The organism is Saccharopolyspora shandongensis (assembly GCF_900106995.1).
GTDB classification, from domain to species: domain Bacteria; phylum Actinomycetota; class Actinomycetes; order Mycobacteriales; family Pseudonocardiaceae; genus Saccharopolyspora; species Saccharopolyspora shandongensis.
This window is the reverse complement of the sequence record NZ_FNOK01000017.1, coordinates 52,889-108,622: the sequence shown is the minus strand read 5'-3', so window position 1 is coordinate 108,622 and position 55,734 is coordinate 52,889. Positions and strand designations below refer to the sequence as shown.

Sequence of the window (55,734 nt, the reverse complement as noted above, 5' to 3'; positions counted from 1 at the left end):
CCGGTACGCCGACGAACCGTCCGCCCTGCTCATCGAGCACGAGCCGACGAACGGCCCGGCCGCCCTGGATCGCGTGCCGGTGCCGATAGAACAGGTCGGCGAGCAACTGGAACGCGCCATCGCGAACGGCCGCCCGGTCACCCGCGGCGAGATCGGCATCCCCCGCGCCGTGCTGCAGAACGGCCTCGCGCTGATGGACACGCCCGGCGTCGGCAGCGTGTCCTCGTCGCTGACCAACACCACGCTCTCCGTCGTCGCCGAGGCCGACGCGCTGCTGATGGTCTCCGACGCCACCCAGGAACTGACCACCAACGAGCTGTCGTTCCTCAAGCAGGCCACCGCGCTGTGCCCGAACGTCGCGCTGGTGCTGCCGAAGATCGACCGCACGCCGCACTGGCGGAAAGTCCTCGAGGTCAACCGGAAACACCTGGACAACGCCGGGATAGCGGCCAAGATCTTCCCGGTTTCGGCCAACATCCGGATGCACGCGATGCAGGCCAGGGACGCCAATCTCAACGCCGAATCCGGATTCCCGCCGCTGCTGGAATTCCTCAAGGAGATGGCGGGCACGCACGACAACATGACGCGACGCCTGGTGGCGCACAACGTTTCCGAGGCGCTGACCCAGGTCAACGAAGCGCTGCGCGCCGAGCTGGCGGCGCAGAACCCGCGCACCGCGGCCGAAACCCTGATCGAGCTGGAGAGCGCGCAGCACCGCGCCGAAGACCTCCGGCGCGTCTCCGCCCGTTGGCAGAAGGCGCTCAACGACGGCATTTCCGAGCTGTACACCGACATCGAGTTCGACTTCCGGGAACGCAGCTGGGCGGTGTTGCACCAGGTCAACGAGGCCTTCGAAACCGCGGACCCGCTGGTGGTCTGGGACGAGTTCCTCGACTGGCTCGAAGCGCGGCTCACCGATGCGATCGTCGAAACCTTCGAGTGGTTGGACCTCCGGCAGGCCCGGCTCGCCGAGCTGGTCGCCAAGGAGATGCTCGCCGAGCACGGCCGCGACCTGCCCGCGCTGACCGAGCTCCGCCAGCCGGAACCGCTGGGCGAGGTTCCCGAGCCGAAGCTGCCACCGGGCTCGGAGTACAAGCGCTTCGACCAGTTCCTCACCGGTCTTCGCGGTTCCTACGGCGGCGTGCTGATGTTCGGCCTGATCACCTCGGCGTTCCTGCCGCTGATCAACGTGGTGTCGATCTCGGCGGGCGTGCTGCTGGGCCTCAAGAGCCTCGGCGAGGACAAGGACCTGCGGCTGCGCCGCCGCCAGGCCGAGGCCAAGGCCGCCGTGCAGCGCTACGTGGAGCAGGTCATCTTCCACGTGAACAAGGAGGCCCGGGACGCCATCCGCGGCGTCCACCGGGGCCTGCACTCGCACTACATGCAGATCACCGAAGATGCCCAGATGGAGATCAGCCGGGCCATCCAGGAGATCAAGCGATCGGCGGAGCGCAGCGCGGTCGACCGCGACCAGCGCGCCAGGGAGATCCGGCAGAAGCTGGAAGAACTCGCGGTGCTGCAGCGGCGCGCGACGATGCTGACGCAGAACCGGATCACCGCGGCATGAGCGGCGATCCCCTGCTGGAGCGCGCCCGGGCGCTGCTGATCCGCACCATGACCTTCTACCGGGACGATCCGCGCACCTCGACGTGGCTGCGCGGCCGGCTGGAGAGGCTGGACCAGCCGCTGCGCATCGCCGTCAGCGGGCGGGTGAAAGCGGGCAAGTCGACGCTGATCAACGCGCTGGTCGGCGCGGAGCTCGCGCCCACCGACGCCGAGGAGCGCACCCAGGTCAGCACCTTCTACCAGTACGGGCCGGAACCGAAGATCCTGGTGCACACGCCGCACGGCGCGGTGCAGAACGTGCCGGTGACCACTTTGGACACCGGCACCATCCGCGACCTGCAGCACTGGCGGCCGGATGAGGTGTCCCGGCTGGTCATCGAGTCGCCGACACCGGGACTGCAGGCGATCACGCTGATCGAAACGCCCGGCGTCGCGTCCGCGGCGGTGCAGGAGACGGGCCGCTCAGCGCTCGCGCAGATCCTGTCCGAGGCCGACGCGGTGCTTTACCTGACGCGGTATCCGCGGCAGACGGACCTGCAGTTCCTCCAGTCCGTCAACGAGTTGCAGACCGCCCGGTGCGTGCCGATCAACACGATCGTCGCGTTCTCGCGCGCCGATGAGACGGGCAGCGGCGGAACGGAGGCGCTGGAGGCCGCCGAGCGGATCGCCGACCGCTACCGCAACGACCCCACGCTGCGTTCGTTCGCACAGCACCTGATCCCGGTGATAGGGCTGCTCGGACAGGCCGTGGCGACGATGACCGACGACGACTTCATGGCGCTGCACAACGTTGCGCGACTCCCCCAGAACGACCAGGACGCGTTGCTGCTTTCGGCGGATCGATTCATCAACAGCACCATGGAATCGACGCCGGGACCGGCCCGGCAACGCCTCCTCGAACGGTTCGGCCACTACGGCGTCGTGCGGGCGTTGACGCTGATCCGCAGCGGCGCGACGGAGCGGAAGAAGCTGCAATCGGCACTGCTCGACGAGAGCGGCCTGAACCTGCTGCAGGAGACCGTGCACCAGCAGTTCGTGGAGCGGCAGGACGCGTTGCGCGCGCGGTCGGCGTTGCTGGCCGTCGACATGGTGTCTCGAGCGAATCCCCGACCCGGCGTGCAGCAGTTGCGCGGCGAGTTCGAGCGGCTGCTGGCGAACGCGCACGAGTGGAACGAGCTGCGGCTGCTGTCGGCGCTGGATTCCGGGCAGGTGCGGTTCACCCGTCCGCTGCAGACGGAAGCGAAGCGGCTGCTGGGAGCGTCCGGCAGCGCGCCACACGCGCGGCTCGGCCGGGAGGAGACGGCCCTGGCCGTGGATCTGGCCGACGAAGCGGCGGCGGCGCTGTCGCGCTGGCGGGAGCAGGCGGTCAATCCGCTGCACGACCGGCCGCACCGCGATGCGGTCCGCACGGTACTGCGCAGCTGCGAACGGCTGATCCTCCACCAGACCCACGGCCCGCAGCAGCCGCAAACCCCGCAACAGCAGAATCCCCAACGCCAGCACTCCGCCCACGGTCAGCATGGTTCTTCGGGGCAGCACGGCTCGGCGGGTCAGCACAGTTCTGCGGGTCAGCACAGCTCTTCTGGTCAGCACGGCTCGGCGGGCCAGCAGGGTTCCACTGGCGCGCACGGCACTTCGGCGCAGCGTGGCGCTCACTCGCAACCGGGCCCCCAGCGCTCGCAGCAAGGACACCCGCAACGGCACCACCACCCGCAATCCGGCCAGCCCCAGAGCTCCCCAGGAGCCCACGCCCGCGACTGATCGAAATCCATTGTGGACATTGCGTAAGCGCCCGTTTTCGCCGCTTCGAACCGCAGGACGACCGGCCGCGAGCCTTCCGAACTGCTCCGCTCGACCCGCCGCGAAGTCTTCCCGTGCCGCAGGCGACTGCACCCTCGCGATGCCGCCTGCCGCATCGGGCGTGAACCAGATTTCGCTTTCGTGCGGATAACGGGGTGTACCTGATCGGATCGAGGAGGACGGTCGATGGACTCGCCGCCGGTTCGGCCGGCGGAGTCGCGACCTGCCAAGTCAATCCGGTCACGACGCACGTCGCGCAGACCCTGCGCCGTGCTCGAAACACCTGTTGACCCGCAGACCTCTTTGGGAGCAGTTCATGACGAAGTTCGACGAGACGCAGCCGATCCGCGATTCCGGTCGCGCCACGGAGCTTCCGGGCGAACCGGCCCACGACCGCCGGACCACCGCGGGCGACGCACCCGCCGCGATGCGACAGCGCCGACCGCTGCGACGACTGGCGTGGCCGGGCGCGGTCGCGGTTGGTCTCGCCGCCGCGATCTCCGGCGTGCTCACTCTCGCTCCGTTCGGGGAGAGCGACAGGGGCACCCCGACGGCGAACGCCGAATCGGCACTGGTCACCGCGACGCCGGATCTCCCCGACCACCCGCCGCGGCCCGATCAGTTCGTCTACACGAAGTCCCAGAGCGCCGCCGGAATCCGCGAGACGTGGCTGTCCGCGGACGGGACGCGCGACGGCCTCATCGTGCAGTACGGCGGGGAAACCGAGCTGGAGGTGCCCCGCTGCGGGGACAGCAAGACCTACACCCCCGCAATCGATGAGACCGGATGCTGCTCGCCGGTTCCCGGGCACATCTACGTCCTGCCGACCGACGCCGCCGGAATGCTGGACTACCTGAAGGAGCGCAGCTCCGACCCCGGCAGCGCGTGGCTCATCGGCGAGGAGATCCGCGACATCGTCGCCGAGTCGTACGTGCGACCGGAGTCGAGAGCGGCCGTGTTCGAGGCTGCGACCAAGGTCCCCGGCATCTCCGTGGTCGAGGACGCGAAGGACGCGATCGGCAGGACCGGTGTCGGCATCTCGTTCCCGAAGCCCGACGGCGAGAACATCCGCGAGGAGATCCTGGTCTTCGATCCCACCACCTACGCCTACCTCGGCTCGACGTTCTCGGCCGAAGTCGAGACCGCGTTCGTGGACGAGGTCCGCCAGCGCCCCTGATCGGCGCGAGGCGGTTCGGGAACCACATCGGCGCCAGGCAACGCCGGCGCAGGCGTTCACCCCTGAGCCTCGGTGACCCCCGAGGGCCCACTCCCGCGGCTCATGACCATCCATTGTGGATTGGTCATGGCGTCGGCCGCGATGGCCGATTTCGCCTGGAGCGACAGGGCGGTCCGACGCGATCACCGGCCCGGATGGGCGAAGACCCGGGAGACGGGGGCTCCCGGGTCTTCACTCGTGGTGGTTGCCGCAGTCAGCAGCGGCGGGCCGACGTCGTCGGCCCTTGACCTCGGCGGCGATCTCATCGCCAGTGCGGCCCAGCTCGCTCGCCGCGGGTCATGACGGGTTCCAGTATGCCATCAGAAAACTGGAATTAGTCAAGAAAATAGGCCCGCCGTGCTCGGACTCACCTGCTCGCCCGCACCTGCACGTCCCACTCAGGCCCTGCGGGCGCCCATTACCCCAAGTCACGTAGCGCCGCGTGCGAGCCGAATCCTCGTCTCGGTCAGATCACCCGTGGACCCGATTCGGGCCCAGTGCGGAGAACAGGACGTACGAGGCCTGATCGGGAAGAGCATTCATGAGCTCACCAGCGCTGGACGGCGAAGTCGAGGACGACGCCGCGATACCGGAACACGCGAAGGCATGGGACCCGCTCGGGTTCTAGGAGTCGTCGCAACACCCCAGTTCAGTGGATGCGGAGTTTCGGATCCGGGCGGAGCTCCCGGGCCTTCACGACGTCGTTGGCCGCAGGGATGCACGTCATGCCGGGTTCATGATCGTTCCTCGTCGTGGCGGCCGGACTCCTCGGGCGCGGTCGCCGAGGATCGGCAGTCCGGGCAGTAGCCCCAGAACACGACCTCCGCTTCGTCCACCTCGTAGCCCGACGTGGACGACGGCGTCAGGCACGGGGCCTCGCCGTGGACGCAGTCCACGTCCTCGGTTCGGCCGCAGTTGCGGCACACCAGGTGGTGGTGGTTGTCGGCGGTCCGGGTCTCGAAGCGCGCCGGGTGGCCGGCGGGCTCGATCCTCCGCAGCAGCCCGGCGTTGCTGCACGCATTGAGCACGTCGTAGACGGCCTGTGTGGACACCGAACCCAGCTGCCGGCGCACCGCTGTCGCCACCTGGTCCGCCGTCGCGTGCGGATGACCGACCAGCCACCGCAGCACTGCGAGTCGCGGTTTGGTGACCCGGAGTCCGGCGGCACGCAACCGCTCGCGCGGGTCGTCCGCGCTGGTGGCGTGGTTGCTCTCGGCCGCACTGAGGGTCATAGCGAGGCCAAGTATGCCACCGAAAAATTGGTCTGAACCAGAATTGAACCCGGTCGGCACCCTGGATTGCTGCACCCGGCCCACCGGTTGCGACCACTTGGCTCAACCGATCGGCGTATCCGACCGGAGCCGGTTCAGAGCTCGAAGTCGCGCAGCGTCGCGTGCAGCTGCTCCACCAGCGGTCGGCGGCGCTCCATCTCCCGGGCCGCCGCCGGGTCCGGCGAGACCTTGCCCTCCGGCGTCACCAGCTCGGCGGCGCGCTCCAGCGAGTCGAACTCGCCGAGCGCCCGCCAGCCCAGCAGCACCGCGCCGAGCCCGGAACCGCCGCTGCCCTCGGCCAGCTCCAGGTCGATGTCGAGCGCCGCGGAGATGGCATCGGCCCACAACGCACTGCGAAAGCCGCCGCCGGTGGCCCGCACCGCACGCACCTCGGCCCCGGAATCGACTACCGCGTCCCGCACCAGCGCGAGCTGCTGCGCGACGCCCTCCACCACGGCACGCGTCATCTCGGCGCGGCCGTGCGAGTGCCGCAGCCCGACGAACGAGCCGGTCAGGCCCGGCTCCCACCACGGGGCCCGCTCGCCGAGCAGGTACGGCAGGGCCATCAGCCCGTTCGCCCCCGCCGGCACTACGGCGGCCTCGTCGAGCAGGTCCGCGACGTCGACTCCGAAGGCCTCCGACGCCCACTGCGCGACCACCGCGCCGTTGCTCACGGCACCGCCGATCACCCAGAGCCCGTCGCCCATCGCATAGCTGAACGTCCGGCACCGGTCGTCGACGCCCGGCCGGTCGCGCGTCACCCGCAGCGCCCCGCTGGTGCCGAGCGACAGCGCGGCGACACCGGGGCTGACCGCCCCGACGCCGAGGTTCGCCAGCGGGCCGTCCCCGCCGCCGAGCACCACCGGCAGCCCCTCCGGCAGGCCGACGGCCTTGGCCACCTGCGATTTCAGCGGCAGCGTGTCGGTCGGCGCGTGGATCTCCGGCAGCTGGTCGGCACGGATGCCCGCGACCTCCAGCGCCGGCTCGTGCCACCGCAGCGTCGTCATGTCCTGCAGGCCACTGCCCGAGCTCAGCGAATACTCGGTGACGAACCCGCCCACGAAGTCGGCGACGACGAAGTCCTTCAGCGCGCACCACCGCACCACGTCACGCGTCAGGTCCGGGCGACTTCCGGTCAACCAAGCCAGCTTCACCATGACCGACTGGGTGTGCACCGGCGTCCCCGTGGCCCGGTGCAGGGCCGACGAGGCGTCCCAGTCTGACCGCAGCCGCGCCGCCACCTCGGCCGCCTGGGTGTCGGCCCAGTTGAACGACGGCGTGGCCGGCTCACCGGCCGAGTCGAGCCCGACGACCGTGTGCATCGACGTGCTGAACGACAGCGCCGCGACCGGGTGGCCGTGCTCCTTCGCCCAGGCCACGCACTCGGCCAGCGCCGCGATCGCCGCGTCCCGGACCTGGACGGCGTCCTGCGTCGCCTCTCCGGGCTCCTCGGTGCGCAGCGGATAACCGCGCTCGGTCTGGTGCAGCACATGAGCGTCGCTGCCCGCCGCGACGACCTTCGTCGCGGTGGTACCGAGATCGATTCCGAGGACGACCGGAGCATGACTCATGCCCCCAACCTAACCGCCGGATGCCGCAACCAAGCCGCTCAGGTCGCGGCCCCGCGCGCACACGAGCCGAGCGCGTCGAACCCGATACGCACAGCCACCGATCCACGCTCCTTCCAGCGGGTTCGCAGCGGCCGACTTGTCCTCCGGCAGCGCCACGAATTCGTCCAGGGTCAACAGGTGATCGGGCCAGGAAATGATGTTCATGGGCCCACTGTGGCGGACGCCGGTTCCGGCCTTCAAGGAGAATTGGGCACAAACACACGTTCGAATGAACTCATATCACAAAAGGGCACCCTCCCCCGTCTACCAGGGGGAAGGCGCCCTTTTCGAGCCCGTGGGGCTTACTTCGCGAGGGTTTCGGCGATCTCGTAGGTGTTGAGCGCCGCGCCCTTGCGGAGGTTGTCGCCGCAGACGAAGAAGTCCAGCGTGTTCGGGAAGTCCAGCGCCTGCCGGACCCGGCCCACGTACGTCGGGTCGCCGCCGACCACGCCGGCCGGGGTCGGGAACACGCCGTTGTCGTGGTCGTCCTGCAGGACGATCGTCGGCTGCGCCTCGAACACGCGGTGCGCCTGCTCGACGGTCACCTCGCGCTCGAAGGTGGCGTGCACCGCCAGCGAGTGCGTGGTCACCACCGGCACGCGGACGCAGGTCGCGGAGACCTTCAGGTCCGAGATGCCGAGGATCTTGCGGGACTCGTTGCGGACCTTCAGCTCCTCAGAGGTCCAGCCGTCGTCCTTGCGCGAACCGGCCCACGGCACCACGTTGAGCGCCAGCGGCGCCTTGAACGGCGTCTCCTCCGGCAGCCCGGCCGCGGCCAGCGCCTCGGCGACGTCGCCGGCCCGCTGGCCGACGCCCTTGCCCGCCACCGCCGCGATCTCCGCGTACAGCCGGTCGATGCCTTCCTGACCAGCACCGGAGGCGGCCTGGTAGGAGGAGACGACCAGTTCGCGGAGGCCGAACTCGCGGTGCAGCGCGCCCAGCGCGGCCATCATCGACAGCGTCGTGCAGTTGGGGTTCGCGATGATCCCCTTCGGGCGCTCGTGCGCCTTCTCCGCGTTGACCTCGGGCACCACCAGCGGCACGTCGGGGTCCATCCGGAACGCGCCGGAGTTGTCCACCGCGACGGCGCCGCGCTCGACGGCCACCGGCGCCCACTGCGCGGACACCTCGTCCGGCACGTCGAACAGCGCGATGTCCACGCCGTCGAACGCCTCCGGCGCGAGCTCCACGACGGTGAGCTCCTCGCCGCGCACGGTGATCTTCTTGCCCGCGGACCGGGCCGAGGCGATCAACCGGATCTCGCCCCACGGCACCGACTCGCGGTTGTTGATGATGTCGATCATGACAGTGCCGACCGCGCCGGTGGCACCCACGATTGCCAGCGTCGGTGTCTTCTCCTGGGCCATCAGCGACCACTCCCCGCGTACACGACGGCTTCCTCGTCGCTGCCGAGCTCGAACGCGTCGTGCAGGGCGCGCACCGCGTCGTCGAGCTGGGTGTCGCGGATCAGCACCGAGATCCGGATCTCCGAGGTGTTGATGATGTCGATGTTCACCCCGGCGTTGGACAGCGCCTCGCAGAAGGTCGCGGTGACGCCCGGGTGCGACCGCATCCCGGCGCCGACCAGCGAGACCTTGCCGACCTTGTCGTCGTAGACGACCTGCTCGAAGCCGACCTCGTCCTTGATCTTCTCCAGCTCGGTGACGGCCACCTCACCGTTGCTGCGCGCCACCGTGAAGGTGATGTCGGTCAGGCCGGAAGAGGTGCTGGAGACGTTCTGCAGCACCATGTCGATGTCGATCTCGGCGTCCGCGACCACGCGGAAGATCCGGCCCGCGACACCCGGGTTGTCGGGCACACCGCGCACGGTGACCTTGGCCTCCGACCGGTCGTGCGAGACGCCGGTGATCATCGCCTGTTCCACGGAAAGGTCCTCCACTGAGCCGGACACGATCGTTCCGGGCTTGGGTGAGTAGGAAGAGCGGACGTGCAACGGCACGCCGTAGCGGCGGGCGTACTCGACGGCGCGCAGGTGCAGCACCTTCGCGCCGGTCGCCGCCATCTCCAGCATCTCCTCGTAGGTGATCCGCTCGAGGTGCTGGGCGTCGGGCACGATGCGCGGGTCCGCCGTGTACACGCCGTCGACGTCGGTGTAGATCTCGCAGACGTCGGCGTTCATCGCGGCGGCCACCGCGACCGCCGTGGTGTCCGAGCCGCCGCGGCCGAGCGTCGTGATGTCCTTGGTGTCCTGGGAGACGCCCTGGAAACCGGCGATCAGGACGACCTGGCCCTGCTCCAGCGCCTCCTGCACCCGGCCCGGGGTGACGTCGATGATCCGCGCGTTCTGGTGCGCCGAGGTCGTGATCACGCCGGCCTGGGAGCCGGAGAACGAGCGCGCCTCCGCACCGAGCGACTCGATCGCCATCGCGACGAGCGCGTTGGAGATCCGCTCCCCGGCGGTCAGCAGCATGTCGAGTTCCCGCTCCGGCGGAGCCGGGTTGACCTGCTTGGCGAGGTCGAGCAGCTCATCGGTGGTGTCGCCCATCGCAGAGCACACGACGACCACGTCGTGGCCCGCCTTGCGGGTCTCCACGATGCGTTCGGCTACCCGTTTGATGCGATCAGCACTTTCGAGTGAGGAACCGCCGTACTTCTGGACGACGAGCGCCACGTGAAACAAACCTCCTCGACCGTGCGGCCGTCCCGGGCGCGGGTTGTCCCCGCACTGACACCGAGTGGACGAAGGAGCACCCCGGCACACCGCGTGGCGGGCCGGAGGGCCCCGCGACCGGGCAGGTGACAGCGTCGGCCCACCGGGCCGAAACGGCCTCCTACCAGGTCGCTCCGCTGCCGGACTAGCCTACCGAACCGGTACCGCCCGACCCCAATCCCAAATGCCGCCACTACCCTGTGGGACGCGATTGTCGACAAGAGCGGAGGACCGGGTTGTCCACCCCTCCAGGAGCGATCGATCCACCTCTGAGTGATGTTGGAAACACCGCGGCTACGCTGCGGAAACAACCGGACTCGGGGTTGTCCGAGTGGCTGCGCCGGGGCTCGCCTCGGCAGCGCCGGATGATCGTCGCTTTCGCCCCTGCTGTGGTTTACCTCGCAATCCGGCTGGTCGGACTGCTGGTGCTGGCGTGGCTGTCGGCCGCGAACGACGAGGCGTTGGTCGACAACCTGCAGGCCTGGGACGGCCACTGGTACCTGGAGATCGCGGCGAACGGGTACGCCGGTGTCGACCCGAGCATGGTCGACGGTTTCGGCAACCGCTATCCCGAGACGCCGATGGCGTTCTTCCCCGGCTATCCGTGGTTGATCACGGCGTTTTCGCTGGTCCCGGGCGTCAGCGTCACCGGCGGGGCGATCACCGCGAGCCTGGCCTGCGGCGTGGTGGCCGCGTACGGGCTGGCCCGGCTGGGGCGCCGGGTCGGCGGCTCGCAGGTCGCCGGGTTGCTGCTGGTCGTGCTGTTCGCGGCGGCCCCGATGTCCGTGGTGCTGTCGATGGCGTACTCCGAGGCGTTGTTCTGCGCGTTGGCGATCTGGGCGCTGATCGGGGTCGTCGAGCGGAACTGGCTGCTGGCCGGGCTGTGCTGCGCCGGTGCCGGGTTGGTGCGGCCGACGGCCGCGGCGCTGATCGGGGTGGTCGGGCTGGCCGCGCTGGTGGCGATCGTGCGCCGCCGGGACACCTGGCGCCCGTGGCTGGCGATCGTGCTGGCGCCGGCCGGGATGCTGGCCTACATCGGCTGGGTGGGGGCCCAGACGGACAGCCTCACCGGTTACTTCGCGCTCCAGCAGCGGGGCTGGTCATCGGCGTTCGACGGCGGGAAGGCCACGTTCGAGTTCATGATCGAGGCGCTGACCAAGGACAAGTCGGTGCTCGAGACGTTCACGGTGTGGATCGTGCTGGCCGCGCTGGTGCTGCTGGTGCTGTGCGTGCGGCAGCGGATGCCGTGGCCGCTGGTGGCGTTCGCGGCCGCCGTGCTGGTGCTGGACCTGGGCTCGGACGGCTTGATGTACTCCAAGGTCCGCCTGATGCTGCCCGCGTTCCCGCTGCTCATCCCGGTTGCGATCGGGTTGGCGCGGCGCCGGACGACGACGGCGGTGACCACCGCGGTGCTGCTGGTGTTCTTCGGCTCGTGGTTCGGCGCCTACTCGCTGACGGCGTGGCAGTACGCGATCTGATGGACATCGGCGTGGGCGGCGGACAGACTCGCCACCAGCGATCCAGGAGGTGCCCGTGACTGCCGAGGAATACACCGCCGAGGTTCCGGCGAGCAAGCCCGCCGAGACGTCGGTGCCGTTGCACCCGCTGCTGGCCGAGCGGTGGAGCCCGCGCGCGCTGGACCCGGCCACGGCGATCGGCGACCGGCAGTTCACGGCGTTGTTCGAGGCGGCCAGGTGGGCGCCGTCGTGGGGCAACACACAGCCCGCGCGGTTCATCGCGGCGCGCCGGGGCGAGGCGACCTTCGACCGGATCCACGGCACGTTGTCGCGCGGCAACAAGGGCTGGACCAGCAACGCGGCGGCGCTGGCGATCGGCGTCGCGCGGGTGGTCGACGAGGACGGCGAGCCGATGCCCTACGGCGAGTACGGGCTGGCGCTGGCGGCCCAGAACCTCGTGCTGCAGGCCGTCGCGGAGGGTCTTTACGCGCACCAGATGGCCGGGATGGACCGGGACGCCGCGCGCGCCGAGTTCGGCGTGCCCGCCGAGTTCGAGCCGATGATCGCGATCGCGGTGGGCGGTCTGGGCACCTTGGACGGCATGCCGGAGCGGTTGCAGGAGAAGGAACTCCGCCCGCGCATCCGCAAGCCGCTGTCCGAGCTGGTCTTCACCGACACCTGGGGCGAGCCGCTGTTCTGAACCCTTCCCGTGCCATATCGTTTTTCGATAGTATCGAGAAACGATATGGCCGAAGGGTGGCGCACATGGGAAGCACGTCTTGGTGGACGCGGGCCGACAGCCGGGCCCTGGAGGCCGCGATCGGGCTCGGGCTGCTGCTGGTGGGCCTGTTCGGCGTCCTCTTCCCGGTCCTCGGCGTGACCGGCCCGCTGCCGCCGGTCGACACGCGCGAGGTCCGGCTCGCCGATGCCGCGCAGCTTCCCGGCGTCCCGGGCGCGGTCGCGCTGCGTGGAACCGACCACGCCGAGCTGGTCTTCGCCGCGCCCGGCTTCGCGGACCGGCTGCTGCTCGTCCTGCCCGAACTCGTCGGCAACCTGCTGCTCGTGGCGATCCTCTCGATCCTGCTCCAGGTCGCCCGGACGTTCCGCGACAGCGACCTCTTCGCGCCTCGGAACGCGCCGCGCCTGCTCGCCATCGCGATCGCCCTTCCGCTGCGGGGTTTCCTGGTTCCGCTGGCGGACATGGTCACCACGGATCTGCTGGCCGCCGGGACGCCGGCGGAGAACGCCATCCGCGTCGTCGCCGAGTTCGACCTGACCTCGCTGTTCCTGGGCCTGCTCGTCGCGGCCGCCGCCGTGGCGTTCCGCAACGGCGCCCGGCTGCGCGCCGATACCGAAGGACTGGTCTGATGCCGCCGGAGGAACCGCACCGGATCGAGTGCCACCTGGACCGGCTGCTCGCCGAGCGCGACATGACCCTCGCGGAGCTCGCCGCGCGCGTCGACGTGACGATCGCCAACCTGTCCATCCTGAAGAACAACCGCGCCAAGGCGATCCGCTTCAGCACCCTCACCGCCATCTGCCGCGAGCTCGACTGCCAACCCGGCGACGTCGTGTCCTACCGGGCACCGGGCTGAAGCCGCGCGGCGATTTCGCGCGAAATCACCACACGCAGGCACGCGGTACGCCGGTTTCGCGCGAAAACGCCACCCACAGGCACGAGGAATGCCGGTTTCGCGCGAAAACGGCGCACGGAGCAAGTGCCCGCGCTGCCTGAGGGCTCACCGTTCCGGTGTTCTGGCAGGTCACTTGCGGAGGTGGTCGGCGAGCCAGTCCGCCGTGTCGGGGAGCCACTTCCAGCGGGTGGTCTCCAGCAGGTGGTTGCCCTCCGGGATCAGGAGGTACTCGGCGTTCGGGGCGTGGCGCGCCAGGGGTTCGGCGTTGGCGACTCCCGGGATCACGTCGAGGCCGCCGTCGAGGACCCGCATCGGCTGGGCGATGCGCGGGGCGATCTCTGCGGCGTTGATGCCGCGGGCGAAGTCGCGGCCAGCCGTGGCGCTGCCCGTGCGCAGCGCGAAGGTGTCCGTCACGTAGGGCGCCAGCTGGTCCCAGTGCAGGGCCGAGGGGCCGCTGACGCTGACCAGCGCGCGGATGCGCGGTTCGTGCGCTGCCGCGAGGGCGCCGAGGTAGCCGCCCATGCTCAGCGCCATCGCGGCGACCCGCTGTCCGTCCACATCGGACCGATCCTCGATGACGTCGAGCACCCGGTGGACCACCTTCTGGTACTCGGGCTCCCAGTGGCTCCGCGTCGCGAGCTCACCTTGACCTGGCCCGTCGATGGCGAGAACCGCGACGCCGCGGCGGAGCAGGCTGTCCGCGATCGGCATGAACTCGACCTTGCCGGAGTTCATGCCCGGGATCAGCACGACGACGGGCGCGCGGATACCCGTCGGGCGCCGCAGGATTCCGGCGAAGTCGGGGTCGGTGATGTGCTCGGCGGCCGGGTCGGCGCGGCGTTGTGCGTCGGCGGATGCCTTGGCGGCCGCGGCGTGCGCGCCGAGGTCCGGGTTCGGCAGCACCGTGGCGAAGTGGAACCACAGCGCGGCGTCGCGGTAGGCCTCCGACGCCGAAGCGCTCAGGCCCTGCTCATCGGCTTGCTCGGCGCGGGCGAGGTGTTCGCGGCCGGCGCGGGCGAACGCCGTCGGCCAGTCCCGGATCGACGTGAGCTCGACGGTCACGGCGTCGTACTGGAACGGGTCGATGCCCGCCGCGATGGCGCGCGGGCGGTTGGCGTCGGCGAAGCCGGGGAGGAGGTCCGGCTGATCGAAGAAGGTGTGCACGTCGGCTCCGTCGGGAAGTTCTGCTGCGCCCCAAGCAGACACCGGCCGAGGTGGGGCGGTCCAACAGCGATCCGTAGGCTGTGACAACCAGTGGTTGTCGTTCGAGGTGAAGGCGTGGATCTTGATCTGGCGCAGGTTCGGGCGTTCGTCGCGGCCGCCCGGGAATCGCACTTCGGGCGAGCCGCCGGGCAGCTCTTCATCAGCCAGCAGGCGCTGTCGAAGCGGATCGCCAGGTTGGAACGCCAGTTGGGCGTCAGGCTGTTCGACCGCGACAAGCACAGCGTGGCGCTGACCGAAGCCGGACGCCGCTTCCTCGAACCAGCGCAGCAGGCCCTTGCCGCCGCCGGCTTCGCGGTGACCGAGGCCCGCCGCGAGCGGCGGTCGCTGCGCGTCGACGTCTGGGGCCATCTGTACGCCCCGATGCGCACGATCGGGCTCGTCGTCGAGAACGCTCTCGGCGCCGAGCTAGGGCTCAGCCGCGATCTGGTGGCCGCGACGACGGCGTTGGGGCGCGGCGAGATCGACGCCGGGTTCGGCCGGGTTCCTCCGCTCGGCGAGGAGTTCGAGCACCAGGTGGTGCGCCTCGAACCGGTCGACGCCATCGTCGGCCCGGCCCATCCCCTGGCGGGCGCGGCGGAGCTCCGGCCCGCCGACCTGCGCGGCAGCACGATCTGGTGCCCGGCCGCGCTGGACCGCCTGGACTTCCTCGACCGCTTCACCATCCACTTCGGACTCGATGCGGTGGCGGCCAGTGTCAACCTGGGCCTGGACCACTTCCTCGACCAGATCCGCGCGGAACCGGAGCGCGTGGCGATCCTGCCCAGCGGCGTCCCACTGCCGGAGAACACACCGCTGAGCCGAGTTCCCCTCACCCGCCCCACGCCGCTTTACGCCTGGTCCTTGCTCTGGCGGCGGGGCAACCCGAGCCGCTCCCTCGACGCACTCCGCCGCTCCTGCGACGAAGCCACGACCCAACGCGGCTGGCTCGACTACGACGCCACGCGCCACTGGCTCCCCGACGCCGACCGCGCAACACTCGACTGAGCGAGATGGCGCCGTTTTCGCGCGAAAACGCCACCCGGCACGCGTGGGGAACGCCGTTTTCGCGCGAAAACGCCACCCGACACGCGCACGGAACGTCGGTTTCGCGAAATCGCCATCCGGCAGGCGTGGGGCGCGTTGGTTTCGCGCGAACGCGGCGCGGTGCCGTCAGGGTTGGTTGGCGACGGAGATTCGTCGTAGGGCTAGGAGGCCGCCGATGCCCGGGATGATCGCGAGCCATCGGGCGGCCTGCGGGGCCGGGATGAGGAAGGTCGCCGCGATTGTGACAAGGTAGGCCATGCCGTGGATCGGGCCGCCGAGCGACGTGATCGGGGCCAGGTGCGCGGTGAACACGTTGAGCAGCAGGATCGCGAGCGAGGCCGCCTCGACGCCGGCCGCGATTCGCAGCGTCAGCACGGGCTTCACGCTCCCGTCGTCGAGCCGGGGCGGACGATCATGAGCACCACGACGATCACCCAGAGCACGTTGAAGATGCCGGTGAGCATCGCCAGGCGCTTCGCCGTGGCGTTCAGGTCGTCGGCCTCGCCGAGCATGCGCCGCTGGGCGGGGAGGATCGCCATCACCAGGATGGCCGCGGCGATCGCCGTCAGCACGATCGAGATGATCAGCCAGGGGTCGGTGAGGACGCCGAGCTGGGCGCCGGTCGCGAGGCCGAAGACCGGGACCGCGATGCCCGCGACGGCGTAGCCGCGGCAGATCCGGTGCAGCAGCTTGGCGATTCCGGCCGCGCGGTCGGAGTCGGGTGCTTGCTTGGCGTACCGCGGGAACATCGAGGCGGCCACGGTGATCGGCCCGATCACCAGCATCGCCGCGAGGACGTGGATGGACAGCAGCAGCTTGGTCACCGCAGACCCCCAGATATGTAGTCTGTCGACATGTTGATTGGCAATATATACACGACTGTGTAGGCTGCCAACTCATGAGGGTCGATGCGGTGCGAGGGCATCTGGACGGGCTGCTGCTGGCCGTGCTGGAGCACGGACCGCTGCACGGCTACGCGATCATCACCGAGGTCCAGCAGCGCAGCGGCGGCGCGCTGGAACTGCGCACCGGGACGATCTACCCGGCCCTGAACCGGCTGGAGCGACTCGGATTGCTGCGCAGCAGCTGGGAATCCATCGGCGAACGGCGCCGCCGCTGCTACCGGCTCACCGACGCTGGGCGGGGCAACCTGGCCAAGGCGCGCACGGCCTGGGACGACTTCACGGCCACGATCAGCGCGGTCCTCAACCCGAGCCGGGGCACCGCATGAGCGCCGATCCGATCGAGGACTACGCCGCCGAGCTGACGACCGCCCTGCACGGCCCGGCGCGGGCGAAGTCCCGGCTGGTCGGCGAGATCCGCGACGGCCTGGTGGACGCGGTGGCGGCGCAGACCGCCGAAGGGTTGCCGTACCGGCAGGCCGTCGAGCAGGCGGTGCGGGAGTTCGGAACGCCCAGCGAGCTTGCGCCGAGCTGCCAGCAAGAGCTCACCATCGCCCAGACCCGGCACACCGCCCGGGCGCTCATCGTCACCGTCGGATTCCTGATCGTCTGCTGGTACGCGATCTGGACGGCCAGCCACATCCAGGGCTGGCAGCTGCCGCACGCGGTCCAGCTGCTGACCGCTGTCGCGGCGGCCGCCGGGGTGCTCGCGGCGGCGACCCTGGCCGCGACCGGGCCGCTCACCCGCTGGTTGCCCGTGCCGGACCGGCTTCCGCTGCTGGTCGGCTGGGCGGGCACCACCGCCAGCGTGGCCATGCCGTTCGCCGGGATCGCGCTCGCCATCGCCTTGCCGTTGGCGACCGCGTGGCCGCTGATCCTGCTCGCGGGCGGGTTCACGGTCGCGTCGCACGCGGTGCTGGCGACGTCGGCCCGGGTCTGCCGCGAGTGCGCCCGCCTGCCGATCTGCTGACCCGCGATCAGCGATTGCCGTTTTAGGCCTCGTCGTACCTGTGGGGCGACGTTTTCGCGCGAAAACGGCGCGCGCACGCCTGGAGAATGACGGTTTCGCGCGAAACCGCCGCCTCAGCGGGGGTGGCCGGTCGGTGCGTGGGGAGGGGGCGCACCGACCGGCCCGCAGGGGCCCGGCGCCGGAGGGTTCGGGGGCGCGTCGGCTTCCGGGCCCTTGGTCTAGGGGTTCAGAGGCGGTGGAGGGCTTCGAGGATTCTCTGCTGGATCTCCTGTGGTGGAGCGGAGATCTCGGTGTCCGATGTGGAGTTTTGGGGTTCGTCGTCGGGTGCCGGCTCGCGGAGGCGGTGGCGGCCCGGTTGCGAACGTTGTTGTCGTTCGGCTTCGACGTTGGCGATCAGCTGCCAGACCGTCAGGGCTCCTTCGCCTCCTCCGGCATGCTGCGGCTGGTCGGCCTTCCAGTGCATGGCGAGGAAGAAGAGCGCCGGGGCGGTGACGATCACGGCGATGACCGGGAGCATTACGAGCATTCGACGGTTCCTTCTGAGTTGGTGGTCGGGGACTTTTCCTGGAGCAGTCGGGAGATCTCGGAAAGAACGGTGGCGACGGCTTCGAAGTCGTCGGCATCGCGGTGACCTGCGCCGACCTGGAAGGCGAGGTCGTCGAGCAGCCATTGGGCCCGCCGCAGCAGGACCGCCAGGGCCGCGTTCTCAGCGCCCACGGCCCGGCGACGTCGACTGGAAACCGTTGGCGTCGGGGCGAGTTCCGGCTATGCGGTGCGCTTCTGCGTTGCAGTCGCCGCAGGTGGACCACAGCCAGCCGAGATCCGAGTTGTCGGCCGGCAAGTTCCGCTCGCACAACGTCGACACCGGCATGCCGGTCGGATAACCGCCGCCCGGACGGGAATCCAGGCTCGCATGCCGCTGCCCATCCGCAGGAACCCAGTGGAACGAATACATCCAGCACCCCCACGCCGTTGACTTTTTGTTTCCGGAATCTAGAAAACCAACGGAAACTTTGATCGGCAACTACCTCTTCGAGTGATGCTCAACCGCTACTGTGAGGCATATTCTTCGTTGCATGCCTGGAAACACTCGGACACCCAAAGCGCGCGCCCTAGGCGCCGCGCTCCGCGCGGCACGCGAAGAGCAAGGCTGGAAGCTGCGGCATTTTGCGAGCCAGATCGAGTGCGCGCCCGGGACTCTCTCCCGATGGGAAACCGGCGACCGTTGCCCAAAACCAGCTGATGTAGCGCGGATTCTGACAACCCTTGGCGTGACAGGCGAACGGTACGACGAGATCGTCGACATGACGCGGAATACCAGTGCTCCGCATTGGCTAGCCGTCAGTCTCCCCGAGCAACGTCAACAACTCGCCGCACTCCTGGAATTTGAGCGAACTGCAACGGCCATCACGCAAGCCGCGCCTCTGCTCATTCCGGGATTGCTCCAAACCACGGCCTACGTTCGAGCGATCATGACCGGCGGCGGCGTCCCGCTGGGTGAGATCGAAACCAGAATCGCCGTTCGTGCCGGACGACGTGAGGCGATCACGCGCCAGGAAAATCCGGTACGCCTCGCCGTCGCGATCGGCGAAGCTGCTCTGCGGCAAGTCCTTGGCGGGCCGAACGTAATGGCCGATCAGATGGACCATTTGCTGCTCATGTCGGAGCGGGAGAACGTGGACCTGCGGGTTGTGCCCTTCGCCAGCGGCTGGCATCCCGCCCTGGAGGGCCTGTTCATCCTGATCGAATCGGAGGAATCCCGACCTGTCGTCCAGCTGGAAAACCGCCGATCGGGGCTATACCTGCATGAGCCAGACGACGTAGAAATTTATCGCCAAGCAGCGGATATGGTGTTCAAGGCGGCGCTGAGCTACGCGGGATCCAGGAAGCTCATCGCCGAAATCCGCAAAGACTTGGAGGCCGAGCGATGACGAGAGTGATCAACTGGCGTAAGTCGAGCTACAGCCAGAACACCGGCGACTGCGTCGAAGTAGGCCGCGTTGTGACCGGCTGGCGAACGTCGAGCCGGAGCCAGAACACGGACTCCTGCGTCGAGATCGGCGCGTTACCTGGTGGTACCGCTGTGCGGGACACGAAGGACCGGTCGGCTGGGTACTTCGTCGCGGATGCTTCGCAGTGGTCCAGCTTCGTCGCTGCTGTTAAGGATGGGCGGTTCGAGCGCTGAGGTGCTGCTCAAGGCCGTGAGTACTTTGTGTTGCTATAGCAGCACAAAGTACTCACGGGCCTTCCAATCGGCGGGCACGCGACACGAGGTGTCGGCGCTCGGGTGCGCTCGTCGTTCGGCGGGCCGCTTCGCGGAACGCCTCCGCTGCTGCGGCGTTCTCGCCGAGGAGTTCCAGCAGGTGGGCGCGGGTGGCGAAGAGCCGGTGGTGGCAGGCGATCCGCTTGTCCTCCGCCAACGTCGCCAGCAGTTCGAGCCCGGCCGCCGGGCCGTGGACCATCGCGACCGCGACCGCTCGGTTGAGCGTCACCACCGGGTTCGGCCCGGTTTCCTCCAGGAGTTCGTAGAGGACCAGGATTTGCGGCCAGTCCGTGTCCTCCGAGCTCTCCGCCTCGTCGTGCACCGCCGCGATGGCCGCTTGGAGCTGGTACGGGCCGACCTGGCCGCGCGGCAGGGTTCGGCTGATCAGCTCGATGCCTTCGGCGATGAGCCGGTGGTTCCAGCGGCCGCGGTCCTGTTCCTCCAGCGGCACCAACTCGCCGTGCTCATCGGTTCGCGCCGGGCGGCGGGCGTCGGTGAGCAGCATCAGGGCGAGAAGTCCCGCTGTTTCGGTGTCTTCGGGCACCAGGCGGTGCAGCAGGCGGGCGAGGCGGATCGCCTCCGTCGACAGCTCCGGCGCCGTCAGGTCCGCGCCGTCCGTCGCTGTGTAGCCCTCGTTGAAGATCAGGTACAGCACGTGCCGGACCTCGTCCAACCGCTCGGCGCGGTCGGCGTCCGCCGGCATGGCGAGGGTCGAGCCGGCGGCCTTGATGCCCTGCTTGGCCCGGCTGATCCGCTGCGCCATGGTCGCCTCCGGCACCAGGAACGCGGCGGCGATCTGCGACGTCGTCAAGCCGCCGACCGCGCGCAGCGTCAGCGCGACCCGGCTCGCCGAGGACAGCGCGGGATGGCAGCACAGGAACAGCAGGGCCAGGGAATCGTCCTGGTCGGTCTCCGGCGTGCTGTCCGCCGCGTGGCTTCCTCGCGGCGACGGCGTGCCGCCTCGCTGCGGACCTGGTCCACCAGCTTCCGCGAGGCGACGGTGATCAGCCAGCCCCGCGGGTTCTCCGGCACGCCCGCGTCCGGCCACTGCAGGGCCGCCGCGATCAGCGCCTCCTGCACGGCGTCCTCGCACGAATCGAAGGCGCCGTATCGGCGGACGAGCGAGCCGAGGACCTGCGGCGCCAGTTCGCGCAGCAGGTCCTCAACACCGTGGCTCACATGTCCCCCGCGGCCTCGTGCAGCACCGGCCACAGCTCGACCGGCTCCGCATCGGCGAACGGCATGTCGGCGGCGATCTCCTGCGCCCGCTCCAGGGATTCGCAGTCGAGCAGGTAGAAGCTGGCGAGGTACTCCTTGGTCTCCAGGTACGGGCCGTCGGTGACCACCGGGGCGCCGTCCTTGCGGCGGATGAGCTGGGCGTTGGCCGCGTCGGCGAGGCCGTAGGCGCCGATCAGCTCGCCGGTCTCGCGGTACCTCTTGTTGAACGCGTCCTGCTTCGCGATCGCCTCGGGCCACTTCTCGGCCGGGTAGGAGTCCCACTTGGCCTGGTTGCCGTAGATCATCGCGACGTACTTCATCTTGGGTGTCCTTCCCGTCCCGCGCGCCCCGTCGGCGCGCTGTCACCCTCTGGTCGGAGTCGACGACGGGTCCTCGACATCCGGGCACCAACTTTTTCCAACTTTTTCTGCACGTGCCGCTGACCAGCCTAAACGCCAGCCAGGAACGGGATCAGCAGCGACGCCAGGGCTTGGGGGCGATCCAGCGGGATGATGTGCCCGCAGTCCTCGACGAGGTGCGCCACGAGATCGTCGGCGATCGGGCGCAGCTGGCGTTCGAGGGCGCTGCCGACCGGATGCGCGCCGATCGCCATGGTCGGCACGCTGAGTCTGGCCGCCGCGACCGATTCGCGGATCTGGCGCGCGCTGGTGGGCATCTCTCGGTAGATCGAGAACGCGCAGCGCAGGGCTTCGCTTTCCGCGTAGGCGGCGACGAACTCGTCGCGGATCTCCCCCGGGATGCCGCGGCCGCGGGTGCCCGTCTTGAGGAACCAGTCGACGTACTCCGCCTCGTGCCCGGCCAGGACGGTTTCCGCGAGCCCGGGGACCGAGTGGAAACCGAACCACCACGGCGCACCGCCCGCGAGGAAGTCCTCGGCTCCGGGCAGCGTGCCTAGCAGCGACTCCATGACCACGAGCCGCCGAATCCGCTCGGGTCGCCGCATGGCCAGCAGGAAAGCCGGCGGCGTTCCCGCGTCGATGCCGACCACTGCCGCCGTCTGCTCCCCCAGCGCGTCGAGCAGCGCCTCGGCGTCGGCGGCGAGCGTGCCCGCGTCGTAGCCGTCGGCCGCTCTCGTGCTGGCACCGAGGCCCCGCAGGTCCGGGGCGATGACGCGGTGGCGGGGCGCCAGCTGCGGGATCACCTCGGACCAGAGCCGCCAGGTGTGCGGAAAGCCGTGCAGCAGCAGGACGGCGGGGCCCGCGCCGGCCACCGCCACGTTGACGTCGATGCCGTTGGCCCGGACCCGGACGATGTCGGGCACGATACCTCCACGAGTGGTTACCATTGGTTACTACAGAACCGTAGGTAACGGCACTCGAGGTGCCAAGACGGCACTTCCACGACAGGTGGTGAGCTCCAGGTGACCGCCCCGAAGGGCAACCGCGGCGATCTCTTCGATCCCGGCTGCCCCACCCGCAGGCTGCTGGACCGGATCGGCACGAAGTGGACGTCGATGGCGGTCAAGGTCCTCGCCGACGCCGATCCCGAGGAAGTGCGCTTCGCCGAGCTGCAGCGGCGAATGCCCGGCGTCTCGCAGAAGATGCTGTCCGCGACGCTGCAGAGCCTCACCCGCGACGGCCTGGTCGCCCGCCGCGTGGAACCGACCGTGCCGCCGAAGGTCCACTACCGGCTCACCGGCCTGGGCCGCTCGCTCGAAGTGCCGCTGGCGGCGCTCCGGGAATGGGCGGAGGAGCACATGGCCGAGATCGATCAGGCCAACGCGACGGCGCGATCCGGCGATAACTGACGTGCCCATCGCCGGGCGCGAAGTCACGGTGCACCCGGCAACGGTGACGGCGATGAGGTGGCGGGATTCGTGTGTCAGTGGCAGCAATCGAGGACCTGCGGGGTCCAGTCTCTCGCCAGGACGTCGACCAGGCCGAGGTCCGTGATCTTGACGCTCGGGGAGACCGCGAGGGTCAGCGTCGAGACGCTCATGAACGGGTTCGCGTGCCGCCAACCCCACGCCTCGAGCGCTTCGCGCACTCGGCGGCTGCCCGCCACGATCTCCGCCGTCGGCTCCGCCGACATGACGCCTCCGACGGCCAGCGGCAGCCGCGCCGCCACGCCTCCGGCGTGGGCGACCGCGACGCCGCCGTCGTCGGCCAGCACCGCTTCCGCGGTGGCTCGCATGGCTCGCCGCGTCGTTCCGAGGGTGACGAAGTTGTGGCTGTCGTGGGCGTACGTGGTGGTCAGGGCTCCGTCGCCGAGGGACATGCCGATGACCGGGACGCACGAGGTGTTGGTGCGGCCGTGGCGGTTTCGCACCCAGAGCAGCGCGACGTGGCCCTCCCACTGCACTTCGCCGTCGAGCACGTCGAGCCGCACCTCGGCCGCCTCGGTGTAGGTGTCGACCGGATTCACCTTCAGCGCGCGGAACTTGTGCCGGCCGTCCGGCAGGTCGAGCCGCCAGCGGAACTCGTCCGGCGCGATCTCGTCGATGTGCACGGAACCGGCGAAGGGGTGGTCGGTGACGTCCGGCGCCGGGTAGGTCGGCTCGCCGCCGCGGGCCACCACCGCGCCGCCGGCGATCACCGTGTGCACCGCGAAGTCGGCCAGCTCGCCGTCGAGCAGCAGCAGGTCCGCGCGCTTCGACGGCGCCACCACGCCGCGGTCGTACTTGCGGAGGCGCTGGGCCGGGTTCCAGGTCAGGGCGCGCAGGGCGTCCAGCGGCGCCAGGCCCGCCGCCACCGCCGTCCGTCCAATGTGGTCCAGGTGGCCCTTCGCGGCGATGTGGTCGGCCGCCAGGTCATCGGTCACCAGGCACAGCGGCGGCAGCTGCGGCAGCGACGCCAGCGCCGACACGACCTCCGGGAGCAGGCACTTCTCCTGCAGCATCACCGTCATGCCCAGCCGCGCCTTCTCGACCGCGACCGCCGGGGCGTTCTTGGTGTGGTCGGAGTCGATGCCGGTGGCCAGGTACTTGCTGAGCTCCTCGCCGGAGAGGTTCGGGCAGTGCCCGTCGAGGATCGTGCCGCGCTCGCGAGCGACCCGGACGATGTCGTGCATCCGCTGGTCACCGGCCACCACGGCCCGGTAGTCCATCACCTCGGCGAGGGCGGAAACGCCGTCCCAGCCGAGGAGTTCGTCGATGTCCTCGGGATCCAGGTGCGCGCCCGAGTACTCCATGCCCGCCAGCGCGGGCACGCACGACGGCACGCCCCAGAGCTGGGTCTGCGGGCAGCGCTCGCCGTCCTCGATCATCCAGCGCATCGCGGCCTTGCCCGCGACGTTGACGATCTCGTGCGGATCGGCGAGCACCGTCGTGGTGCCGCGCGGCAGCGTCAGCCGGGCGAAGGCCGCGGGCGTCGCGAACGAGCTCTCGACGTGCATGTGGGCGTCGATGAACCCCGGGACGACCAGCCTGCCGCCGGCGTCGATCACCTCGGCGGCTTCCGGGCCGGCGCCGGGCGGCACGACGCCGCTGATCACCTCGCCGGTCACCAGCACGTCGGCGTCGAAGATCTCGCCGGTGAACGTGGAGACCACGCGTCCACCAGTGATCCGCAGGTCGGTCAAGGCAAGGCTCCTCAGGATTCGTCGTGGGCAGGTCGTCCGACGAGGTCTTGTGCGACACGCCGATGGTCCGCAGTTTCCATTGAGGTTTTTCCAACCTCAGTTTGCGTGGCGGTGCGGGTAGCGGAACCTCAGAGGCTCCCTGGTCTGTGGGTGCCCTGACTTATGTATGTCCAATACACGGCGTCAGGGCCGTCCTCGCCGAGGGAACCCCAAAGGGGTGGGCACCGTGAACCCGCGGCGGTGCAGGTGTCGTAGGTGGGCTATGCGCCTGCGGCGCATGCGACACCCCATCGACGTGCACCTTTGCGCCCCGCGACTGCGGGCTCACCAGGATGAAAAACGCTCATTGAAACTGGACCTCCGATTTCAATGGAAACTGCGGGAGGTCGACACCGCCGGGGGACCCGCTAGTGGGCGGAGGTGGCGAAGAAGAGGACCAGGATCGGCAGCATGATCCACATGCCGAGGTGGATGTCCCGGAACTTGCCCGCCACCACCTTGATCAGCACGTACGCCGTCAGGGCGGCCGCGATGCCGTTGCCGAAGTTCCCCCAGAAGATCGTGCACGCCACCAGCAGCCCGGCCGGGATCGCCTCGGTCAGGTCGGTCATGTCGACCTTCTTGAAGCCCCGCATCATGCTCAGCCCGACCACGACCAGCACCGGCGCGGTCGCCGCCGACGGGATCATCGTGGCGAACGGCGTGAACAGCAGCAGCACCAGGAACAGGCCCGCCGTGGTCAGCGACGTCAGCCCGGTGCGGCCACCGGCGTCGGAACCGGCCGCGGACTCCGCGTAGGTGGTCACCGACGGGGCGCCGAACATCGAGCCGCCGGTGATCGCGACCGAGTCGACCAGGAACGTCCGGTTGATGTTCGACTTCTGGCCCTCGCGCTCGGTCAGCCCGATCCGCTCGGTCACCGCGAGGACGACGCCGGTCGCGGAGAACAGCTCCGAGGCGAAGAACGCGAACAGGTACTGCAGGTACTCCGGCCGCAGGGCGCCCCAGACGTCGATGTGGAACGCGACCGGGCCGACGCCGGCCGGCGCCTGGAACCAGTGGTCCGGCAGCTCCGTGACGCCCAGCGGGATGCCGATCAGGGTCAGCACCACGATGCCGATGACGAACGCGCCCGGCACCTTGCGCGCCTGCAGTGCGGCCACCAGCACGATGCCGCCGAGCGCGAGCAGCGGTTCCGGTGAGCTGAGGTCGCCGATCTCCAGCCCGCTCTTGCCCGGTTCGAGCATGCCGGAGAGCTTGAAGCCGATGTAGACGATGAACAGCCCGATGGCGGTGCCGATGGCCAGCCGGATGTTCTGCGGGATGACCTTGGCCAGCAGCCCGCGCAGCCCGAGCAGCGACAGCGCGAGGATCGCCACGCCGGACCAGAAGACCATGCCCATCGCGACCGGGTACGGCACGTGCTGCTGCTGCACCAGCGTCGCCGCGACCAGCGCGGTTCCGCCGAGCCCGGGCGCGAGCACGAACGGCATGTTGGCGAAGAAGCCGACCGCGGCGGTGGCCAGCACGATCGTCAGGATCGTGCCGGTGGTGGCCGCGGCGTGCGGCACGCCGGCCTTGGCGAGCATGCCGGGGATCACCACCACTGCGTAGGCCGACGCGAAGAACATGCTCAGCCCGGCCAGCAGTTCGGTGCGCACCGAGCTGCCGCGTTCGGACAACCGGAACCAGCCGTCCAGCTTCGATCCCGATCTCACGTCGGTCATCAGCGGTATCTCCCCTGGTGAAAGATGCAAGCGCTTGCATTGCAAGCGATTGCAGGGACGATAAGCGGCAGGGTATGAAGGTGTCAAAGAGACGTGAGGGAGGACGCGATGGCGCGGCTGGCCGACGTGGCCCGCAAGGCCGGCGTGTCGGTGGCGACCGCGTCGCGCGCGCTGGTGCGGCCGGAGATGGTCGCGGAGCGGACCCGGCAGCGGGTTCGCGACGCGGCGATCGAGCTCGGCTTCCGCTACCACCCGTCGGCCCAGGCGCTGGCCACCGGGCGCAGCAGGCTGCTGGCCATGATCGTCCCGGACCTGACGAACCCGTTCTACGCGACGATCATCGCGGGCGCGCAGCGCGCCGCCGAGGAGGCAGGCAACGATCTGCTGGTCGTGGTCAGCGACGAATCGCCGGAGCGGGAACGAACCCTGATCGACCGGCTGCGCGACCGGGTCGACGGCTTCGTGGCCATCGCCCCGCGCGGCCCGGCCTCGCTGTTCACCCTCCCGGACGTGCCGATGGTGCTGGTCGACCGGCGGGCGCGCGGCGTGCCGTCGGTCGTCATCGACACGCCCGGCGGGCTGCACGAGATGGGCGCGCACCTCGCCGGGCTCGGCCACCGCCGCATCGCCTACCTCGGCGGGCCGCGCGGCTCGTGGGCGGACCCGCGCCGGCTCGACGGCCTGCGCAACGGCTCCGGGCACGAGGTCGTCGCGTTCGGCCCGCTGCCACCGACCTTCGAGGCGGGCAACCGGATCGCCGACGAGCTGGTGGCGAGCGGGTGCACCGCCGCCGTCGCCTACAACAGCGCGCTGTTCCTGGGGCTGATGTACCGGCTGGCCACGCTCGGCGTGCAGGTTCCGGAGCAGCTCAGCGTGTGCTGCGCCGACGATCTCGCGGAATTCGGCCTCGCCGTGCCGGAAGCGACCACGCTGCACGTCCCGACCGAGGACGCCGGCGCCTCAGCGGTGCGCACGCTGCTCGGCGTGGTCGACGGGCGGCCACCGGAGCCGCGGCACCGATCGGTGCCCGTCGAGCTCGTGATCGGCGCGACCACGGCCGCACCCGCCTGAACGGCGCAGGCCACTGGGCCGTGAGCACCACGACTTCCACTGATGTTCGGCTCTTGAACGCTTCACCCGTTACGGACCGTTGGGTCATGCGGTAAGACTTCACTCGTGTGGACCACCACCCGGCCGACGGCAGAGGCGCTCGATCGGACCGACCAGCTCGCCGATCTGCGTGCCCGCTACGACCTACCGCCCGGCCTGATCCACCTCGACGGCAGCAGCGGCGGCCCGCTGCCGCGCACCACACCCGACCGGCTACGCCGGTTCGTCGAGCACCACCGGCAGTCCTACACCGGCCGCGTGTGCGGCGAATCCGAATGGCGCGGCGAAGCGCGGCTCGCGGCGGCATCGCTCGCGCCGCTGATCGGCGCCGAGGCCGGCGAGATCACCGTCGCCGAGACGGCATCGATCAGCCTGTTCAACACGCTGCTCGCGGCCGCGCGGCTGCGCCCCGGGCGGCCGATCCTCGCGGTGGGCCGGGACTGGTTTCCCGCCGACTGCCTGCTGGCCCGGTCCGCGGCCGACTTCATCGGCGGTCGCCTGCACCTGATCCGCAGCAGTGCGGACCTGTCCGAGCTGCCTGCCGGCCAGGTCGCGGTGGTCGCCGTGTCGCACACCGACACGCAGACCGGAGGCGTGCGCGACGCGGCCGCCATCACGGCCGAAATCCACCGGGCGGGCGCGCTGGCGCTGTGGGAGCTCAGCGGCTCGGCGGGCGCGCTGGACGTGGATCTGCGCGGCTGGGACGTCGATTTCGCCATCGGCAGCGGCGACCGCTACCTCGGCGGCGGCTCGGGTGCGCCCGCCTACTGCTTCGTCGCCGAACGGCACCGCCACGAGGCGCCGAGGACCTCCTGCACCTCAGCGGGCGCACTGCCGTCGCTGGGCGACGGGTTCGCGGGCTCCCTGTCTCTCGCCGAGCTGCGATCGGGACTGTCCATCCTGGACGGTGTGGCCCCGGCGGCGCTCGCCGCGAAGGCGGCGCGACTGGTGGAGGTCTTCCTCACGCGGCTGGACGACTTCTGCGCCGACGCGCAGATCGAAGTCGTGCCGGTGCGCGAGGGACTGCAGCGCGGCGCGCAGATCAGCCTGCGCCACGACAGGGCCCAGCGGATCGCGGAGGCGCTGTACGACCGCGACGTGCTGGTGGACTACGCCGAGGGCGACCTGCTCAAGCTGAGCTTCGCGCCGTCGTGGCTGCGCTACGTGGACGCCTGGGAGGCGGCGGAGCAGCTCCACGCGACGCTCCACGAAGTCGGGTAGGCATCAGAGGCTCCGGCGATTTCGCGCGAAATCGCCATCTCGCCCTCACGGGGAACGTCGATTTCGCGCGAAATCGACGCACCAGACGGCCGCTTGGGCAAACTCGGGAAGTCCCAGAGGCTTGCGGTCAATGGTGGACTGATCAGCCGATGACGAACGGCAGCTTCGCGGCCAGCTCGCCCAGCTCGGCCTTCTCCGCGTCGGTGGGATTCCGGCGGCCCGTGCCGATCAGCAGCGCGTCCTCGGCGGAGAACGACGCGGGGAACGTCGTCCCGGCGATCTCCTCCAGCATCTCGCGGGTCCGGGCGAGGCCCCCGGCGGGCGGGCCCGCCGCGTCCGGGAGGTGCACGATCAGGTCGAGGTGGTGCAGGGTCCACTCCAGGACGTACGCGGAGAGGTAGTCGCGCGCGGTGAGCACCATGTCCTGGGTGCTCACCACGAGGTTCGGATCGGCGAGCTCGGCGGCTCGCCCGGCGGCGGAGCCGACGTCGTCGAGGTGGAACTTCAGCAGCTCCGGCTGCTCGTAGGCGGCGGCCAGCCGGACGATCAGCGCATCCAGCGGGTCGTCGCCGGTCGGCGGCGTGCCGGAGACCGCCCAGTAGGTCACCGCGTCGCGGGTCGGTTCCGCGTCGGCCGGGGTCACGAGGGTGATCAGGACGTCCTGGGCGTCGATGACCAGGTGGCACACCAGGTCTCGCACGAGCCAGCCGGCGCAACCGGACGGCTGCGCGAAGTCTTCGTCGGAGAGTTCGGCGACGGCCGAGCGCAACGCCGCCCACGAGCGGGAGAAGAGATCCACAGCCGCAAGCTAGCAGCGCCCACCCCGCCCGGCGACCGATTTCGCGATCGCGCTCGGCCGCGGAGGAGAACAGCGTTGCCTGCGAACGGGATTCGGCTACTCCGGGATCAGCTGGGCGACCCCGTCCAGGAGCCGCTGCAGGCCGAACTCGAAGATGCTCGCCGGCTCCGAGGCGCGGAAGGACTCCTCGCCGAAGCGGGCGATCATCGTCAACCGGCCCGCGTCGAAGACCGCCTGGTGCTTCGCGTTCCGCATGCCCAGCCAGTGCTCCCGGGAATCCTTCGCGTGCTTCTCGCGCGCCAGGGAGAGCGCCGCGCTCTGCGTGTGCACCGAGACCATGATCGCCAACCGCACCATCGTCTCGAAGTCGAGGCCGAGCCCGTCGATGGCGCGCATCCGCCAGTCGGTGTAGGCCATCATCCGCGGCGCGACCGGCGGCCGGGTCGTGAGCGCGAAGAGCTGCGGCGCCCAGGGGTGTTCGACGTAGATCTCCCATTCGCGCTGCGCCGACAGTTCGAGCTTCGCCCGCCAGCCGGGCGGGCCCGGCTCCGGCAGCGGGCGCTGCCCGAACACCTCGTCGATCATCAGCCCGCCGAGCTCCTCCTTGCCGGGGACGTAGCGGTACAACGACATCGCGCCGACGCCCAGCTCGGCCGCCGTGCGCCGCATCGAGAGCCCCGAACCGCCGTCCCGGTCGGCCAGCGCGATCGCGGCCGCCACGATGCGCTCCACGGTCAGCGCGGGCGCTTCTTCCGGCTGCCCGGAATCCTGCTGCTGCTTCTCCGCAACGCGCTCGCGGTAGGCCCGCGCGCGGCAGGCCCGCGTGCAGTACTGCTGCGGGCGCCCGCGGCCGGGCGGCGGCAGCTCCCGCCCGCACACCAGGCAGTTCCCCATCGCACGCTCCTTTTCGTCACGGATCGATGTTCGTGACGAAAGCATACTCGACGGCGATATCGTGTCGATTAGCGCACGTCGCTCGCTGTTTTTCCTAGTTAACCGAGGATTTCAAGACCTGTCGCTATTTCTCGGATGTGATCGAGTACGGTGTATTTATGACTCGTACACCGTACCCGGCCAAACCGGCCCAGCGGCCGCCCGTGCGCCACAGCGTGGTGCTGCGCGACGTCGTCAAGACGTATCGAACCGGCGCCACCACCACGACCGTGCTCGACGGCGTGACGTTCGCGTTCCCCCGGCGCACGCTCACCGCCGTCATGGGGCCGTCCGGCTCGGGCAAGAGCACGCTGCTGCACTGCGCGGCCGGGCTGGACCGGCCGACCTCCGGTTCCGTGTCCGTCGAAGGCACCGAGCTGACGTCGCTCGACGAGGCCGCCCTGACGCGGCTGCGCCGAGACCGGCTGGGATTCATCTTCCAGGCCTACAACCTGGTGCCGACGCTGACCGTCCGGCAGAACGTCACACTCCCCGCCGAACTCGCGTCCCGGCGGGTCGCGGACTCCGCCGCCCGCGACGTGCTGGCCAGGCTCGGGCTCGGCGGCCACGCGGACGCGCGGCCCGCGAAGCTCTCCGGCGGCCAGCAGCAGCGGGTCGCGATCGCCCGCGCGCTGCTGAGCGAACCGGCGGTGATCTTCGCCGACGAGCCGACCGGCGCGCTGGACAGCCGATCCGCGGCCGAGGTGCTCGGGCTGCTGCGGGATGCCGTCGACGACGCCGGGCGGACCATCGTGATGGTCACCCACGACCCGATCGCCGCCTCGGTCGCCGATGCCGTGGTGTTCTTCGCCGACGGCCGCGTGGTGGACACCCTGCACCGGCCGAGCGCCGACGCCGTCGCGGCCCGGATGGCGACGCTCGGTGCGGCCCGGCCGAACGGCGGTGCGCGATGATGTGGCGGCTCGCCCTGCGCACCGTGCGGGCCCGGCTCGGCTCCTACCTCGCCTCCGCCGGCGTGATCATCGCGGGGACCGCGCTGCTCACCGCCTTCGCCGCGCTGGCCGAAACCGGGCTCGCCGATCCGTCCGGCGAAGCGGAATCCCTGACGATCCTGGCGGCGATCATGGGTGGGTGGACCGTCGTGATCGTGGCGTTCGGCGTGGTTTCCGCCGTTGCGCTGGTGATCCAACAACGGGAGCGGGAACTCGCGCTGCTGCGTTCGATCGGCACCTCCACGGCGCAGCTGCGGCGCGCTGTGCTCGCGGAAACGATCGCCATCGCACTGCCTGCCGTGGTGGTCGGCGCGCTTCCCGGGGTCTGGCTCGGCGCGTTCCTCCTCGACCGCGTGGTGGACGCGGGCGTCGTGAGCGCGGGGATCGAACTCGTGACGACGTGGCGAACTCCGACGGCGGGAGCCGCCGTCTCCTTGCTGTCCGCCGCGTTGGCGGCCGCGATCGTCGGCAGGAGGGCGGCCGGGGTCGCGCCGGTGCTCGCGCTCGCCGAGTCCGCCGACGGTCCGGGGCGTTCCCCTGTCACCCGCGCGAAACTGCTCGTGGCGACCGGTTTCCTGGCGGTCGGCCTGGGTGCCGGTATCGGCACGCTGTTCATGTCGAACGGGCCGATGCTCGCGGCCGCGGCCGGACCCGCGTGCATCGGGATCGCGATCGGGCTGACGCTGTTGAGCCCTGCCGTGGTGGCAACGGCGGGTCGTGCCGCGGCATGGGTGCCGAGCAGCGTGGGCAGGCTCGCGGTGCGCAACCTCAGCGCCCGCGCGGCCCGGGCGAGCACAGTGGTCGGGCCGCTGGTGCTGCTCGTGGGGATCGCCACCGGAACGCTGTACATGCAGAGCACGGAGGACAGCACGCTCGGCACCGCGCGCCGGACGAACGACATGGGGCCGCAGTTCGCGGCCGCCAACTACCTCGTCGTGGCGATGATCATCATGTTCTGCGTGATCGCGGTGACGAACACGCTGATCGCCGCGACCCGGAACCGGCGCCGCGAGTTCGGGCTGCTGCGCCTGACGGCCTCGACGAGGCCGCAGGTGCTGGGCGTGGTGGCGGTGGAGAGCACGGTCTCGGCCGGCATCGCGGTCGTGCTCGGCACGATCGCGGCCGCGGTGACCGCGGTTCCGTACAGCATCGTCAAAACCGGGTCGCCGATCCCGTCGGGCCCGCTCTGGATGTACCTGGCCATCGCCGGCGGCGCGTTCCTGGTCGCGCTCGCCGCCACGGTCCTCCCCACCCTGCGCGCCACCCGCGTGCGCCCGATCGCCGCACTCACCACCTGACCACCTGCACCCGACGGGCAGTTGGAACTCGCGAAAACCCGTGAACACCAATCGTTCGGCGAGGGCTTCGAGTTCCGCCACCCCGTCGACGACGATCGGCGTTTCCACGCGGACATCCACCGCTGCTTCTACTACGACGTGCTGGTCGCCAACTCCGCGCCGGAGCTCGCCCCGGCGATGTGCGACTTCGACCGCAACTGGATCGACGCGATCGACCCGGATGCGCACGGTTTTCGGTTCGAGCGCGCCACCACCATCGGATTGGGCGGCACGCACTGCCCGTTCCACTTCAGCCGCACCGACGGCTGAGGCCGGCGAGCGCTTCGGGGCCGCGCTCTCCGAAGCGCTCACGAGCCGACGCCGGTGTAGATGCGCTCCAGTTCTTCGCGCAGTTCCGCCGGGGGTACCTGGGTTGTGCGGAGTTGGCGGGTCGTGGTGCGCATCGTCGACACCAGGCGTTGGGCCTCTTGGAGGTCTTGCGGGTCGTTGCGGACCGCCTTCTCCGTGGCCGCGTCCACCACTCTTTCCAGGACGATCACCGCAGGCCACCACCTCTCCGCCGCCGCCGCCGTCGTCGGGTTCATCAGCTCCTGCTGCAGTGCCGACCTGAGGTCCGCGAGCTGGCGGTAGGTGCGGCGGCGGAGAGCCGGGCGGCCGTGGCGGACTCCCGCGAGCGACTGGGACACGTACTCCGACACCGCCTCCACCGCGTCCGCGAACCGGCTCGGCAGCGCCGGTCCCCGGTGCAACGGCCGCAACAGGAGGCCGCCGGCCAGGACGATCGCGCAGCCGATGACCGTGTCCACCAGCCGGGCCGCCGGGAAGAACTGCGCGCTCTGGCTCATCTGCAGCAGGACCAGCGCCGTCATGACCGCGGTGAACAGGCCGTAATGCCTGCTGAGCGCCTCGGGCAGCTTCGCGGCCAGCGCGACGATGAACGGCAGCAGCCACCAGCCGGTCGGCACGAGCGCGAGCAGCGCCGAGGCGACGAGCACGCCGATCACGGTGCCGACCGCGCGCAGCACGGTGCGGGCGAAGACCGAGCCCGAGTTCGGCTTCAGCACCAGCGCGACCGTCAGCGCGATCCAGTACGGCTCGGCCATGCCCGCCGCCAGCCCGATGCCCTCCGCGAGCGCCAGGCACAGCAGCATCCGGCACACCTGCGCCCAGGTGGAGCGGCCGAAGGTCAGCCGGAAGCGCTCGCGGTGATCGCCGGAAACCCGCGGGAGCTTCGCGCGCCGGAAGGCGGTGACCAGGTCCGCGATGCCCCGGTCCAGGGCGCGCACTAGCGGCGAGTCGTCGGCGCCGGGCCGGTAGGGCGGCGGGAGGTCGCCGGTTCGCATGCAGCGCGCCAGCTCGCGCAGCGCTTCGCGAGCCCGCTCCGGCGGCTGCTTTCCGCTGTGCGCAAGGGAAACCGATGCTTCGACGATCGGCGTGGCGTAGGTGTAGACGAGGTAGAGGCGGTCGCGCACGCGGCTGCGCGACATCGAACCTTCGCCCACGAGCACGTCGTGCGCATTGTCGAGCGCCTTCGTCAGCTCCTGCCTCGCCGTGATCGGTGAGTCGAACATGCGCAGCGTGGTCTCGAAAATCGCCGCGACCGCGTTCCGCGCCGGGGCCGTGCCCCGGAACGGCCAGGTGGCGGCGATGATCGCGACCACCAGCAGCTCACCGGCGAAGAACCACCAGACCTGGGCGCCGAGCGGCAGCTCCGAACGCTGACCGGTCGCGACCACGCAGAACGTCAGCATGTGCGCGCCGCCGGATGACCAGAGATCGCCCATCCTGCTGGAAAGCACCGATGGCACCGCGACCGCGAGCACGATCGCCGCCGCCCACCACGGGCCCGGCGCGGCGGCCCCGGCCGCGAACCCGAGCGCGCCGAGGATCGCGGCCAAGCCCACCCGGCGCAGCCGGTACCCGTAGGAGCCGGTCAGGTCGGAGAAACTCGCGCACAGCGCGCCGACCGAGGCGAGCACGGCCTCCTCGATCCGGCCGGTCAGCAGGCCCGCGACCTGCGGAAGCCCCACGCCGATGCTCGCCGCGCACGCCCGGGTCCAGTCCGCCGGAATCGGCACGGGCCGCAACATCCGCAACAGCCAGGGCGGCAGCAAGGTGCCGGGGAGCGCTCGGATCGTCACACGCACATCCCTTCGGTGCTTTGGGGACACGCGCTCCACGCCGAGCGGCATTGGGTTGCACCCGATTGTCACGCGCCGGAAGCCGTCGCACCGCCGAACGCCACCGGCGTCACAGCTTGGGCTCGATCACATCCGGCCGAGGAGCAGCGAATTCGACCGGCGCTCGGACGACGGGGCAGCGGCAGGGGCAGGACGGGCACCAACACCGCCCTCGGCGATGCCCGCCCGGTCCGTCCGCCGGACGAACCTCGGCGACCACGTGAAGGTGACCGGGAAGACCAACCTCGCCGCCGTGGTCAGCGATTTCGGGAAGAACGTCAAGTCGAAGATCAGCACCTACGACGAGAAGGGGGTCCGGGTCGTGGTGGACCTCACCGACAACGCGGTGCTGCACGAATCCCACGACGGGATCTTTCGAAGCGCCTCAAGGACGAGCTCTCGGGGATCAGCGATGACCTGCTCCCCCGGCTCCTGCGCGTCGACGACGTCACGCCCCAAGGCATCCTCACCTTCGAGCCGCCCTTCGGCAAAGAAAACTAGATGTCCGAAGTGGACTGTCAGGCGATGGCACGGAGGATGCGGACCGCCATCGCCGTGGCGATCAGCCAGAACAGGGCCGCGATCCCGTAGTTGATCGCCACCGCGAGCTGCGGGTCGTCCGGCATGAACAGGTCCTCGAAGCCCAGCGCCAGCGGCTTCGCCCAGGTCGCCACGAACTTCGTGATGCCGTTGTCCGGGTTGGCGCCGCCGATGGCGAACACCGCGTGGATCGCCAGCAGCGCGGCACCCGCGTTGCCGACCCAGCGGACCACCTTGCTGACCACGCCGACCACCCGAGCCCGGGCCCGCCGCAGGTCAGCGCGACGCACCCCGTTCTCGTGCGCATCCGTGCTCACGTCATCCGCCACGATCTCCAGTGTGGCACGACGGACTTGGTCAGCCGAACATTCGTGCCAGCAGCCCGCCCACGAGCACCCAGAACACCGCCGCCAGGCCGTAGTCGAGCAGCACCTGCAGCACCTCGGCCGGCGCCTGCACCAAGCCGGGGAAGAACAGCGCCAGCGGCTCGGCGGCCTGCGCCACCGACCTGGCCAGCCCGTTCTCCGCCGGGAAGCCGGTCACCACGAACAAGATGTGCAGCACCAGCATCGCGGCGAGCAGGAAACCCGCACCGTTGATCAGCGTCGCGACCCCGGATCGCCCCTTCTTCCCCGCCATCGACCCTCCCGTTGATCCACCGACCACTCTGCCAGGCGGATTCGATCTCGTGCGGGAGAAGATCGTGACGTGTCACTTCCCACGATGTGGAAGGGGTGCTTGCATTTCGGGCCACTACTGCGGTTAGCCTAGTTCCGTGGCTCGCGTTCTCCTGCTTCGAAGCCGCGACGGGGTCTCCTAGGCCGGCCCCTCGTCGCGGGGTTCGAACGCGCCGGTCGTCGGTCCAGACCCGGTAGTTGAGCAGGAGAACCTTTCGGATGAGCACCAACACGCCCGACTCGCAAGCGCCCTTCGGCGGCAAGGTGCGGAAGCCGTCCCGGCCCGCCCCCGCCGACCAGCAGCCGTGGAACCCGCAGCTGGGCAGCTCGATGCCCTACCACCGCTACCGCCCCTTCCACGAGCTGGTCGAGGACGTATCCGTGCCCGACCGGACCTGGCCCGACAAGCGGATCACCAAGGCGCCGCTGTGGTGCGCGGTCGACCTGCGCGACGGCAACCAGGCGCTGATCGACCCGATGTCGCCGGCCCGCAAGCGCCGCATGTTCGACCTGCTGGTGCAGATGGGCTTCAAGGAGATCGAGGTCGGCTTCCCGGCCGCCAGCCAGACCGACTTCGACTTCGTCCGCGAGATCATCGAGGACGGCGCGATCCCCGACGACGTCCGCATCCAGGTGCTCACCCAGTGCCGCCCCGAGCTGATCGAGCGGACCTTCCAGTCGCTGGAGGGCGCGCCGCAGGCGATCGTGCACATCTACAACTCGACGTCGATCCTGCAGCGCCGCGTGGTGTTCCGCGAAGAGCGCGAGGGCATCAAGAAGATCGCCACCTCGGCCGCCGAGATGACCCTGGAGCTGGCCGGCAAGTACTCCGACACCGACTTCCGCTTCCAGTACTCCCCGGAGTCCTACACCGGCACCGAGCTGTCCTACGCCGCCGAGGTGTGCGACGCGGTCACCGAGATCTGGCAGCCCACTCCGGAGCGGCCGGTGATCCTGAACCTGCCCGCCACCGTCGAGATGGCCACCCCGAACGTCTACGCCGACTCCATCGAATGGATGCACCGGAACCTGGCCCGGCGCGACTCGGTGATCCTGTCGCTGCACCCGCACAACGACCGCGGCACCGGCATCGCCGCCGCCGAGCTGGGCTACCAGGCCGGCGCGGACCGCATCGAGGGCTGCCTGTTCGGCAACGGCGAGCGCACCGGCAACGTCGACCTGGTGGCGCTGGGCATGAACCTGTTCAGCCAGGGAATCGACCCGCAGATCGACTTCTCCGACATCGACTACGTCAAGCGCACCGTCGAGCACTGCAACCAGCTGCCCGTGGCGGAGCGGCACCCGTGGGGCGGCGAGCTGGTCTACACCGCCTTCTCCGGCAGCCACCAGGACGCCATCAACAAGGGCCTGGACGCGCTGCACGACGCGGCGAACCAGGCCGGCACCCCGGTGGACGAGCACCCGTGGGAGGTGCCGTACCTGCCGATCGACCCGAAGGACGTGGGCCGCACCTACGAGGCCGTGATCCGGGTCAACTCGCAGTCCGGCAAGGGCGGCGTCGCCTACATCATGAAGACCGAGCACCAGCTGGACCTGCCGCGCAAGCTGCAGATCGAGTTCTCCAAGGTCGTGCAGGCGCGCACCGACTCCGAGGGCGGCGAGGTCAGCCCGGCGGCGATGTGGTCGGCGTTCTCCAGCGAGTACCTGGAGGGCACCGCGCCGCTGAAGCTGGTCCGGCAGCGCGCCGCGGGCGAGAACGGCAACGAGTCCATCACCGCCACCGTCGTCGTGGACGGCGAGGAGCAGGAGATCACCGGCACCGGCAACGGCCCGGTCTCGGCCTTCGTCGACGCGCTGAGCAGCATCGGCTACGACGTGCGGGTCATGGACTACCACGAGCACGCGCTGACCGCCGGTGACGACGCGCGCGCCGCGGCGTACCTGGAGTGCGCCGTGGGCGACGAGATCTTCTGGGGCGTCGGCGTCGACACCTCGACGATCACCGCGATGCTGCGCGCGGTGGTATCCGCGGTGAACCGCGCCAACCGCTGACCGACGCAACGCGAACGGCCCGTTCACCCCGTCTGGCGGGGTGAACGGGCCGTTCGTTGACGGATCGCAGTTTCAATTGAGGTTTTTCCAACCTCGATTTGCGTGGCGGTGCGGGTGGCGGAACCTCAGAGGCTCCCTGGTCTGTGGGTGCCCTGACTTATGTATGTCCAATACACGGCGTCAGGGCCGTCCTCGACGAGGGAACCTCTGAGAACCCGCGGCGGTGCAAGTGTCGTAGGTGGGCTATGCGCCTGCGGCGCATACGACACCCCATCGACGTGCACCTTTGCGACCCGCGACTGCGGGCCGACCAGGATGAAAAACGCTCATTGAAACTGTGGGCCAGCGGCGTCAGCGCACCGGGGCGTCGGTCTCGGGCTCCGAGCCTTCGGCCTTCGCCGATTCGCCGGTTTCGTCCGGGCCCTCGGTTTCGTCCGAGATCTCGGCTGCTTCCAGCTCCGCCTCGTCTTCTCGCTCCGCGCGGCGGCGGACGAAGCGCACGATCAGCCAGCCCAAGACCACCGTGACCAGCAGCGCCACCCACGAGAAGCGGTGGAACCACTGCCCGGCGACCACGCCGAAGATGTAGGCCAGCGTCGTCACCGTGCCCGCCCACGCGATGCCGCCCGTGGCGTTCGCGATCAGGAACTTGCGGTACGGCATGCCCAGGATCCCGGCCAGCGGGCCGGCGAGGATGCGCAGCAGCGCCACGAACCGGCCGCCGAACACCGCCCACGCGCCGTAGCGGTCGAACGCGCGTTCCGCCTGGCGCACCGGTTTCGGCCCGAAGTGCTTCGGCAGCTTGCGACCGAGCCAGCCCAGCAGCGTGCGGCCGTAGCGCTTCCCGACCGCGTAGCCGACCGAGTCGCCGATGATCGCGCCGCTCGCGGCGACGATGCCGAGCACCACCGGATTGGCCACGCCCTGCGACGCCGCGACCCCGGCGCTGACGAGCATGATCTCGCCGGGCAGCGGAATCCCCACGCTTTCCAGCCCGATGATCAGCCCGACCACCAGGTAGATCACCCCTGGGGGGATCGTGTCCAGCCACTCGATCATGAACGTCCATTCCGGTCCGAGAACGCGTCGCGCGGTCGCCGAAACGACCGGCGCCATCGGCCAGGGTACGTACACGGGCCGGATTGGTGTCATCGACGACGCAGAAGGCGTGCGCATCTTTGGCGGAGTGCAGCGGTTGGTGTGACGGTAGCCACACAGCAATCGCGGGCGACTGGGGGAGGCGCCGCCCGCGATGCCCTGGGGGGAGGGCGTTTTGCGCATAATCGGCATCCGCAGCATCCCGGTCGCCGTGCCGTTCGACACCACCGAGAGATGGGCCTCCGGCAGCCGCCGCGGCCTGGTCAGCGTGCTGATCGAGATCGACACCGACGAAGGCATCACCGGCCTCGGCGAGGCCCCGGCGTACCCGTCGGCCGACGTCGTGCTCGCCGCGCTGCGCTGGGTCGAGCGGTTCGCCATCGGCGAGGACCCGTTCCGCATCGAGCGCATCGCGAAGCTGATCGACGTCACCGGCACCTCGCACCACGCGGGCACCACTGGCCCCGCGACGGCCGCCATCGACATGGCCTGCTGGGACATCGTCGGCAAGGCATGCGACCAACCGCTGGTCAACCTCTTCGGCGGCCCGCTGCGCGAGGAGGTCGAATACCTGCACTACGTCCCGGCGGGCCCGCCGGAGTGGATGCGGGAGCAGGCCGTGCGGGGCGCCGCGGCGGGCTTCGAGAGCTTCTACGTCAAGGTCGGCGCCGCCGAGCAGGCCACCGACGTCGCACGGGTGGCCGCGGTCCGCGACGGCATCGGCGCCCGGGCCGCGCTGCGGATCGACGCCGACGGGGCGTGGTCGCCCGCCGCGGCGCTCCGCGCCCTGCGCGCGCTGGAGCCCTACGACATCGAGTTCGCCGAGCAACCGGTCTCCGACCGGAACCTGCCGGAGATGGCCCGGTTGCGCGCCCGCGCGGGCGTGCCGCTGCTCGCCGACGCGGCGTCGCGCACCCGGCACGACCAGCTGGACGTGATCAGGCAGGGCGCGGCGGACGCGATCTCGGCGGACAACGTGCTGGACGGCGGCCTGCTGAACCTGAAGCGCTCGGCCGGGATCGGCGAGGCGGCGGGCATCCCGGTCGTCAAGCAGAGCCTCGGCGAACTGGGCATCGCGACGTGCGCCGCGGCCCACCTGATCGCCGCCACGCCGGGATTCCACTGCGCCAACCAGTCCTACGGCCGGTTGCTCGCGGACGACGTGGTGGAGGACGGACCGCTGCGCTATCCGGGTGGTCGGCTGCGCCTGCCGGACCGACCGGGCATCGGGGTCCGGCTGGATCGCGACCGGCTGGCCCGGTACGCGGAGTTGTACCAGGTCGCGGGGCACGAGTACGGCTTCGCCGAACCGCCGGGCGGGGCCGAACCGCCGCCCTGAATACACCGGAAGTCGTATTTCGCTACGCCGAGAATCGGCGTCCGAGCCGGTGAACACACTCGACCAAAGATGGTATTGCGCATTCCTCCGAGTCGGCACCATTGATGACGTCGCGAGATGCCAGGCGACGCCCCTGGGGAACAGGGGCAGGGGGAGACGGGCCGGAGACGGGGGAAACGTCGGGGACGCCGGCCCCTCCCCCTGTTCATTCCCTTTTTGTTTCCAGACCCGCTCTGCGCCCGAGAACCCGCGGTGAACTTCGAGGCCGACACGAACAGCTGCGCCATTTCAGACAAATCGTCTTTTCCAACGGCGCCGTCGCGGACGTTGCGCGCCTCCATCACTCGATCGGTCTACCGGACTTGATGTCGGGCTGCCGTCGAGGTTCAGTCAGGCACCGAAGTGCAGCAGTGTTGAGGTGGACATGTGGCCGACCGAGGACCCGACCGAACAGCTCCGCTGGCGAATCCCGTGCACCACACCGGTCGATTCGGGCAACATGACAGTGCTGGTCGTCGGAGATCGGGTCGCCGTGGTGCTGCCGCCGGGCGAGACGCTCGTCTTCACTGCCGATGAAACCGATGACCTCGCAGCGCTGCTGGACGAGGCCGCCGGCTACCTGTCGCGCGGCTCCGAGGGATCGGAGGCACCGGCGTGGCCCTCATCGACACCGACCTGAGCTTCGACCCCCGAGACCCCTACTTCCCCGTGCCCGGCGCCGCCGGCGTGGAGTGGGCGCTGCAGGTGTTCACCACGACCAACGGCTACGGCATCGACGCCGAGCGGGCGCACGTCCGGGAAGGCGACCGCGTCCACGTGCACGCCGACCGGTACGCGCGGCTCGGCCAGCAAGTCCAGGTGGAGGCCGGCGAGGCCGACGTCGAGGTGACCCGCGCGGCCGGCGTGCTGGAGTGGTCCATCACCGTCCGCCACGACGAGCCGATCAAGGCGGTGAAGCTGCTGCTGCGCGGCCTGCCGCCGGAGCAGCTGCGGGCCGGCTGGTGGACGCCGAACACCGGGCGCGGCTGGGCGCACGGCGTCAACGGCCAGCGGTTCCAGCTGGAATACCCGGGCTCGGACTGGGCGACGCCGTGGGTGGCGGCCGGGGACGAGCCGAACGGGCTCGTGCTCAGCGTCCGCGATCCGCTGGTGCGGCGGAAGATCCTGCACGTCCACCAGCCCCCGTACGCGCCGGGCCCGATCGCCGAGCTGGTGCACGTGCCGTCGGCGACGGCGCGCTCGACGACCTGCCGGGTGCCGTCGATCCGGCTGCGGCTGGGCACCACCGGGCACAGCGCCGACGCCGACCTGGACGAGCACATGTCCTTTGTGGAGGGTTCGCAGAACCTGGTGCCGTGGTCCTCCCGCCCGGACGTGCCGGACTGGCTGCGGCGGACCGCGCTGGTGGTGACGCTGCACGGGCAGCACTGGACGGGCTACGTGTTCAACACGTTCGCACAGATGGCCGAGGCGCTGCGATTCGTCGCGCGGCACATCGATCCGAGCCGCGTGCTGGCCTACCTGCCCGGCTGGGAAGGCCGCTACTACTACGCCTACCCGCGATACCGGCCCGGCGAAGACCTGGGCGGCGCAGCGGGTTTCGCCGCGCTCGCGCAGACCGCGCGGCAGCTCGGCGTGCGGCTGATGCCGATGTACGGCGGGCACGGCGCGAACGTGATCGAGTACCCGGCGTGGGAGCGGGCGGCGCTGCGCAACGACACCAACCGCTACGTGGAACTGCTGAACCGGCCGGACTGGGACAGCGACCGGGTCGGCGAGGGCGATCAGGTCTTCCTCAACCCCGGCGAACCGGATTTCCGCGCCCACCTGGTGGAGTCGATCTCGGCGATGGTGCGGGACTTCGGCGTCGACGCGGCGTTCCTGGACACCCTGGGCTACTGGTTCAACGACCCGCGCTACGAGGTGATCGACGGCTACCGCCGGCTCGCCGACGAGCTGCACCACCGCCACCCCGGGCTGGTGCTCGCCACCGAGGGCTGGTGGGACGCGCTGACGGCGATCTTCCCGCTGAGCCAGCAGTGGTTCGGTGCGGACCGGGACCTGCGCAAACCCCGCGTGCTCACCCGGTACGGCCGCACCACCGGCCACCTCGCCGAAGGAACGCCGGGGCCGGGCAGCACGGGTGTGCACGAGAGGGGCTTCCTGCGCCGCCCGCCGGACGTGGCGCGCGAGGCCCACATCCCGGTCGTCGGCATCGCCGACGACACGCTCCCGGCCCACGCCGAGGAGGTCGCGGCGATCTGCCGCTGGGCCCGGGAACACGCCCCGGAGTAGCCGGGCTTCGACGCGCCGTTTTCGCGCGAAAACGTCGCCTCGCCACGCCTGCCAGACGCCGCTTTCGCGCGAAAACAGCGCTGCCGGGCGCTAGGCGCCGGTGACCGTGGCCGCCTCGGCGAGGAGCGTGTCGAGCACGACGCGGACCGCCGGGCGCTCCGTCGCCCCCTTCCGGGACACCACCTCGATGTTCCGGCCCGCGCGGACCCCGGCCAGCGGGCGCATGACCAGCCGGGGAGAGTCCACTGTGTACCTCGGCAGCAGCGCGACGCCGTGGCCGTCGGCGACCAGGGCCTTGGTGACCTGGAAGTCGTTGATCCTCTGCACCACCACCGGCCGGACGCCCGTGCGGACCGCCAGCGAGCGCAGCACGTCGTCGACCGGGAAGCCGACGTCCACGCTCAGCCACGGCTCGCCGACCAGCTCCGCCGGCTCGATGCGCGCCCGGTCCGCGAGCGCGTGGCCCAGCGGCAGCGCGACGTCCAGGGGCTCCCGCAGCAGCGGGGTGATCTCCACGCGCGCGCCCTCGAACGGCGGCGCCTGGTCGTCCCGGTGCGCCACCACCAGGTCGAAGTCGGCGGTCAGGGCCGGCACCTCCGGCGGCGTCATGTCGACGTCGCGGCACTCCAACCGCACCTTGGGATGCGCCGCCATCCGCCGGAGCAGGCCCGGCAGCAGCAGCAACGCGCCGGACGGGAAGATCGCGAGCCGCACCACGCCGCGCGGCGTCGACCGGTAGCTGTCCAGCTCGGCCTCGGCGCGGTCCAGCGCGGCCAGCACCTCGTCGGCGCGAGCCGCCAGCGCCCGCCCGGCGTCGGTGAGGCGCAGCCCGCGACCGGCCGGTTCCGTCAGCGGCACGCCGACCTGCGCCTGCAACGCCCGGATCTGCTGCGACACCGCCGACGGGGTGTAGGACAGGGCCTTCGCGACGGCGGTGACCGTCCCGCGATCAGCGAGTTCGCGCAGGAGTCTCAGCCTGCGGACATCCATGAAGGAATGGTACACATTAGCTGTAAATAGTATTGCTTGTTCTTCACAGAGCCTGGCCGCAGGCTGGCATGGTGAACTCGCGAGACCGCTTGCTGGCCGTGGTGGTCGTCGTATTCTGGGGCGTCAACTTCATCGCACTCGACTACGGGCTCGGCCAGTTCCCACCGTTCTTCTTCGCCGGACTCCGCTTCGCCGTGCTGCTGCCGGTGCTGCTGTTCGTGCCGCGCCCGCGAGTGCCGTGGCGATGGCTGATCGGGTACGGGCTGTTCTTCGGCGCCCTGCAGTTCGCGTTCCTGTTCACGGCGATGAACATCGGGATGCCGACCGGGCTGGCCTCGCTGGTGCAGCAGGCGTCCGCGCCGTTCACCGTGGTGCTCGGCGCGCTGCTGCTGCGGGAGCGGATCACGCCGGTGCAGATCGTCGGCATCCTCATCGCGGTGCTCGGCATGGTGGCGATCGGCTGGCACCGCGCCCAGAGCGCCACCCTGCTGCCGCTGCTGATCACGCTCTGCGGCGCGTTCTCGTGGGCGCTGGGCAACCTGTGCGGCCGGAAGGCGAACGCGCCGAACCCGCTGCACCTGACGCTGTGGATCGCCATCGTGCCGCCGCTGCCGATGTTCGCGCTGTCGGCGGTGGTCGAGGGGCCGACGGCGGGCTGGGACGCGCTGGCGACGGCGTTCGACTCGCCGACCGGCTGGTACGCCCTCGCCGGGCTGGCGTACACGTCGCTGCTGGCGACGATCATCGGATCGGGCCTGTGGACGACGCTGATGGGGCGCTACCCGGCCAGCATGGTCGCGCCGTTCTCGCTGCTGGTGCCGGTGGTCGGCTTCACGACGGCGTGGCTGGTCCTGGGCGAGCGGCCGCACCCGATCGAGCTCGCGGCGGGAGCCGTGGTGGTGGGCGGAGTGCTGCTGGGCAGCATCAAGCTGACCCGCCGGAAACCACCGGCCCCCGAAGCGCCACCCTTGGTCCTGCCCGAGTCCGCGGTCCAGCGCCCGTAAGTCAAGGGCTCCCAATTTTGCCTAAAATTGGGAGCCTCCCCAAGCCCACCCGGCCAGGTCCGACGTAGAGACGCTCCCAATTTTGCCTAAAATTGGGCGACCCACCAGCCCAGCCTGGTCCGGCACGGTGGCTCCCGATTCCGTCTGGAATCGGGTGGGTTCCGGCGTCAGCGGACGGCTTCGCCCTTTTCGAAGTCCGGGTTGCAGAGGTGTACCCCGTTGCCCTCCGGGCAGTCGTAGGTCACCAGGATCTCGCCCGACTCCGCCACCAGGCGCTCCGCGGTCGCCCGCTCCAGGATCGCCCGGTGCTCGCACGCGGAGCACCGCGGCGCGCTGCTGTACCTCACCCACTACCTCCGTTCCACCGGTCGCCGACGATCTTGTGAACCTAGAGCCTCGCGCGCCGGGCGCGGTGGACAACGCGCGAAATCAGCGCGCCGGTTTCAAACGTCGTGAGTGGCTCCAGCAGCTCCAGCAGTCATTGCCACTCACGACTGGACCGCGGTCAGGCCGGGGTCGAGGTGATGTCCAGGTCGCCGAAGTCCGCCGGGTTCACCGCCTCCGCCTCGACCTCGTGTGGCTTCAGCCTGCCGTCGCGGATCTCCTCCGCGTAGTGGCACGCCACCCGGTGACCCGGCTTGAGCTCGCGCAGTTCCGGCCGCTCCGTGTCGCACCGGGTCGCCTGCCGCCACGGACACCGGGTGTGGAACCGGCAGCCGGTCGGCGGCGCGGCCGGCGAGGGCAGGTCGCCGGAGAGCAGGATCTGCTCCCGCTCGTCCTCCACCGTCGGGTCCGGCACCGGCACCGCCGAGAGCAGCGCCTTCGAGTACGGGTGCAGCGGCTCCTCGTAGAGATCGTCCGATGTGGACTCCTCCACGATGCCGCCCAGGTACATCACCCCGACCCGGTCGGCGATGTGCCGCACCACCGCCAGGTCGTGCGCGATCACCAGGTACGTCAGCCCGAACTCGGTCTGCAGGTCCTCCAGCAGGTTCAGCACCTGCGCCTGCACCGAGACGTCCAGCGCGGACACCGGCTCGTCGGCAACCACCAGGTCGGGCCCCACCGACAGCGCCCGGGCGATGCCGATGCGCTGCCGCTGGCCGCCGGAGAACTCGTGCGGGTACTTGCGCAGCGACGTCGACGGCAGGCCCACGGCCGACAGCAGCTCGCGCAGCCGCTTGTCCGTGCCCTCCCGGCCGCTGTCCATCCCGTGCGCCCGCATGCCCTCGACCAGCAGCGACTGCACCGACTGCCGCGGGTCCAGGGAGGACAGCGGGTCCTGGAAGACCATCTGCATCCGGCGGCGCATCCGGCGCAGCGGCTCGCCCTTCATGCCGGACAGGTCGACGCCGTCGAACACCACCTTGCCGCCGGTGGGCTTCTCCAGCCGCAGCACCGCGCGCCCCAGCGTCGACTTGCCGCAGCCGGATTCCCCGACCAGGCCGTAGGTTTCGCCGCGCCGGATGGTCAGCGACACGCCGTCCACGGCGTACACGTAGCCGACCGTGCGGTCCAGCACCACGCCGCGCTTGATCGGGAAGTGCACCTTGACCTGGTCGATGTCGATCAGCACGTCCCCGGCCGCCGAGGCCGCCCCGCTCTCCGGCGTTTCCGTCATGACAACTCCACGATTTCGTGCGATCGGCTTGCGCGGCGCCCTGCGAAAGAACTCCCGCTCATGACGCCTCCACCGGGCTCGACGTCGCCTCGCGGACCGGGTTGTGGCAGCGCAGCAGCCGCGCCCCGACGTCGATGCTCACGTCCGGCGTCTGCTGCTCGCACACGTCCTGCGCGTTCGGGCAGCGCGGGCAGAACGCGCACCCCGCGTCCCACGGGATGTTGTCGCTGATCGAGCCCTTGATCGGCGACAAACGCTGGCCGCGCGGCGAATCCAGCCGCGGGATCGACGCCAGCAGGCCCGCCGTGTACGGGTGCCGCGGCCGGGCGAACAGCTCGTGCCGCGCGGCCCGCTCCACCACCCGGCCCGCGTAGAGCACGTTCACCTCGTCGCAGAGCCCCGCCACCACGCCGAGGTCGTGCGTGATCATGATCAGCGCGGTGTCGGTCTCGGCGACCAGCTCCGCCAGCAGGCTCAGGATCTGCGCCTGGATCGTCACGTCCAGCGCGGTGGTCGGCTCGTCGGCGATGAGCAGCCGCGGCTTGCAGGCCAGCGCCATCGCGATCAGCGCGCGCTGCCGCATGCCGCCGGAGAGCTGGTGCGGGTACTCCTTGAGCCGCCGCCGCGGGTCCGGGATGCCCACCCGCCGGAGCAGGTCCTCGGCCTCCGGCATCGCCTCCTTGCGGGGCAGCCCGCGGTGCCGCTCGATGACCTCGGACACCTGCAGGCCGATCGGCACCACCGGGTTCAGCGAGGTCAGCGGGTCCTGGAACACCATGCTCAGGTCGCTGCCGCGGCGCTGATCCAGCTCGCGCCGGGACAGCTGCAGCAGGTCGGTGCCGTCGAAGTTGATCGCCCCGGACACCTCGGCACCGGTGGTCGGCAGCAGGCCCATGATCGCCAGTGAGGTGACCGACTTGCCGCAACCGGACTCGCCGACCAGGCCGATCGTGCGACCCGGCTCGACGTCGAAGGAGATGCCGTCCACGGCGGTCATCGGCGGCTCGCCCTTGCGGGCGAACACCACCGAGAGGTCGCGGACTTCCAGCAGTGCCATTCGTTCCCCCACCTCCTCTAGGGTCTGTTTCATAAGCGGCGGTAGCCGCTTGCGGTGCGGGACTCACCTTGCACCGCCGCGGGTTCTCAGACTGTGCCCGCCCGAAGGGCTCCCGGCGAGGCCAGTCCCCGATGCCGCGTATTGGGCATACATAAGTCGGGGATCCCACAGCGAGGCGGCGACCGTAACTCCCGCAGGGGGGCCGCCACCCGCACCGCTACGCAAACCACTTTCGAAACACTCCTTAGCGCCGGCGCTTCGGGTCGAGCGCGTCCCGCAGGGACTCGCCGACCAGCGTGAACCCGAGCGCGACCAGGATGATGCAGCCCGCCGGCCAGAACGCCAGCTGCGGATGCGAATCGATGATGTTCTGCGCGCCGCCGAGCATCTGGCCCCATTCCGGCACCGAGTCGTCGGCCGCGCCCAGGCCCAGGAAGGACAGCGCCGCCGCGTCGATGATCGCCACCGCGAGCACCAGGGTGGCCTGCACGATGACCGGGCCGAGCGCGTTCGGCAGCATGTGCCGGAACACGATCGCGCTCTCCTTCACCCCGAGCGCCCGCGCCGCGAGCACGTGATCGCTCGCCCGTTGCGCCAGCATCGTGCCTCTCAGCAACCGGCCGAAGATCGGCACCTGCACGATCGCCACCGCCAGGATCACGGTGAACTGCGTCTGCTGCGCGAACAACGCGCCGATCGACACCGCCAGCAGCAGCGACGGCACCGACAGCATCACGTCCGCGACGCGCATGACCAACGAGTCGACCCAGCCGCCGAACGCGCCGGCCAGCAGGCCGAGCACCAGGCCGCCGCCGAGACCGATCACGGTGGCCAGCACGGCGACCAGCAGCGTCTGCTGGGAGCCCAGCAGCAGCCGGGAGAACAGGTCGCGGCCGTACTGGTCGCCGCCCAGCGGGAAACCCTCCTGCGGCGGCGGAATAGTGTTGTCCGCGCGGGAAACCTGCTGCTCCAGCAGGCGTTGCGCCGGATCGTGCGGGGCCAGCAGCGGCGCGAGCAGCGCCAACAGCACGAACGCGGTGATGATCACCGCGCCGACCACGAACACCGGGTTGCGCCGCAACCGCCGCCACGCCGACGCGGCCAGGCTCACCCCGGCGTCCGACGCCGTCTCCGCCAGCGCGTCGATCCGTTCCTTGCGCTGCGTTTTCAGCACCATGACCTCACCGTGTCCGCAGTCGTGGGTCGATCAACGCATATGAGAGGTCGACTATCAGGTTCACCAGCACGTACACCATCGCGGACGCCAGGATCACCACTTGCAGCACCGGGAAGTCCTTGCGCTGGAAGCCGATCGCCACCGCCTGGCCGATCCCGGCGATGTTGAACACCCGCTCGGTCAGCACCGCCCCGGCCAGCAGCGCGCCGGTCTGCAGGCCGATCGTGGTCACCACCGGCAGCATCGCGTTGTGCAGGATGTGGCGGCGCCGGATCACCATGCCCGCCAGGCCCTTCGCCCGCGCGGTGCGCACGTAGTCCTCGTCCATCACGTCCAGCACGGCGGCCCGGGTTATCCGGAAGATCACCGCGAACGGGATGGTGGACAGCGCGATGGCCGGCAGGATCAGGTGCACGAACGAGTTCCACGCGGCGTCGAACTCGCGGGTCAGCAGCCCGTCGAGGATGTAGAAGCCGGTCACCCGCGTCCCGTTCAGCCCGACGTCCTGGCGGCCGGAGGCGGGCAGCGCGCCGAGCTGGATGGCGAACACGAACTTCAGCAGGAACGCCAGGAAGAACACCGGCACGGCAACACCGATCAGCGACCAGGTGATGCTCACGTTGTCCAGCCAGCTGCCGCGCTTGCGGGCCGCCAGGTAGCCCAGCGGGATGCCGACCGCGACCGCCAGCAGCAACGCCAGGATCGACAGCTCCAGCGTGGCCGGGAAGCGGGTCAGGAACACTTCCAGCGCCGGCGAACCGCGCTGCACGCCGGTCGACGTGCCGAAGTCGCCGGTGACGGCGCGGCCCAGAAAGCGCCAGTACTGCACGAAGATGGGCTGGTCCAGGCCGAGATCGGCCTCCAGCTTGACGCGCGCCTCGGGCGTGGCGCGGTCCCCCAGCAACGCCGACACCGGCCCGCCGGGCAGCATCCGCAGCCAGGCGAACAGAAGCATGGACAGCACGACGACGACCAGCGCCAGCTGCGCGAGTCGCCGGATGGTGAAGCGGAGCACGAAACCCCCGTTTGGTCAGTCCGGCAGCGAGCGCGCGATTTCGCGCGAAACCGACGGTTCCCGTTCGGGAGCCGCGCCGGTTTCGCGCGAAATCGTCAACTCACTTCTCCGAGACGCTCACCGACGCGAACTCCTCGGCGGTCAGCGGCGAGGTCTGCAGGCCGTGCACCCGAGGGCTGGTCACGATCGCCGGCGGCGAGTGCGACAGCGGCACGGCGGGCAGGTACTCGGACATCAGCTTCCGGTTGATGTCCTGGTACATCTGGTTCCGCTTGGCCTCGTCCGGCTCGCTGTCGGCGGCCTTCAGCTGCGTCGCCAGCTCCTCGCCCCACGGCGCACCGGCCGTGTAGAAGCGGTTGGTCGGCGTGCCGAAGAAGGTGCCGATGAAGTTGTCCGGCGTGTTGTAGTCGCCGGTCCAGCCGAGCAGGAAGATGTCGGCCTTGGCGTTGTCCACGTCGTCGATGTAGCCGCCGTTCCACGGCTTGCTCACCGGGTTGATGGTGAAGCCCGCCTCGCGCAGGTCCTCGGCGAGGGCGTTGTAGATGCCCTGCGGGTCCGGCATGTAGGGCCGGGTGACCTCGGTGGGCCAGTAGAAGTTGATCGCGAGGTTCGGGACGCCGGCCTCGGCGAGCAGCTGCTTGGCCCGCGCGGGGTCGTGCGGGTACTGCTGGACGTCGTCGGCGTAGCCGTCCACCGTCTTCGGGTAGAACTGGGTGGCCACCGTGGCGCCTTCCGGCATGTTGGCCTTGACCAGCGTCTCCCGGTCCACCGCGTACGCCAGCGCCTGCCGCACCTTCAGGTTCTGCAGCGCCGGGTTGTTCTTCTGGGTGATGCCCAGGTACATGATGTTGAACGGGTCGCGGACCTGGACGTTGTTGCCTGCGTCGCGCAGCGCCTTGAGGTCGGCGGCGTTGGGGTAGTCGTAGCCGTCGATGGCGCCCGACTCCAGCTCCTGCTTGCGGGCCGTCTCGTCCGGGATGATGCGGAAGATCAGCTCGTTGAGCTTGGCCTTCTCGCCCCAGTACTCCTCGTTGCGGACCAGCTTGATGGTGCCGTTGCTCTCGTCGTAGGACGCGAACTTGAACGGGCCGGTGCCGGTGGGGTGCGCCTTGGCGTACTCGGGGTACACGAAGCTGTCGCCCTGCGCCTGCACGTTGTTGGCCTGGTACTGGTCCATCGCGGTCGGCGACTGCATGCTGAACGACGGCAGCCCGAGGATGTCCGGGAACTTCGAGCTGGCGCGGGTCAGGTGGACCACGGCCGTGGTCGCGTCCGGTGCGTCGCACGACTGGTACAGCGACGGGCTCTTGCCGTCGGCGAACCCGCCGAAGTTCTCGATCCAGTAGTAGGACAGCGCGTTGTTCTGACCGGCGCCGGTCTGGTTGAACATGCGCTGGAAGTTCTTGCACACCGCGTCGCCGTTGAAGTCGGTGCCGTCGTGGAACTTCACGCCCTGGTGGAGCTTGAAGGTCCAGGTCTTGCCGTCCGGGCTGTGCTCCCAGCTGTCGGCGAGCTCGGGTTCGACGTCCGACGAGCCCGGCTTGAACCCGACGAGGCCCTCGGTGATCTGGCGGGTGACCCGGAAGGTCTCGCCGTCGGAGGCGTAGAAGGGGTCGAACAGGTCTGGTGCGCCTGCCGCGCCGAAGGTGAGCGTGCCGCCTTCACCGCCGCCGCCTGCCTCGCGCTGCGATTGCGCGCAGGCCGCCAGCGAGGTCGCCGCGACGATGGCGATGCCGGCGGTGGCGACACGGCGTCCCGTGCCGGATCCGCGGCGCGGCGATGGAGCTCTACTCATGGAAGCACCTCGGTGTGTCTCAGGTCTCAGAGTTCCGTGAGACTAACTCGCATTAGGAGTCCATTGGGGTACCTGAGGTTACGATCCCACTACTTAGGGGCGCCTAAGGAAAACCCGATATATCGGGCATTCACCCAGGTGGGCGAGGGTATTGAGCCGCTCAGACGGCCGGGAAGAATCGTCGATAAACCCGGGAATACCGGTAAAAACTGCGGAAAATTCTGGCTTCGACGACAGATTCTGGCGACGACCGGACACGTCCGGCGGTACCGCTCGCGGCCGGTGTTCACCGCACCGAGCAGATGCAAAAACTCGTGAGTGCCTCGAACCGCTCAGGCGGTTCGAAGCACTCACGAGCTCGAAAAAACGTCGTCCCGTGACGGCTACATCGCGCGGCGACCGGATAGCGCCCGGCCGAGCGTCAGCTCGTCGGCGAACTCCAGGTCACCGCCCATCGGCAGGCCGGACGCCAGCCGCGTGACCGAGAGGCCGGGGAAGTCGCGCAGCATCCGCACCAGGTAGGTCGCGGTCGCCTCGCCCTCGGTGTTCGGGTCCGTCGCGATGATCACCTCGGCGATGTCGTCCTGCCCGATGCGGGCCAGCAGCTCGCGCACCCGCAGCTGGTCCGGTCCCACGCCGGAGAGCGGATCCAGCGCGCCGCCGAGCACGTGGTAGCGCCCCTTGAACTCGCGCGTGCGCTCGATCGCCAGCACGTCCTTCGGTTCCTCGACGACGCATACCAGCGTCTTGTCTCGCCGGGTGTCCCGGCAGATGCGGCAGGTCGTCTCCTCCGAGACGTTGCCGCAGACGTCGCAGAACACCACGCCTTCCTTGACCTTCTGCAGGACCTCCTGCAGCCGGGTCACGTCCGCGGGCTCGGCCGCGAGCAGGTGGAAGGCGATGCGCTGCGCGCTCTTCGGACCGATGCCCGGCAGCCTGCCGAGCTCATCGATCAAATCCTGAACGGGACCTTCGTACACTTATCGCTCGTTTCCAGGGGTTCGGCGCAGTTTCAATTGAAACTGCACTCCCCGCCGACGACGGTGCGCAGTTCCGATCGAAACCGCGATCACATGCCCGGCAGGCTGAGACCGCCGAAGCCACCGCCGCCGAGCGCACCGGTGAGCGGGCCCATCTTCTCGGCCTGCAGCTCCTGCGCGGCCCGGTTGGCGTCGCGCACCGCGGCGACCACCAGGTCGGCCAGCGTCTCGGTGTCCTCCGGGTCGGCCGCCTTCGGGTCGATCGACAGCCCCTTCAGCTCGCCCGCACCGCTGACGGTCGCCGTGACCAGGCCGCCACCGGCGCTCCCGGTGACCTCCGCGGCGGCGAGCTCCTGCTGCGCAGTCATCAGCTGCTGCTGCATCTTCTGCGCCTGTTCCATGATCTGCTGCATGTCTGGCTGCCCACCTGGCTGCACCGTGATCCTCCTCCGGCTGGCGCGTGCACGTACCCCGATTCGGGCTACGCCACCAGCCTAGAGAATGCGCGGCCCGGTCGGCCTGGCGGTCCGCGCCCCTGGGCGGCGCGGGCGAAGCGTGACAGGGTGATCGCATGGCGGCGGACATCGTGCGGTTGCTCGAACTGACCAGCTGGCGGGCCTTCGACGTGGCCGCCACCGGCCGGGTCCTGGCGGGCTCCGACGAATCCGGTTCCACCCAGCTCGTCGAGCTCGCCGACGGCGAGAGCACCCCGCTGACCGCCCTGCCGGGCGCGGTCACCGGCCGCTACCTACCCGGCGAACGCGCCGTGGTCGTCCAGCACGACACCGACGGCAACGAGCGCGGCCAGCTTTCCCTGCTGCGCCTGGACGAACCGCGAGCCCGCCCGGCGCGGCTGCCCGACCTGCAGCCGCTGGTCCGCGACCCGGCGCACGTGAACCGGCTGCTCGACGTCCTGCCCGGCCGGATCGTCTACGCGACCAATCGCCGCAACGGCGTGGACTTCGACGTGGTGATCCGCCACGTCGAGACCGGTGCGGAAGAGATCGCCTACGACCAGGGCGGCATGGTCCTGGAGGCGACGGCCTCGCCGGACGGCCGCCACCTGGCGCTGACCGTGCCCGCCGACCGCGCGATGTCCGACCAGCTGCTCCTGGTCGACACCGCGACCCGCGAAGTGCTGGCGCTGACCGGGCGCGACGAGCCGGCGAGGCACGGCCAGATCGGCTGGCTGCCAGACGGGCTGGCCGTCACCACCGACGCCGACCGGGACCGCGCCGGCATCGCGCGCATCGACCCGCGCACCGGCGCCCGGCACTGGCTGGTGACCTCCGACGAGCACGACCTCACCGGCTGGCTCTCGCCGGACGGTTCGACGCTGCTGGCGCAGGCGAACGACGACGGCGCGAGCAGGCTGGCGCTGCACGACGCCGCCACCGGCGACCTCCTGCGGACGATCCGATTACCCGCCGACGGCTGGTGCTCGTACCCGCTGCCGGCCCCGACCTGGTCGCCGGATTCGCGGTTGGTCGCGCTGTCGTTCAGCGCCCCGGCGGTCCCCGGCGACGCGCTGCTGGTGATCGCCGCGACCGGCGAATGCGAGTCGCTGACCGGTTCCGCGGCGCAGCTCGACGGCCTGGTCGAACCGAGTTCGCACCGGGTGCCGGCCCGCGACGGCGAACAGGTGCCGTGCTTCGTCTTCGCCCCGCGCGAGGCCGATCCGCGACTGGCCGGGTCGGCGGTGCTGATCGTCCACGGCGGCCCGGAGAGCCAGGCGGTGCGGACGTTCAGCCCGATCGCCCAGGCCCTAGTCGCGCAGGGGCACACCGTGCTGGTGCCGAACGTCCGCGGTTCCACCGGCTACGGGAAGCGCTGGTACTCGGCCGACGACGGCCGCAACCGGCTGGAATCGGTGGCCGACCTCGGCGACCTGCACGACTGGCTGCCGTCGATCGGGCTGGACGCCGGGCGCGCGGCGCTGTGGGGCGGCTCGTACGGCGGCTACATGGTGCTCGCCGGGCTGGCATTCCAGCCGGAGCGGTGGGCGGCCGGGGTCGACATCGTTGGGATCTCGTCGCTGGTCACGTTCCTGGAGAACACCGCCGCATACCGGCGAGCGCACCGCGAGCGCGAGTACGGCTCGCTCGCGGCCGACGCGGAATTCCTGCACTCGGCGTCACCGCTGACCAAGGTCGCGTCCATCTCGGCGCCGCTGTTCGTGCTGCACGGCGCGAACGACCCGAGGGTGCCGCTGTCGGAGGCCCGGCAGATCGCGACTGCGGTCCGGGCGAACGGCCTGGAGTGCGAGCTGCGGGTGTACGACGACGAAGGCCACGGCCTGGCCAAGCGCACCAACCGCCTCGACGCCTACCCGAGAGCCCTCGCGTTCCTGGCCCGCCACCTGGCGAAACAAGCCTGACCGACCCGGAACGGCGGTTGCGCCGCGTTCGTCTTCGCCGGTGGCGAGGCCCCGCGTTGGTAGCGGGGCGGTCGGCACTCCCGATCCCGCCCGAGGGGTCGTTTCAGAACGGTGCGCGGGCGCGCGTGGAACGTGGCCGACTGGGACGCCGGGCGCCGTTTTCGCGCGAAAACGGCGCTCCGTGTGAGGGTCAGGCGCCGTTTTCGCGCGAAAACGCCAACCTGCGTCAGGTCCTTCGAGATCCGCCGGGCGGAGCAATGCTGAAACGAGCCCTGGATTCGGAACCTTCTCCCGGCCGGCGAAACCCCCGGTTCCGGGCGAAACCGGGGGCTTCGAAAGCTCAGCCGTCGATCCGGCGGGCGCCGAGTTCCCGCTCGAAGAGCTCGACCGCCGCCGTTTCCCGGTCCGGCCCCGCCTGGACGTTGGCATCCATCGGGGAGGACTCGGCGAGCATCGCCTCCGGGTCTTCCTCGTCGTCGGAGACCGGCTTCGGCGGCTTGGCCGGCTCCGGAGGCGGCGGGACGTCGTCCGGCGGCGGGGGCTCGTCGTCCGGCGGTTCGGGCGGCGGCGGGATGTCGTCCGGTTCCGGCGGACGCGGCACCGAGCCCTGGCGCGCGGGCGCACCCGCCTGCGGGCGAGCTGGGCTCCGGCCGTTGGTCGCCGGGCCGGCCTGGGGATTCGCCGACTGGCCGTTCGCCGGGGCGGGCTCGCTCTGCTGGGTCGACCGCCGTTGCACGGGTTGCTTGGGCGCGGCGGGACGAGCCGCAGGTGGCGGCGCGGCACCGGCCTCGACGCACTGGATCTCCCACTCGCCGCCGACGACCTCGCGCAGCGAGTCCCGGACGAAGTCCAGCCGCCGCTGCTGGGCGAGCTGCTTGACCAGCCCGGAAGTGGGCATCGACAGCACCACCGTGTTGTCGCCGCTGAGGTCCTGCACCGTGGCGTTGAGCAGCAGCGCCTGCGTCGGGCGGTTCCGCGTCGCGACCGCCTGGAGCACCTTGGCCCACACCTGCCGCACCTTCGCCGCGTCGAACCCGGCCTGCGCCGGCGCGGCGGCCTCCGCCGCCGGCGCAGCAGCCGGACGCGGCTCCGCAGCCGCTGGCGCGACGGCCGGGCGCGGCTCCGCAGCCGCTGGCGCGGCAGCCGGACGCGGCTCCGCCGCTGGTGGCG

56 protein-coding genes and 2 pseudogenes (1 of these 58 running past the window's edge) are annotated in these 55,734 nt (G+C 70.3%); 25 read left to right on the top strand and 33 right to left on the bottom strand.

All coding sequences use genetic code 11. The features are described 5' to 3' along the window. From BLW84_RS19775 to BLW84_RS19765, 3 genes are all read left to right on the top strand, one after another. Window positions 1–1,567, top strand: the 3' portion of a protein-coding gene (locus BLW84_RS19775) for a dynamin family protein (protein ID WP_093267349.1). Its footprint begins 239 nt before the window's first position; the window shows 1,567 of its 1,806 coding nt (coding positions 240–1,806); the start codon falls outside the window, past its left edge; it ends in the stop codon at window positions 1,565–1,567. Continuing rightward, window positions 1,564–3,327, top strand: a complete 1,764-nt coding sequence (locus tag BLW84_RS19770) for a dynamin family protein (protein WP_245761251.1) — start codon at window positions 1,564–1,566, stop codon at window positions 3,325–3,327. Before BLW84_RS19775 ends, BLW84_RS19770 begins: the two co-directional genes overlap by 4 nt. Before the next feature lie 355 nt (window positions 3,328–3,682). Continuing rightward, entirely contained in the window at window positions 3,683–4,543 is an 861-nt protein-coding gene (locus BLW84_RS19765) for a CU044_5270 family protein (protein ID WP_093267348.1), read from the top strand. A 773-nt stretch (window positions 4,544–5,316) separates the two neighbouring features. On the opposite strand, the gene BLW84_RS19755 is transcribed toward BLW84_RS19765, so the two are convergent. From BLW84_RS19755 to BLW84_RS19735, 5 genes are all read right to left on the bottom strand, one after another. Further along, entirely contained in the window at window positions 5,317–5,814 is a 498-nt protein-coding gene (locus tag BLW84_RS19755) for a Fur family transcriptional regulator (protein ID WP_093267345.1), read from the bottom strand. A gap of 134 nt (window positions 5,815–5,948) precedes the next feature. Then, complete coding sequence (locus BLW84_RS19750; RefSeq protein ID WP_093267343.1) at window positions 5,949–7,424, bottom strand: gluconokinase; 1,476 nt, start codon at window positions 7,422–7,424, stop codon at window positions 5,949–5,951. Between the two features lie 9 nt (window positions 7,425–7,433). Continuing rightward, entirely contained in the window at window positions 7,434–7,628 is a 195-nt protein-coding gene (locus BLW84_RS19745; protein ID WP_093267342.1) for a hypothetical protein, read from the bottom strand. Window positions 7,629–7,765: 137 nt separating this feature from the next. Further along, window positions 7,766–8,830 carry an aspartate-semialdehyde dehydrogenase gene (locus BLW84_RS19740; RefSeq protein WP_093267340.1) on the bottom strand — a complete coding sequence of 355 codons (1,065 nt, stop codon included), beginning with the start codon at window positions 8,828–8,830 and terminating at the stop codon, window positions 7,766–7,768. Beyond that, window positions 8,830–10,095, bottom strand: a complete 1,266-nt coding sequence (locus BLW84_RS19735) for an aspartate kinase (protein ID WP_093267339.1) — start codon at window positions 10,093–10,095, stop codon at window positions 8,830–8,832. Before BLW84_RS19735 ends, BLW84_RS19740 begins: the two co-directional genes overlap by 1 nt. A 428-nt stretch (window positions 10,096–10,523) precedes the next feature. Here BLW84_RS19735 and BLW84_RS19730 point away from each other — a divergent pair, with 428 nt between their 5' ends. From BLW84_RS19730 to BLW84_RS19715, 4 genes are all read left to right on the top strand, one after another. Beyond that, complete coding sequence (locus BLW84_RS19730; protein ID WP_245761250.1) at window positions 10,524–11,612, top strand: glycosyltransferase family 39 protein; 1,089 nt, start codon at window positions 10,524–10,526, stop codon at window positions 11,610–11,612. 55 nt (window positions 11,613–11,667) lie between these two features. Then, window positions 11,668–12,291: a nitroreductase family protein gene (locus tag BLW84_RS19725; protein WP_093267336.1), complete on the top strand. Its 624-nt coding sequence runs from the start codon at window positions 11,668–11,670 to the stop codon at window positions 12,289–12,291. A gap of 65 nt (window positions 12,292–12,356) precedes the next feature. Further along, complete coding sequence (locus tag BLW84_RS19720; protein WP_093267334.1) at window positions 12,357–12,959, top strand: DUF2975 domain-containing protein; 603 nt, start codon at window positions 12,357–12,359, stop codon at window positions 12,957–12,959. Then, a complete protein-coding gene (locus BLW84_RS19715; protein ID WP_093267333.1) occupies window positions 12,959–13,186 on the top strand; it encodes a helix-turn-helix domain-containing protein in 228 nt (75 codons plus the stop codon). Before BLW84_RS19720 ends, BLW84_RS19715 begins: the two co-directional genes overlap by 1 nt. 168 nt (window positions 13,187–13,354) lie before the next feature. On the opposite strand, the gene BLW84_RS19710 is transcribed toward BLW84_RS19715, so the two are convergent. Then, window positions 13,355–14,389, bottom strand: a complete 1,035-nt coding sequence (locus BLW84_RS19710) for an alpha/beta hydrolase family protein (RefSeq protein ID WP_093267331.1) — start codon at window positions 14,387–14,389, stop codon at window positions 13,355–13,357. Window positions 14,390–14,503: 114 nt separating this feature from the next. Between BLW84_RS19710 and BLW84_RS19705 the strand changes: the two genes are divergently transcribed. After that, on the top strand, window positions 14,504–15,433 hold the full coding sequence (locus BLW84_RS19705) for a LysR family transcriptional regulator (protein WP_093267330.1): 930 nt from the start codon (window positions 14,504–14,506) through the stop codon (window positions 15,431–15,433). A 165-nt stretch (window positions 15,434–15,598) separates the two neighbouring features. Here BLW84_RS19705 and BLW84_RS19700 read toward each other — a convergent pair whose 3' ends face one another. Together BLW84_RS19700 and BLW84_RS19695 are read right to left on the bottom strand one after the other, a co-directional pair. Continuing rightward, the gene (locus tag BLW84_RS19700) at window positions 15,599–15,847 is read right to left on the bottom strand and encodes a DUF3817 domain-containing protein (RefSeq protein ID WP_093267420.1); all 249 of its coding nucleotides are present in this window, start codon (window positions 15,845–15,847) and stop codon (window positions 15,599–15,601) included. A 5-nt stretch (window positions 15,848–15,852) separates the two neighbouring features. Further along, on the bottom strand, window positions 15,853–16,296 hold the full coding sequence (locus tag BLW84_RS19695) for a DUF2269 family protein (RefSeq protein WP_093267328.1): 444 nt from the start codon (window positions 16,294–16,296) through the stop codon (window positions 15,853–15,855). 74 nt (window positions 16,297–16,370) lie between these two features. Between BLW84_RS19695 and BLW84_RS19690 the strand changes: the two genes are divergently transcribed. Beyond that, window positions 16,371–16,703, top strand: coding sequence for a PadR family transcriptional regulator (locus BLW84_RS19690; RefSeq protein WP_093267327.1), 333 nt, complete (start codon window positions 16,371–16,373; stop codon window positions 16,701–16,703). Continuing rightward, on the top strand, window positions 16,700–17,344 hold the full coding sequence (locus BLW84_RS19685) for a permease prefix domain 1-containing protein (RefSeq protein WP_093267325.1): 645 nt from the start codon (window positions 16,700–16,702) through the stop codon (window positions 17,342–17,344). The genes BLW84_RS19690 and BLW84_RS19685 overlap by 4 nt, the downstream gene beginning before the upstream one ends. A gap of 226 nt (window positions 17,345–17,570) precedes the next feature. On the opposite strand, the gene BLW84_RS19680 is transcribed toward BLW84_RS19685, so the two are convergent. Genes BLW84_RS19680 through BLW84_RS19670 form a run of 3 tightly spaced genes read right to left on the bottom strand, consistent with a single transcriptional unit; the run spans window position 17,571 to window position 18,299 of the window. Next, a complete protein-coding gene (locus BLW84_RS19680; protein WP_143061000.1) occupies window positions 17,571–17,870 on the bottom strand; it encodes a hypothetical protein in 300 nt (99 codons plus the stop codon). Further along, a complete protein-coding gene (locus tag BLW84_RS19675) occupies window positions 17,861–18,061 on the bottom strand; it encodes a hypothetical protein (protein ID WP_093267322.1) in 201 nt (66 codons plus the stop codon). Before BLW84_RS19675 ends, BLW84_RS19680 begins: the two co-directional genes overlap by 10 nt. Then, complete coding sequence (locus BLW84_RS19670; protein WP_143060999.1) at window positions 18,051–18,299, bottom strand: HC3 family zinc finger protein; 249 nt, start codon at window positions 18,297–18,299, stop codon at window positions 18,051–18,053. The genes BLW84_RS19675 and BLW84_RS19670 overlap by 11 nt, the downstream gene beginning before the upstream one ends. Before the next feature lie 121 nt (window positions 18,300–18,420). Between BLW84_RS19670 and BLW84_RS19665 the strand changes: the two genes are divergently transcribed. Both BLW84_RS19665 and BLW84_RS19660 read left to right on the top strand, forming a co-directional pair. After that, window positions 18,421–19,275 carry a helix-turn-helix domain-containing protein gene (locus BLW84_RS19665; RefSeq protein WP_093267321.1) on the top strand — a complete coding sequence of 285 codons (855 nt, stop codon included), beginning with the start codon at window positions 18,421–18,423 and terminating at the stop codon, window positions 19,273–19,275. Further along, on the top strand, window positions 19,272–19,529 hold the full coding sequence (locus tag BLW84_RS19660; RefSeq protein WP_093267319.1) for a DUF397 domain-containing protein: 258 nt from the start codon (window positions 19,272–19,274) through the stop codon (window positions 19,527–19,529). Before BLW84_RS19665 ends, BLW84_RS19660 begins: the two co-directional genes overlap by 4 nt. Before the next feature lie 52 nt (window positions 19,530–19,581). On the opposite strand, the pseudogene BLW84_RS19655 reads toward BLW84_RS19660, so the two are convergent. The 3 genes and pseudogenes from BLW84_RS19655 to BLW84_RS19645 all read right to left on the bottom strand — a co-directional run bounded on the left by BLW84_RS19655 (window position 19,582) and on the right by BLW84_RS19645 (window position 22,131). Next, window positions 19,582–20,786 (bottom strand): annotated as a pseudogene (locus BLW84_RS19655) (RNA polymerase sigma factor). Continuing rightward, complete coding sequence (locus BLW84_RS19650; protein ID WP_093267318.1) at window positions 20,783–21,145, bottom strand: YciI family protein; 363 nt, start codon at window positions 21,143–21,145, stop codon at window positions 20,783–20,785. The pseudogene BLW84_RS19655 and the gene BLW84_RS19650 overlap by 4 nt, the downstream one beginning before the upstream one ends. Window positions 21,146–21,273: 128 nt before the next feature. Beyond that, entirely contained in the window at window positions 21,274–22,131 is an 858-nt protein-coding gene (locus BLW84_RS19645) for an alpha/beta fold hydrolase (RefSeq protein WP_093267316.1), read from the bottom strand. Window positions 22,132–22,206: 75 nt separating this feature from the next. On the opposite strand from BLW84_RS19645, the gene BLW84_RS19640 reads away from it, so the two are divergent. Beyond that, window positions 22,207–22,593 carry a winged helix-turn-helix transcriptional regulator gene (locus BLW84_RS19640; RefSeq protein WP_093267315.1) on the top strand — a complete coding sequence of 129 codons (387 nt, stop codon included), beginning with the start codon at window positions 22,207–22,209 and terminating at the stop codon, window positions 22,591–22,593. Window positions 22,594–22,667: 74 nt separating this feature from the next. Here BLW84_RS19640 and BLW84_RS19635 read toward each other — a convergent pair whose 3' ends face one another. Further along, complete coding sequence (locus tag BLW84_RS19635; protein WP_218157376.1) at window positions 22,668–24,365, bottom strand: adenine deaminase C-terminal domain-containing protein; 1,698 nt, start codon at window positions 24,363–24,365, stop codon at window positions 22,668–22,670. Between the two features lie 407 nt (window positions 24,366–24,772). Next, window positions 24,773–26,092 (bottom strand): NCS2 family permease, encoded by a 1,320-nt coding sequence (locus BLW84_RS19630; protein WP_093267313.1) that lies wholly within the window; start codon window positions 26,090–26,092, stop codon window positions 24,773–24,775. A gap of 93 nt (window positions 26,093–26,185) precedes the next feature. Here BLW84_RS19630 and BLW84_RS19625 point away from each other — a divergent pair, with 93 nt between their 5' ends. Then, window positions 26,186–27,163, top strand: coding sequence for a LacI family DNA-binding transcriptional regulator (locus BLW84_RS19625; protein WP_143060998.1), 978 nt, complete (start codon window positions 26,186–26,188; stop codon window positions 27,161–27,163). A 105-nt stretch (window positions 27,164–27,268) separates the two neighbouring features. Then, entirely contained in the window at window positions 27,269–28,423 is a 1,155-nt protein-coding gene (locus tag BLW84_RS19620) for an aminotransferase class V-fold PLP-dependent enzyme (protein ID WP_093267310.1), read from the top strand. Window positions 28,424–28,565: 142 nt separating this feature from the next. Here the strand turns inward: BLW84_RS19620 and BLW84_RS19615 are convergent, their stop codons facing one another. Together BLW84_RS19615 and BLW84_RS19610 are read right to left on the bottom strand one after the other, a co-directional pair. Beyond that, complete coding sequence (locus tag BLW84_RS19615; protein WP_093267309.1) at window positions 28,566–29,222, bottom strand: maleylpyruvate isomerase N-terminal domain-containing protein; 657 nt, start codon at window positions 29,220–29,222, stop codon at window positions 28,566–28,568. A gap of 96 nt (window positions 29,223–29,318) precedes the next feature. Beyond that, window positions 29,319–30,116, bottom strand: coding sequence for a TetR/AcrR family transcriptional regulator (locus BLW84_RS19610; protein WP_177226562.1), 798 nt, complete (start codon window positions 30,114–30,116; stop codon window positions 29,319–29,321). A 158-nt stretch (window positions 30,117–30,274) separates the two neighbouring features. On the opposite strand from BLW84_RS19610, the gene BLW84_RS19605 reads away from it, so the two are divergent. Genes BLW84_RS19605 through BLW84_RS19595 form a run of 3 tightly spaced genes read left to right on the top strand, consistent with a single transcriptional unit; the run spans window position 30,275 to window position 32,715 of the window. Beyond that, window positions 30,275–31,069 (top strand): ABC transporter ATP-binding protein, encoded by a 795-nt coding sequence (locus BLW84_RS19605; RefSeq protein ID WP_093267306.1) that lies wholly within the window; start codon window positions 30,275–30,277, stop codon window positions 31,067–31,069. After that, complete coding sequence (locus BLW84_RS19600; protein WP_093267305.1) at window positions 31,066–32,406, top strand: FtsX-like permease family protein; 1,341 nt, start codon at window positions 31,066–31,068, stop codon at window positions 32,404–32,406. Before BLW84_RS19605 ends, BLW84_RS19600 begins: the two co-directional genes overlap by 4 nt. A gap of 21 nt (window positions 32,407–32,427) precedes the next feature. Next, window positions 32,428–32,715: an L-2-amino-thiazoline-4-carboxylic acid hydrolase gene (locus tag BLW84_RS19595; protein WP_093267304.1), complete on the top strand. Its 288-nt coding sequence runs from the start codon at window positions 32,428–32,430 to the stop codon at window positions 32,713–32,715. Between the two features lie 38 nt (window positions 32,716–32,753). Here the strand turns inward: BLW84_RS19595 and BLW84_RS19590 are convergent, their stop codons facing one another. The 4 genes from BLW84_RS19590 to BLW84_RS19575 all read right to left on the bottom strand — a co-directional run bounded on the left by BLW84_RS19590 (window position 32,754) and on the right by BLW84_RS19575 (window position 35,765). After that, the gene (locus BLW84_RS19590) at window positions 32,754–34,547 is read right to left on the bottom strand and encodes an FUSC family protein (protein ID WP_093267302.1); all 1,794 of its coding nucleotides are present in this window, start codon (window positions 34,545–34,547) and stop codon (window positions 32,754–32,756) included. A 126-nt stretch (window positions 34,548–34,673) separates the two neighbouring features. After that, window positions 34,674–34,883, bottom strand: coding sequence for a hypothetical protein (locus tag BLW84_RS19585; RefSeq protein WP_093267301.1), 210 nt, complete (start codon window positions 34,881–34,883; stop codon window positions 34,674–34,676). A gap of 221 nt (window positions 34,884–35,104) precedes the next feature. Continuing rightward, the gene (locus BLW84_RS19580) at window positions 35,105–35,455 is read right to left on the bottom strand and encodes a hypothetical protein (RefSeq protein WP_093267299.1); all 351 of its coding nucleotides are present in this window, start codon (window positions 35,453–35,455) and stop codon (window positions 35,105–35,107) included. A gap of 28 nt (window positions 35,456–35,483) precedes the next feature. Then, on the bottom strand, window positions 35,484–35,765 hold the full coding sequence (locus BLW84_RS19575; RefSeq protein ID WP_093267298.1) for a hypothetical protein: 282 nt from the start codon (window positions 35,763–35,765) through the stop codon (window positions 35,484–35,486). Between the two features lie 257 nt (window positions 35,766–36,022). On the opposite strand from BLW84_RS19575, the gene leuA reads away from it, so the two are divergent. Then, on the top strand, window positions 36,023–37,816 hold the full coding sequence (leuA, locus tag BLW84_RS19570; protein ID WP_093267296.1) for a 2-isopropylmalate synthase: 1,794 nt from the start codon (window positions 36,023–36,025) through the stop codon (window positions 37,814–37,816). 351 nt (window positions 37,817–38,167) lie between these two features. Here leuA and BLW84_RS19565 read toward each other — a convergent pair whose 3' ends face one another. Further along, complete coding sequence (locus tag BLW84_RS19565; protein WP_093267417.1) at window positions 38,168–38,875, bottom strand: DedA family protein; 708 nt, start codon at window positions 38,873–38,875, stop codon at window positions 38,168–38,170. Here BLW84_RS19565 and BLW84_RS47535 point away from each other — a divergent pair. From BLW84_RS47535 to BLW84_RS19550, 4 genes are all read left to right on the top strand, one after another. Beyond that, complete coding sequence (locus BLW84_RS47535; protein WP_177226561.1) at window positions 38,874–39,020, top strand: hypothetical protein; 147 nt, start codon at window positions 38,874–38,876, stop codon at window positions 39,018–39,020. The genes BLW84_RS19565 and BLW84_RS47535 overlap by 2 nt on opposite strands. A gap of 69 nt (window positions 39,021–39,089) precedes the next feature. Next, window positions 39,090–40,253, top strand: coding sequence for a mandelate racemase/muconate lactonizing enzyme family protein (locus BLW84_RS19560; protein ID WP_245761249.1), 1,164 nt, complete (start codon window positions 39,090–39,092; stop codon window positions 40,251–40,253). A 424-nt stretch (window positions 40,254–40,677) separates the two neighbouring features. Beyond that, the gene (locus BLW84_RS19555) at window positions 40,678–40,932 is read left to right on the top strand and encodes a hypothetical protein (RefSeq protein ID WP_245761248.1); all 255 of its coding nucleotides are present in this window, start codon (window positions 40,678–40,680) and stop codon (window positions 40,930–40,932) included. Next, window positions 40,908–42,548: an alpha-amylase family protein gene (locus BLW84_RS19550; protein ID WP_093267292.1), complete on the top strand. Its 1,641-nt coding sequence runs from the start codon at window positions 40,908–40,910 to the stop codon at window positions 42,546–42,548. Before BLW84_RS19555 ends, BLW84_RS19550 begins: the two co-directional genes overlap by 25 nt. A 90-nt stretch (window positions 42,549–42,638) precedes the next feature. On the opposite strand, the gene BLW84_RS19545 is transcribed toward BLW84_RS19550, so the two are convergent. Further along, entirely contained in the window at window positions 42,639–43,538 is a 900-nt protein-coding gene (locus BLW84_RS19545; RefSeq protein ID WP_093267290.1) for a LysR family transcriptional regulator, read from the bottom strand. A 71-nt stretch (window positions 43,539–43,609) separates the two neighbouring features. On the opposite strand from BLW84_RS19545, the gene BLW84_RS19540 reads away from it, so the two are divergent. Then, the gene (locus tag BLW84_RS19540; protein WP_218157375.1) at window positions 43,610–44,542 is read left to right on the top strand and encodes an EamA family transporter; all 933 of its coding nucleotides are present in this window, start codon (window positions 43,610–43,612) and stop codon (window positions 44,540–44,542) included. Window positions 44,543–44,709: 167 nt separating this feature from the next. Here the strand turns inward: BLW84_RS19540 and BLW84_RS19535 are convergent, their stop codons facing one another. From BLW84_RS19535 to BLW84_RS19500, 8 genes are all read right to left on the bottom strand, one after another. Continuing rightward, on the bottom strand, window positions 44,710–44,889 hold the full coding sequence (locus BLW84_RS19535) for a hypothetical protein (RefSeq protein WP_093267287.1): 180 nt from the start codon (window positions 44,887–44,889) through the stop codon (window positions 44,710–44,712). A 158-nt stretch (window positions 44,890–45,047) separates the two neighbouring features. Next, window positions 45,048–46,163, bottom strand: a complete 1,116-nt coding sequence (locus BLW84_RS19530; protein WP_093267286.1) for an ABC transporter ATP-binding protein — start codon at window positions 46,161–46,163, stop codon at window positions 45,048–45,050. A gap of 58 nt (window positions 46,164–46,221) precedes the next feature. After that, entirely contained in the window at window positions 46,222–47,220 is a 999-nt protein-coding gene (locus BLW84_RS19525) for an ABC transporter ATP-binding protein (protein ID WP_093267284.1), read from the bottom strand. Between the two features lie 244 nt (window positions 47,221–47,464). Next, complete coding sequence (locus tag BLW84_RS19520; protein WP_093267283.1) at window positions 47,465–48,397, bottom strand: ABC transporter permease; 933 nt, start codon at window positions 48,395–48,397, stop codon at window positions 47,465–47,467. A 4-nt stretch (window positions 48,398–48,401) separates the two neighbouring features. Continuing rightward, the gene (locus BLW84_RS19515) at window positions 48,402–49,412 is read right to left on the bottom strand and encodes an ABC transporter permease (RefSeq protein WP_093267281.1); all 1,011 of its coding nucleotides are present in this window, start codon (window positions 49,410–49,412) and stop codon (window positions 48,402–48,404) included. 100 nt (window positions 49,413–49,512) lie between these two features. Further along, window positions 49,513–51,207, bottom strand: coding sequence for an ABC transporter substrate-binding protein (locus tag BLW84_RS19510; RefSeq protein WP_093267280.1), 1,695 nt, complete (start codon window positions 51,205–51,207; stop codon window positions 49,513–49,515). A gap of 383 nt (window positions 51,208–51,590) precedes the next feature. Beyond that, the gene (gene recR, locus BLW84_RS19505; RefSeq protein WP_093267278.1) at window positions 51,591–52,187 is read right to left on the bottom strand and encodes a recombination mediator RecR; all 597 of its coding nucleotides are present in this window, start codon (window positions 52,185–52,187) and stop codon (window positions 51,591–51,593) included. A gap of 89 nt (window positions 52,188–52,276) precedes the next feature. Further along, window positions 52,277–52,600: a YbaB/EbfC family nucleoid-associated protein gene (locus BLW84_RS19500; RefSeq protein ID WP_218157374.1), complete on the bottom strand. Its 324-nt coding sequence runs from the start codon at window positions 52,598–52,600 to the stop codon at window positions 52,277–52,279. Window positions 52,601–52,758: 158 nt separating this feature from the next. On the opposite strand from BLW84_RS19500, the gene BLW84_RS19495 reads away from it, so the two are divergent. Then, window positions 52,759–54,564 carry an alpha/beta fold hydrolase gene (locus tag BLW84_RS19495; RefSeq protein ID WP_093267275.1) on the top strand — a complete coding sequence of 602 codons (1,806 nt, stop codon included), beginning with the start codon at window positions 52,759–52,761 and terminating at the stop codon, window positions 54,562–54,564. Window positions 54,565–54,904: 340 nt separating this feature from the next. Here BLW84_RS19495 and BLW84_RS49140 read toward each other — a convergent pair. After that, window positions 54,905–55,734: pseudogene (locus BLW84_RS49140) on the bottom strand (DNA polymerase III subunit gamma/tau); the annotation flags it as partial.

Excerpts from the sequence above, each read along its gene's own strand:
- BLW84_RS19715 (WP_093267333.1), top strand. The coding sequence starts at position 12,959 with ATGCCGCCGGAGGAACCGCACCGGATCGAGTGCCACCTGGACCGGCTG.
- BLW84_RS19605 (WP_093267306.1), top strand. The coding sequence starts at position 30,275 with ATGACTCGTACACCGTACCCGGCCAAACCGGCCCAGCGGCCGCCCGTG.
- BLW84_RS19660 (WP_093267319.1), top strand. The coding sequence starts at position 19,272 with ATGACGAGAGTGATCAACTGGCGTAAGTCGAGCTACAGCCAGAACACC.
- BLW84_RS19650 (WP_093267318.1), bottom strand. The coding sequence starts at position 21,145 with ATGAAGTACGTCGCGATGATCTACGGCAACCAGGCCAAGTGGGACTCC.
- BLW84_RS19555 (WP_245761248.1), top strand. The coding sequence starts at position 40,678 with ATGTGGCCGACCGAGGACCCGACCGAACAGCTCCGCTGGCGAATCCCG.
- BLW84_RS19670 (WP_143060999.1), bottom strand. The coding sequence starts at position 18,299 with ATGTATTCGTTCCACTGGGTTCCTGCGGATGGGCAGCGGCATGCGAGC.
- BLW84_RS47535 (WP_177226561.1), top strand. The coding sequence starts at position 38,874 with ATGAACGTCCATTCCGGTCCGAGAACGCGTCGCGCGGTCGCCGAAACG.
- leuA (WP_093267296.1), top strand. The coding sequence starts at position 36,023 with ATGAGCACCAACACGCCCGACTCGCAAGCGCCCTTCGGCGGCAAGGTG.
- BLW84_RS19690 (WP_093267327.1), top strand. The coding sequence starts at position 16,371 with ATGAGGGTCGATGCGGTGCGAGGGCATCTGGACGGGCTGCTGCTGGCC.
- BLW84_RS19680 (WP_143061000.1), bottom strand. The coding sequence starts at position 17,870 with ATGCTCGTAATGCTCCCGGTCATCGCCGTGATCGTCACCGCCCCGGCG.
- BLW84_RS19545 (WP_093267290.1), bottom strand. The coding sequence starts at position 43,538 with ATGGATGTCCGCAGGCTGAGACTCCTGCGCGAACTCGCTGATCGCGGG.
- BLW84_RS19530 (WP_093267286.1), bottom strand. The coding sequence starts at position 46,163 with ATGACGGAAACGCCGGAGAGCGGGGCGGCCTCGGCGGCCGGGGACGTG.
- BLW84_RS19630 (WP_093267313.1), bottom strand. The coding sequence starts at position 26,092 with ATGACCGACGTGAGATCGGGATCGAAGCTGGACGGCTGGTTCCGGTTG.
- BLW84_RS19600 (WP_093267305.1), top strand. The coding sequence starts at position 31,066 with ATGATGTGGCGGCTCGCCCTGCGCACCGTGCGGGCCCGGCTCGGCTCC.
- BLW84_RS19645 (WP_093267316.1), bottom strand. The coding sequence starts at position 22,131 with ATGGTAACCACTCGTGGAGGTATCGTGCCCGACATCGTCCGGGTCCGG.
- BLW84_RS19750 (WP_093267343.1), bottom strand. The coding sequence starts at position 7,424 with ATGAGTCATGCTCCGGTCGTCCTCGGAATCGATCTCGGTACCACCGCG.
- BLW84_RS19500 (WP_218157374.1), bottom strand. The coding sequence starts at position 52,600 with ATGCAGCAGATCATGGAACAGGCGCAGAAGATGCAGCAGCAGCTGATG.
- BLW84_RS19720 (WP_093267334.1), top strand. The coding sequence starts at position 12,357 with ATGGGAAGCACGTCTTGGTGGACGCGGGCCGACAGCCGGGCCCTGGAG.
- BLW84_RS19575 (WP_093267298.1), bottom strand. The coding sequence starts at position 35,765 with ATGGCGGGGAAGAAGGGGCGATCCGGGGTCGCGACGCTGATCAACGGT.
- BLW84_RS19495 (WP_093267275.1), top strand. The coding sequence starts at position 52,759 with ATGGCGGCGGACATCGTGCGGTTGCTCGAACTGACCAGCTGGCGGGCC.
- BLW84_RS19665 (WP_093267321.1), top strand. The coding sequence starts at position 18,421 with ATGCCTGGAAACACTCGGACACCCAAAGCGCGCGCCCTAGGCGCCGCG.
- BLW84_RS19510 (WP_093267280.1), bottom strand. The coding sequence starts at position 51,207 with ATGAGTAGAGCTCCATCGCCGCGCCGCGGATCCGGCACGGGACGCCGT.
- BLW84_RS19610 (WP_177226562.1), bottom strand. The coding sequence starts at position 30,116 with ATGGGGAACTGCCTGGTGTGCGGGCGGGAGCTGCCGCCGCCCGGCCGC.
- BLW84_RS19740 (WP_093267340.1), bottom strand. The coding sequence starts at position 8,830 with ATGGCCCAGGAGAAGACACCGACGCTGGCAATCGTGGGTGCCACCGGC.
- BLW84_RS19745 (WP_093267342.1), bottom strand. The coding sequence starts at position 7,628 with ATGAACATCATTTCCTGGCCCGATCACCTGTTGACCCTGGACGAATTC.
- BLW84_RS19525 (WP_093267284.1), bottom strand. The coding sequence starts at position 47,220 with ATGGCACTGCTGGAAGTCCGCGACCTCTCGGTGGTGTTCGCCCGCAAG.
- BLW84_RS19520 (WP_093267283.1), bottom strand. The coding sequence starts at position 48,397 with ATGGTGCTGAAAACGCAGCGCAAGGAACGGATCGACGCGCTGGCGGAG.
- BLW84_RS19685 (WP_093267325.1), top strand. The coding sequence starts at position 16,700 with ATGAGCGCCGATCCGATCGAGGACTACGCCGCCGAGCTGACGACCGCC.
- BLW84_RS19765 (WP_093267348.1), top strand. The coding sequence starts at position 3,683 with ATGACGAAGTTCGACGAGACGCAGCCGATCCGCGATTCCGGTCGCGCC.
- BLW84_RS19755 (WP_093267345.1), bottom strand. The coding sequence starts at position 5,814 with ATGACCCTCAGTGCGGCCGAGAGCAACCACGCCACCAGCGCGGACGAC.
- BLW84_RS19770 (WP_245761251.1), top strand. The coding sequence starts at position 1,564 with ATGAGCGGCGATCCCCTGCTGGAGCGCGCCCGGGCGCTGCTGATCCGC.
- BLW84_RS19565 (WP_093267417.1), bottom strand. The coding sequence starts at position 38,875 with ATGATCGAGTGGCTGGACACGATCCCCCCAGGGGTGATCTACCTGGTG.